The 56,126-nt window shown below is 60.7% G+C and carries 54 protein-coding genes, 2 pseudogenes and 1 riboswitch (2 of these 57 cut by a window edge); of the genes and pseudogenes, 30 read left to right on the plus strand and 26 right to left on the minus strand.

Features of this window, described 5'->3' with window-relative positions; all coding sequences use genetic code 11:
• Together M5B96_RS05315 and M5B96_RS32505 are read left to right on the plus strand one after the other, a co-directional pair.
• Positions 1 to 565, plus strand: the 3' portion of a protein-coding gene (locus tag M5B96_RS05315) for an alpha/beta fold hydrolase (RefSeq protein ID WP_248795568.1). 377 nt of this gene lie to the left of the window's left edge; only the last 565 of its 942 coding nucleotides appear in the window; its start codon lies off the left edge, out of view; it ends in the stop codon at positions 563 to 565.
• Between the two features lie 94 nt (positions 566 to 659).
• Positions 660 to 782: pseudogene (locus M5B96_RS32505) on the plus strand (hypothetical protein); the annotation flags it as partial.
• 57 nt (positions 783 to 839) lie between these two features.
• Here the strand turns inward: M5B96_RS32505 and M5B96_RS05325 are convergent.
• Positions 840 to 1,664 (minus strand): SDR family oxidoreductase, encoded by an 825-nt coding sequence (locus tag M5B96_RS05325; RefSeq protein WP_248795570.1) that lies wholly within the window; start codon positions 1,662 to 1,664, stop codon positions 840 to 842.
• Positions 1,665 to 1,810: 146 nt separating this feature from the next.
• Positions 1,811 to 2,089, minus strand: coding sequence for a carboxymuconolactone decarboxylase family protein (locus tag M5B96_RS05330; RefSeq protein ID WP_412548582.1), 279 nt, complete (start codon positions 2,087 to 2,089; stop codon positions 1,811 to 1,813).
• Positions 2,090 to 2,382: 293 nt separating this feature from the next.
• Between M5B96_RS05330 and M5B96_RS05335 the strand changes: the two genes are divergently transcribed.
• The 4 genes from M5B96_RS05335 to M5B96_RS05350 all read left to right on the plus strand — a co-directional run bounded on the left by M5B96_RS05335 (position 2,383) and on the right by M5B96_RS05350 (position 5,575).
• Positions 2,383 to 3,282, plus strand: coding sequence for a LysR family transcriptional regulator (locus tag M5B96_RS05335; RefSeq protein ID WP_248795572.1), 900 nt, complete (start codon positions 2,383 to 2,385; stop codon positions 3,280 to 3,282).
• A 123-nt stretch (positions 3,283 to 3,405) separates the two neighbouring features.
• Positions 3,406 to 4,416 (plus strand): aldo/keto reductase, encoded by a 1,011-nt coding sequence (locus M5B96_RS05340; protein WP_248795574.1) that lies wholly within the window; start codon positions 3,406 to 3,408, stop codon positions 4,414 to 4,416.
• Between the two features lie 97 nt (positions 4,417 to 4,513).
• Positions 4,514 to 4,906, plus strand: coding sequence for a hypothetical protein (locus M5B96_RS05345; protein WP_248795576.1), 393 nt, complete (start codon positions 4,514 to 4,516; stop codon positions 4,904 to 4,906).
• A 153-nt stretch (positions 4,907 to 5,059) separates the two neighbouring features.
• Positions 5,060 to 5,575, plus strand: coding sequence for a hypothetical protein (locus tag M5B96_RS05350; protein WP_248795578.1), 516 nt, complete (start codon positions 5,060 to 5,062; stop codon positions 5,573 to 5,575).
• A 31-nt stretch (positions 5,576 to 5,606) separates the two neighbouring features.
• On the opposite strand, the gene M5B96_RS05355 is transcribed toward M5B96_RS05350, so the two are convergent.
• Complete coding sequence (locus M5B96_RS05355; protein ID WP_248795580.1) at positions 5,607 to 6,404, minus strand: glycoside hydrolase family 6 protein; 798 nt, start codon at positions 6,402 to 6,404, stop codon at positions 5,607 to 5,609.
• A 132-nt stretch (positions 6,405 to 6,536) separates the two neighbouring features.
• On the opposite strand from M5B96_RS05355, the gene M5B96_RS05360 reads away from it, so the two are divergent.
• Entirely contained in the window at positions 6,537 to 7,058 is a 522-nt protein-coding gene (locus M5B96_RS05360; RefSeq protein WP_248795583.1) for a hypothetical protein, read from the plus strand.
• Between the two features lie 166 nt (positions 7,059 to 7,224).
• On the opposite strand, the gene M5B96_RS05365 is transcribed toward M5B96_RS05360, so the two are convergent.
• A complete protein-coding gene (locus M5B96_RS05365; RefSeq protein ID WP_248795585.1) occupies positions 7,225 to 8,898 on the minus strand; it encodes a methyl-accepting chemotaxis protein in 1,674 nt (557 codons plus the stop codon).
• A 358-nt stretch (positions 8,899 to 9,256) separates the two neighbouring features.
• On the opposite strand from M5B96_RS05365, the gene M5B96_RS05370 reads away from it, so the two are divergent.
• Positions 9,257 to 10,189 (plus strand): chemotaxis protein CheV, encoded by a 933-nt coding sequence (locus M5B96_RS05370; RefSeq protein ID WP_152739630.1) that lies wholly within the window; start codon positions 9,257 to 9,259, stop codon positions 10,187 to 10,189.
• A gap of 86 nt (positions 10,190 to 10,275) precedes the next feature.
• On the opposite strand, the gene M5B96_RS05375 is transcribed toward M5B96_RS05370, so the two are convergent.
• Entirely contained in the window at positions 10,276 to 10,512 is a 237-nt protein-coding gene (locus M5B96_RS05375) for a hypothetical protein (protein WP_248745853.1), read from the minus strand.
• A 173-nt stretch (positions 10,513 to 10,685) separates the two neighbouring features.
• Here M5B96_RS05375 and M5B96_RS05380 point away from each other — a divergent pair, with 173 nt between their 5' ends.
• Both M5B96_RS05380 and M5B96_RS05385 read left to right on the plus strand, forming a co-directional pair.
• Positions 10,686 to 11,027, plus strand: a complete 342-nt coding sequence (locus M5B96_RS05380) for a hypothetical protein (protein ID WP_152739631.1) — start codon at positions 10,686 to 10,688, stop codon at positions 11,025 to 11,027.
• A gap of 237 nt (positions 11,028 to 11,264) precedes the next feature.
• Entirely contained in the window at positions 11,265 to 11,519 is a 255-nt protein-coding gene (locus M5B96_RS05385) for a hypothetical protein (RefSeq protein WP_248795587.1), read from the plus strand.
• A gap of 40 nt (positions 11,520 to 11,559) precedes the next feature.
• On the opposite strand, the gene M5B96_RS05390 is transcribed toward M5B96_RS05385, so the two are convergent.
• Entirely contained in the window at positions 11,560 to 11,838 is a 279-nt protein-coding gene (locus M5B96_RS05390) for a DUF3077 domain-containing protein (RefSeq protein WP_248795589.1), read from the minus strand.
• Positions 11,839 to 12,458: 620 nt separating this feature from the next.
• On the opposite strand from M5B96_RS05390, the gene M5B96_RS05395 reads away from it, so the two are divergent.
• The 3 genes from M5B96_RS05395 to M5B96_RS05405 all read left to right on the plus strand — a co-directional run bounded on the left by M5B96_RS05395 (position 12,459) and on the right by M5B96_RS05405 (position 14,832).
• Positions 12,459 to 13,265, plus strand: coding sequence for a hypothetical protein (locus M5B96_RS05395; RefSeq protein ID WP_248795591.1), 807 nt, complete (start codon positions 12,459 to 12,461; stop codon positions 13,263 to 13,265).
• A 56-nt stretch (positions 13,266 to 13,321) separates the two neighbouring features.
• Positions 13,322 to 13,849, plus strand: a complete 528-nt coding sequence (locus M5B96_RS05400) for a hypothetical protein (protein WP_248795593.1) — start codon at positions 13,322 to 13,324, stop codon at positions 13,847 to 13,849.
• A gap of 467 nt (positions 13,850 to 14,316) precedes the next feature.
• Entirely contained in the window at positions 14,317 to 14,832 is a 516-nt protein-coding gene (locus M5B96_RS05405; RefSeq protein ID WP_248795595.1) for a cytochrome b, read from the plus strand.
• Positions 14,833 to 14,835: 3 nt separating this feature from the next.
• On the opposite strand, the gene M5B96_RS05410 is transcribed toward M5B96_RS05405, so the two are convergent.
• Positions 14,836 to 15,189, minus strand: a complete 354-nt coding sequence (locus M5B96_RS05410; RefSeq protein ID WP_248795597.1) for a VOC family protein — start codon at positions 15,187 to 15,189, stop codon at positions 14,836 to 14,838.
• An 82-nt stretch (positions 15,190 to 15,271) separates the two neighbouring features.
• Positions 15,272 to 15,751 (minus strand): VOC family protein, encoded by a 480-nt coding sequence (locus M5B96_RS05415; protein ID WP_248795599.1) that lies wholly within the window; start codon positions 15,749 to 15,751, stop codon positions 15,272 to 15,274.
• 263 nt (positions 15,752 to 16,014) lie between these two features.
• Here M5B96_RS05415 and M5B96_RS05420 point away from each other — a divergent pair, with 263 nt between their 5' ends.
• The 5 genes from M5B96_RS05420 (at position 16,015) to M5B96_RS05440 (ending at position 20,748) form a co-directional block, all read left to right on the plus strand.
• A complete protein-coding gene (locus M5B96_RS05420) occupies positions 16,015 to 17,274 on the plus strand; it encodes a hypothetical protein (protein WP_248795601.1) in 1,260 nt (419 codons plus the stop codon).
• An 18-nt stretch (positions 17,275 to 17,292) separates the two neighbouring features.
• Positions 17,293 to 17,628 (plus strand): hypothetical protein, encoded by a 336-nt coding sequence (locus M5B96_RS05425; RefSeq protein WP_248795602.1) that lies wholly within the window; start codon positions 17,293 to 17,295, stop codon positions 17,626 to 17,628.
• Between the two features lie 154 nt (positions 17,629 to 17,782).
• Positions 17,783 to 18,556: an SDR family oxidoreductase gene (locus tag M5B96_RS05430; RefSeq protein WP_248795604.1), complete on the plus strand. Its 774-nt coding sequence runs from the start codon at positions 17,783 to 17,785 to the stop codon at positions 18,554 to 18,556.
• A 76-nt stretch (positions 18,557 to 18,632) separates the two neighbouring features.
• Positions 18,633 to 19,835 carry a low temperature requirement protein A gene (locus M5B96_RS05435; RefSeq protein WP_248795606.1) on the plus strand — a complete coding sequence of 401 codons (1,203 nt, stop codon included), beginning with the start codon at positions 18,633 to 18,635 and terminating at the stop codon, positions 19,833 to 19,835.
• Between the two features lie 7 nt (positions 19,836 to 19,842).
• On the plus strand, positions 19,843 to 20,748 hold the full coding sequence (locus M5B96_RS05440; RefSeq protein ID WP_248795608.1) for a LysR family transcriptional regulator: 906 nt from the start codon (positions 19,843 to 19,845) through the stop codon (positions 20,746 to 20,748).
• A gap of 79 nt (positions 20,749 to 20,827) precedes the next feature.
• Here M5B96_RS05440 and M5B96_RS05445 read toward each other — a convergent pair whose 3' ends face one another.
• The gene (locus M5B96_RS05445; protein WP_248795610.1) at positions 20,828 to 21,451 is read right to left on the minus strand and encodes a TetR/AcrR family transcriptional regulator; all 624 of its coding nucleotides are present in this window, start codon (positions 21,449 to 21,451) and stop codon (positions 20,828 to 20,830) included.
• A 90-nt stretch (positions 21,452 to 21,541) separates the two neighbouring features.
• Between M5B96_RS05445 and M5B96_RS05450 the strand changes: the two genes are divergently transcribed.
• A complete protein-coding gene (locus M5B96_RS05450; protein ID WP_248795612.1) occupies positions 21,542 to 22,582 on the plus strand; it encodes an SDR family oxidoreductase in 1,041 nt (346 codons plus the stop codon).
• Between the two features lie 39 nt (positions 22,583 to 22,621).
• Here the strand turns inward: M5B96_RS05450 and M5B96_RS05455 are convergent, their stop codons facing one another.
• A complete protein-coding gene (locus M5B96_RS05455) occupies positions 22,622 to 23,293 on the minus strand; it encodes an NADPH-dependent F420 reductase (RefSeq protein ID WP_248795613.1) in 672 nt (223 codons plus the stop codon).
• A gap of 100 nt (positions 23,294 to 23,393) precedes the next feature.
• On the opposite strand from M5B96_RS05455, the pseudogene M5B96_RS05460 reads away from it, so the two are divergent.
• Together M5B96_RS05460 and M5B96_RS05465 are read left to right on the plus strand one after the other, a co-directional pair.
• Positions 23,394 to 24,317, plus strand: a pseudogene (locus M5B96_RS05460) (LysR family transcriptional regulator).
• Between the two features lie 123 nt (positions 24,318 to 24,440).
• Positions 24,441 to 26,645 carry an OsmC domain/YcaO domain-containing protein gene (locus M5B96_RS05465; protein WP_248795614.1) on the plus strand — a complete coding sequence of 735 codons (2,205 nt, stop codon included), beginning with the start codon at positions 24,441 to 24,443 and terminating at the stop codon, positions 26,643 to 26,645.
• Positions 26,646 to 26,819: 174 nt separating this feature from the next.
• Here the strand turns inward: M5B96_RS05465 and M5B96_RS05470 are convergent, their stop codons facing one another.
• From M5B96_RS05470 to M5B96_RS05490, 5 genes are all read right to left on the minus strand, one after another.
• A complete protein-coding gene (locus M5B96_RS05470) occupies positions 26,820 to 29,756 on the minus strand; it encodes a TIM-barrel domain-containing protein (protein WP_248795615.1) in 2,937 nt (978 codons plus the stop codon).
• 96 nt (positions 29,757 to 29,852) lie between these two features.
• Complete coding sequence (locus M5B96_RS05475) at positions 29,853 to 31,364, minus strand: hypothetical protein (protein ID WP_248795616.1); 1,512 nt, start codon at positions 31,362 to 31,364, stop codon at positions 29,853 to 29,855.
• A 399-nt stretch (positions 31,365 to 31,763) separates the two neighbouring features.
• Positions 31,764 to 33,500, minus strand: coding sequence for an amidase (locus M5B96_RS05480; protein ID WP_248795617.1), 1,737 nt, complete (start codon positions 33,498 to 33,500; stop codon positions 31,764 to 31,766).
• Positions 33,501 to 33,648: 148 nt separating this feature from the next.
• Positions 33,649 to 34,827 carry a cystathionine gamma-synthase gene (locus tag M5B96_RS05485; RefSeq protein WP_248795619.1) on the minus strand — a complete coding sequence of 393 codons (1,179 nt, stop codon included), beginning with the start codon at positions 34,825 to 34,827 and terminating at the stop codon, positions 33,649 to 33,651.
• Positions 34,824 to 36,200, minus strand: coding sequence for a pyridoxal-phosphate dependent enzyme (locus M5B96_RS05490; RefSeq protein ID WP_248795621.1), 1,377 nt, complete (start codon positions 36,198 to 36,200; stop codon positions 34,824 to 34,826). The genes M5B96_RS05485 and M5B96_RS05490 overlap by 4 nt, the downstream gene beginning before the upstream one ends.
• A gap of 198 nt (positions 36,201 to 36,398) precedes the next feature.
• A riboswitch (Fluoride riboswitch) is annotated at positions 36,399 to 36,469 on the plus strand.
• An 80-nt stretch (positions 36,470 to 36,549) separates the two neighbouring features.
• On the opposite strand from M5B96_RS05490, the gene M5B96_RS05495 reads away from it, so the two are divergent.
• Together M5B96_RS05495 and M5B96_RS05500 are read left to right on the plus strand one after the other, a co-directional pair.
• Complete coding sequence (locus tag M5B96_RS05495; protein ID WP_248795623.1) at positions 36,550 to 37,866, plus strand: voltage-gated chloride channel family protein; 1,317 nt, start codon at positions 36,550 to 36,552, stop codon at positions 37,864 to 37,866.
• Positions 37,867 to 37,879: 13 nt separating this feature from the next.
• Positions 37,880 to 38,698: a glutamine amidotransferase-related protein gene (locus M5B96_RS05500; protein WP_248795625.1), complete on the plus strand. Its 819-nt coding sequence runs from the start codon at positions 37,880 to 37,882 to the stop codon at positions 38,696 to 38,698.
• A 103-nt stretch (positions 38,699 to 38,801) separates the two neighbouring features.
• On the opposite strand, the gene M5B96_RS05505 is transcribed toward M5B96_RS05500, so the two are convergent.
• Complete coding sequence (locus tag M5B96_RS05505; protein ID WP_248795626.1) at positions 38,802 to 39,515, minus strand: murein L,D-transpeptidase catalytic domain family protein; 714 nt, start codon at positions 39,513 to 39,515, stop codon at positions 38,802 to 38,804.
• Between the two features lie 141 nt (positions 39,516 to 39,656).
• On the opposite strand from M5B96_RS05505, the gene M5B96_RS05510 reads away from it, so the two are divergent.
• Positions 39,657 to 41,255: a L,D-transpeptidase family protein gene (locus M5B96_RS05510; RefSeq protein WP_248795629.1), complete on the plus strand. Its 1,599-nt coding sequence runs from the start codon at positions 39,657 to 39,659 to the stop codon at positions 41,253 to 41,255.
• An 80-nt stretch (positions 41,256 to 41,335) separates the two neighbouring features.
• Here the strand turns inward: M5B96_RS05510 and M5B96_RS05515 are convergent, their stop codons facing one another.
• The 5 genes from M5B96_RS05515 to M5B96_RS05535 all read right to left on the minus strand — a co-directional run bounded on the left by M5B96_RS05515 (position 41,336) and on the right by M5B96_RS05535 (position 46,185).
• Positions 41,336 to 42,586, minus strand: a complete 1,251-nt coding sequence (locus M5B96_RS05515; RefSeq protein ID WP_248795631.1) for an OmpP1/FadL family transporter — start codon at positions 42,584 to 42,586, stop codon at positions 41,336 to 41,338.
• Between the two features lie 236 nt (positions 42,587 to 42,822).
• Positions 42,823 to 43,638 carry a diaminopimelate epimerase gene (gene dapF / locus M5B96_RS05520; protein WP_248795633.1) on the minus strand — a complete coding sequence of 272 codons (816 nt, stop codon included), beginning with the start codon at positions 43,636 to 43,638 and terminating at the stop codon, positions 42,823 to 42,825.
• Between the two features lie 22 nt (positions 43,639 to 43,660).
• Positions 43,661 to 44,110, minus strand: coding sequence for a hypothetical protein (locus M5B96_RS05525; RefSeq protein WP_248795635.1), 450 nt, complete (start codon positions 44,108 to 44,110; stop codon positions 43,661 to 43,663).
• Positions 44,111 to 44,322: 212 nt separating this feature from the next.
• Positions 44,323 to 45,390 (minus strand): NAD(P)-dependent alcohol dehydrogenase, encoded by a 1,068-nt coding sequence (locus tag M5B96_RS05530; protein WP_248795637.1) that lies wholly within the window; start codon positions 45,388 to 45,390, stop codon positions 44,323 to 44,325.
• Between the two features lie 129 nt (positions 45,391 to 45,519).
• Positions 45,520 to 46,185, minus strand: coding sequence for an O-methyltransferase (locus M5B96_RS05535; RefSeq protein WP_248795638.1), 666 nt, complete (start codon positions 46,183 to 46,185; stop codon positions 45,520 to 45,522).
• Positions 46,186 to 46,266: 81 nt separating this feature from the next.
• Between M5B96_RS05535 and M5B96_RS05540 the strand changes: the two genes are divergently transcribed.
• Positions 46,267 to 46,899 (plus strand): TetR family transcriptional regulator, encoded by a 633-nt coding sequence (locus tag M5B96_RS05540; protein ID WP_248795640.1) that lies wholly within the window; start codon positions 46,267 to 46,269, stop codon positions 46,897 to 46,899.
• Positions 46,900 to 46,913: 14 nt separating this feature from the next.
• On the opposite strand, the gene M5B96_RS05545 is transcribed toward M5B96_RS05540, so the two are convergent.
• On the minus strand, positions 46,914 to 48,428 hold the full coding sequence (locus tag M5B96_RS05545) for an MFS transporter (protein ID WP_248795642.1): 1,515 nt from the start codon (positions 48,426 to 48,428) through the stop codon (positions 46,914 to 46,916).
• Between the two features lie 179 nt (positions 48,429 to 48,607).
• On the opposite strand from M5B96_RS05545, the gene M5B96_RS05550 reads away from it, so the two are divergent.
• The gene (locus tag M5B96_RS05550; protein ID WP_248795644.1) at positions 48,608 to 49,579 is read left to right on the plus strand and encodes a LysR family transcriptional regulator; all 972 of its coding nucleotides are present in this window, start codon (positions 48,608 to 48,610) and stop codon (positions 49,577 to 49,579) included.
• A 16-nt stretch (positions 49,580 to 49,595) separates the two neighbouring features.
• Here M5B96_RS05550 and M5B96_RS05555 read toward each other — a convergent pair whose 3' ends face one another.
• A complete protein-coding gene (locus M5B96_RS05555) occupies positions 49,596 to 50,069 on the minus strand; it encodes a MarR family winged helix-turn-helix transcriptional regulator (protein WP_248795646.1) in 474 nt (157 codons plus the stop codon).
• Positions 50,070 to 50,257: 188 nt separating this feature from the next.
• On the opposite strand from M5B96_RS05555, the gene yghU reads away from it, so the two are divergent.
• Both yghU and M5B96_RS05565 read left to right on the plus strand, forming a co-directional pair.
• A complete protein-coding gene (gene yghU, locus M5B96_RS05560; protein ID WP_248795648.1) occupies positions 50,258 to 51,136 on the plus strand; it encodes a glutathione-dependent disulfide-bond oxidoreductase in 879 nt (292 codons plus the stop codon).
• A gap of 133 nt (positions 51,137 to 51,269) precedes the next feature.
• The gene (locus tag M5B96_RS05565; RefSeq protein WP_218222959.1) at positions 51,270 to 51,455 is read left to right on the plus strand and encodes a ribbon-helix-helix protein, CopG family; all 186 of its coding nucleotides are present in this window, start codon (positions 51,270 to 51,272) and stop codon (positions 51,453 to 51,455) included.
• Positions 51,456 to 51,484: 29 nt separating this feature from the next.
• Here the strand turns inward: M5B96_RS05565 and M5B96_RS05570 are convergent, their stop codons facing one another.
• The 3 genes from M5B96_RS05570 to M5B96_RS05580 all read right to left on the minus strand — a co-directional run bounded on the left by M5B96_RS05570 (position 51,485) and on the right by M5B96_RS05580 (position 54,315).
• Positions 51,485 to 53,131, minus strand: coding sequence for a SulP family inorganic anion transporter (locus M5B96_RS05570; RefSeq protein WP_248795650.1), 1,647 nt, complete (start codon positions 53,129 to 53,131; stop codon positions 51,485 to 51,487).
• A 114-nt stretch (positions 53,132 to 53,245) separates the two neighbouring features.
• Positions 53,246 to 53,479, minus strand: a complete 234-nt coding sequence (locus M5B96_RS05575; RefSeq protein WP_248795653.1) for a hypothetical protein — start codon at positions 53,477 to 53,479, stop codon at positions 53,246 to 53,248.
• A gap of 38 nt (positions 53,480 to 53,517) precedes the next feature.
• Positions 53,518 to 54,315, minus strand: a complete 798-nt coding sequence (locus M5B96_RS05580; protein WP_248795655.1) for a DUF899 domain-containing protein — start codon at positions 54,313 to 54,315, stop codon at positions 53,518 to 53,520.
• Positions 54,316 to 54,437: 122 nt separating this feature from the next.
• On the opposite strand from M5B96_RS05580, the gene M5B96_RS05585 reads away from it, so the two are divergent.
• Together M5B96_RS05585 and M5B96_RS05590 are read left to right on the plus strand one after the other, a co-directional pair.
• Positions 54,438 to 55,658 (plus strand): helix-turn-helix domain-containing protein, encoded by a 1,221-nt coding sequence (locus M5B96_RS05585; RefSeq protein WP_248795658.1) that lies wholly within the window; start codon positions 54,438 to 54,440, stop codon positions 55,656 to 55,658.
• A 9-nt stretch (positions 55,659 to 55,667) separates the two neighbouring features.
• On the plus strand, positions 55,668 to 56,126 hold the 5' portion of the coding sequence (locus tag M5B96_RS05590) for a PQQ-binding-like beta-propeller repeat protein (RefSeq protein WP_248795660.1). It continues 174 nt past the right edge of the window; 459 of the gene's 633 nt are visible here — the first part of the coding sequence; the start codon lies at positions 55,668 to 55,670; the stop codon falls past the right edge of the window.

Raw genomic sequence — 56,126 nt, forward strand, 5'->3', positions numbered from 1 at the left:
CAGCGGGATCGACAAGGTGCATGTGGTCGGCAGTTCCATGGGCGCTTACATCGGCACCTGGTTGGCGGCGCATTACCCGGAGCGGGTGCTGTCGTTGGCGTTGATGGGCCCCGTGGGCGTCAACCTGCCGCAACCCAATGAAGTGGAAGAGTTGGTCAAGCAAGGCCGGAACCCTTTTCTGATCCACTCGCGGGCGGAGTTCGATCGGTTCTTCGCCATGACCATGGCCTCGCCCCCCTGGATCCCGGGGGTGTTGCTGGCGGCGGAGTCGCAAACCTATATCGACCGGCGCGCTGAGCTGGCGGAAATTTTCGATGACTTCCATGACAGCCCGCGCATGGAACCCTGGCTGAGCCGCGTCCGTGTTCCGACCTTGCTGCTGTGGGGCCGTGAAGACCGCATGGTCCCCCTGGCCAGTGCCCAGACCTGGATGGCGGGGATTCCCCATGCACGGTTGGAGTGCTGGGACGGCGTGGGTCATCTGCCGATGGTCGAGCGGCCGGAACGGACGGCCGCGCAGTATCGCGAGTTCTTGAACGGGGTCAGGGAGTCTTGTATCGCCTGAACGGCCCTCATCGCCAGCAAGCTGGCTCCTACAGGTTCTTTTGCGTTTTTCAGATCCGGGGTTGCGGGCTCCGGGATTCAGCATGTTGCCGGGGGCATTTGCCAAGGCATCTGATGGTTACAGCATTGTCACCCGCGATGACGGCAGCCAACAGTGGGCCTACAAGAACATGCCGCTCTATAGCTGGGTCAAGGACAGCAAGCCGGGTGACACGTCGATAGGGGCCGGCTTTGCCAGAAGGCACCGGCCGGGGTTGTCGAATAGCGCTTTGCAACTACTGGAAGTGCTCTCCAAACCAGTATTGTGCGGTCACCCCGCCGTCCATGAGGAAGTCGCTGCCGGTAATGAAGGTACCTTCCGGTCCCATCAACAGGGCACCGAGCGCGCCGACTTCATCGGGGGTGCCGCCGCGCTTCGCGGCGCAGGAGTCGATCATGCGCCGATAGCCTTCGCCCCGTGGCCCCGACAGTTCGTCCCTGGCCAGGGGGGTAAAGATGATGCCCGGGCTGATGGTGTTGACCCGCGCACCACGTTTGCCCCAACGCACCGCTTCGGCCATGACCCGCAGGGAATTGCCGCGTTTGGAGATCTGGTAGGCGTTCAGCGGGTCCGTCACCTGGTCGGGTTGCAGCATCGGCAGCGCCAGCAGTTCGTCGGCCGGTGTCAGGGCCAGGGCCTTGTTCTGCTCGGGTGCCAAGGCGGGTAGGCGGTGGCCCGATTGCGAGGCGATGACGATGGCGGAGCCGCCCTTGGCGATCACATTACCGAACTCTTCCAGCACCAACGCCGTGCCATACAGGTCGACCAGCAGGATCGTCGCCGGAGGCGCTTGCGAGGGCGAAACCCCGGCGGCGTGAATCACCCCGGTGATATCGCCGATGGCCGTGGCGGTCTTGACCAGGGCTTGCACCGACGCTCGTGAAGAAACATCGACACTCGCCGTGGTGACCTCGAATCCGGCGTCACTGAGGACCTTGGCGGCCGCGGCTGCGTTCTCTTCCCGCAAGTCCGCCAGTACGACGTGCTTGCCCGCGCTGACCCGTCGTGCGATGGCTTGCCCGATGGAGCCGGCGCCAATCACTACTGTGACGTTTGTCATGTTCATTTCTCCGTTGGGTCTCCGTGACGTCTACCTGAACCGCCGATCCCGGCAGGCCCGGTTGTTGGGTCGGATCAATATACGGGGTGAGCAACGGCTTGATTAGCCGAGCAAACCTGCGTTGCCTTGTGAGGCAGATTCAACAATCAGCCTTGTTTGTCCCGGGCGTCGAGCACTTCCTCCAGCACCGGCACCGCCGACATTGCATTCGGCCAACCGGAGTAGAACGCCAGGTGGGTGATCAGGGCACTGATTTCACTTGGCTTCACGCCATTGTCGAGCCCCAGCTTGATGTGTCCGGCGAGCTGCGCGCTCTGTCCACTGGCGACCAGCGCGACGAGGGTGATCAGGCTGCGGTCGCGAGGCGCCAGTTCCTCGCGCTTCCAGACTTCGCCGAAGAGTAGCTGGGTGGTGTAGTGGTACAACTACGGTGTGACTTCAAGCACATCCGGAGAGGGTTTTGGGTCGGGTCGAGGCAGGCCCTGGTCAGCGCCGACCAGGGCCGAGAAACATAATGTGGCGAAGGCGCTGGTTAGTTTTTTCATGCAATCGACTCCTGAGATGAACGGCAATACCGCGGTGGCGGCGGTGCCTCATATTAAGAAGCTCAGATAGATTCATTAAGATCATTAACCTGCATGAAGTCATGAGTGCTGTTCATGAGTGGTCGAAGGGCCATGGCGCTATAATTCCGAGTATTCATGCTAGGAACTCATCAATGGCCCGGGAAAGTTACAACGATCTGCTGGCGTTTCTGGCCGTGACCCGCGAGCGCAGTTTCACCCGTGCCGCCGCTCAACTGGGGGTTTCGCAGTCGGCCCTGAGCCACACCATCCGTGCCCTGGAGGCGCGGCTTGGCGTTCGCCTGCTGACCCGCACCACCCGCAGTGTGGCGCCGACCGAGGCGGGCGAGCAGCTATACAACAGCCTGGCACCGCGCTTCGAGGAGATCGACGCGGGCCTGGCCGAGGTCATCGAGTTGCGCGACAGCCCGCGCGGCACCATCCGCATCACCGCCACCGATTACGCGGCCAACAGCGTGCTGTGGCCGAGGTTGGCGCCGTTCATGTCGCAGTACCCCGATATCAAGGTCGAAATCATGATCGACTACGGGCTGACCGATATCGTTGCCGAGCGCTACGATATCGGCGTACGTCTGGGCGATCAGGTGGCCCAGGACATGATCGCGGTACGCGTTGCACCGGACCTGCGCATGGTCATCGTTGCCGCGCCGTCCTACCTGCGGACCCATCCGGCGCCGCTCCAGCCGGACGACCTGGTCCACCACAACTGCATCAACTTGCGCTTGCCCACCCACGGCGGTTGTTATCCCTGGGAGCTGAAAAAGGGCAAGAGCGAACTGCAGGTGCGGGTGGAGGGGCAACTGACTTTCAACAGTTCCTATCAGATGCTCGAAGCGGCGCTCAGTGGCTGCGGACTCGCGTTCATCCCGCAAGACCTGGCGGCGCCGCACGTTGCTGCCGGACGCTTGCAGTGGGTACTGGAAGACTGGTTTCCGACCTTTCCCGGACTGCATATCTACTATCCCAGTCGCCGCCAATCGTCCCGGGCGTTGGGCCTGGTGATCGCGGCCCTGCGATACACCGCAGACTCATGAAGTGTGCTCATGACTGCATCCGGGTTTTCGCTCTTAATCATCAATCGGCTTGTGACTAGGATGCTTGCACGGCCTTGAGCAACGTCTCGGCCATCCTGTTTCAACGTTGATGGAAGGTGACCGATGAACTACCGCTATCTGGGCCGTAGCGCCCTGAAAGTTTCTCCCCTGTGCCTGGGCGCGATGATGTTTGGCGGCGAGACCGACGAGGCGACCTCCCGGCGCATCATCGACAAGGCCGCGGCCAGCGGCATCAACTTCATCGACAGCGCCGATGCCTATCACGCCGGCCGTTCGGAAGAAGTGGTGGGCCGTGCGATTGCCGAGCAGCGTGATCGTTGGGTAGTGGCCACCAAGTTCGGCTATCCGTCGTCCGCGAGCGCCGGCCCGAACGAGCAGGGCCAGTCACGCAAATGGATCATGCAAAGCGTCGAGGCCAGCCTCAGGCGCCTGGGTACGGACTATATCGACGTCCTGTATTTTCACCGTGCCCTGACTGACGCACCGATGGAGGAGGGGATTCGTGCCGTCGGAGACCTGATTCGCCAAGGCAAGATCCGTTACTACGGCGTGTCCAATTTCCACGGTTGGCGCATTGCCGAAATGGTCCGTATCGCCGACCAACTGGGTATCGAGCGGCCGGTGGTCAGCCAGCCGCTGTACAACATCGTCAACCGCACGGCGGAAGTCGAGCAACTGCCGGTGGCGGGCAATTATGGCTTGGGTGTGGTGCCTTACAGCCCGCTGGCGCGTGGCGTGCTGAGTGGCAAATATGTACCTGATGCACCGCCGCCAGCGGATACCCGAGCGGGGCGTGGCGACAAGCGCATCCAGCAGACCGAATGGCGCCCGGAGTCGCTGGCAATCGCCCAGGTCATTGCCCGTCATGCGGCCGAGCGAGGCACCACCTCCGTTGCCTTTGCGATCGCCTGGGTGTTGAAAAACACCTTGATCAGCGCCGCTATCGCCGGTCCGCGTACCGAGGCACATTGGGACAGCTACATGGATGCACTTGGGCTGGAGCTGGGGCCGGACGACGAGAAACTGGTCGACGGCCTGGTTGTGCCTGGGTATGCGTCGACCCATGGTTTTACTGATCCGGGGTATCCGGTAGAGGGTCGCAGGGTGCCTTGAAGGGCTGGCCTATGTCTTGTCGATTCTTGGGGAAAATAGTGTGATTGCCCGATATCCGATATCCTGTCGGGCTCCCTGCACACAAGCGAATCATGCTATGCCCAGGTTCTCTTTCGCCATCCGCGTGTTGTTCGCGTGTTGCCTGCTGGTTGCCACCGCCAACCATTTGCGAGCAGATTTCCAGTATGGGTTGTTCTGGGACTATGGCTACGGGGAGAGCGCGCACTGGGCCAGCCGTGGGTTCTGGGGCGCGCTGACGGTTCTCGATCCGTTGGCCGCGCTGCTGCTGTTCATCAAGCCCAGGGCGGGTATTGTCCTGACCGCCGCCATTATCGTGGCTGACGTTGCCCACAATACCTACTACGTTGCGCTGAATCGGCAGTGGCTGGCGTCTTTCTACCTCTCTCAGGTGGCTTTTCTTATTATGGTCACGTTGCTTTCGCCTATGGTCTGGAGGGTGGCTTCCAGCCATCTGCGTTCCGATTCGTAAGTCTTGTCAAACTGAACGATGACTGAACGACCTTCGCATAGGGGCGAATCAGGCCAAATGCCAGACATGTAAATCATGTTGTCTCTGATATTGTTTGGCCGTTATTTATGTTTAGGCGTTGGGTCAAATAAATTCAGCAAGGGATACTGCGATTTGATCAAGTACAGTTCCTTAAATGGGGGAGGGCGCTACGCCTTGTTCTTCATGGTTCTATGTGTATTCAGCTTGCCCTTTCAGCTATTTCCGTCCCATTCGGATTTTGGTCTTCAAGGAGCAACAGTCGAATCGTTCACGGGGACGTTCATTCACGTAATACATAGCAAGGGCGCGGGTGTCAGTCTCCTGACAAAGAGCCTGGAAACCGGACGCTACCAGAAATTCTCAGTCGGTCGCCTGAGTATTTTCAGCGATAGGGTTGGTTACCTCAGAGGGCAACCTATTGAGCTGAATCATCTGGCAGGTCAGGTGTTGACCTGTCAGATCAACGGTGTCGAATTCTGTACTGCGCGTTGCTGGGATTCAGCCAGCTGCATTGCACTGGAACGCTCGGATAGTGACAAGCTCAACAAAGCCTTCCCGTGGATGTTTTTAGTTTTCGCTGTGTTCTTCGTGGTGGTGTCCTTCATACAGCATCTGCGCCGTAAGCGCTCGGACAGGGCACGAGGGTGATTCAATGCGATTTTTGCCAGACGCAGCTTTGTTAGGTGTTCAGTCCCGGAGGGTTGCACCAGTCACCGGGGGTAGCGCCGTTACCGTAGCGGCTGGTATCGATCACCATGGCTTTTGCATAACCGTAATCAGCAGACAGCTTCGCATTGATCGCATCGCCGTAGCTACGGAACTGGTCGAGGTTATAGAAGTTGGAGACATTCAAGGCAAAGCCCCGCGCATTCCTCACGCCCGCCGCATTCAGGTAGCCGGCCATGGTGGCTGTAGGTTTCCAGCCCGAATTCCCCGCGTCCAGGTAAACCTCTGCCAAGGGCGCGCGCTGCTTGAAGCCGGACACCGCGTAATTGAACAACTCCAGGCGTTCATCGCGCTTTGGCAGGGTCAGGCATTCACTGTCTGCCAACGCATCCGGCTCCAGAATGACTAAGGCTGGCTTGTCGCCGATGCCATTGATAAACCGGTCTATCCAGTCCCGATATTCCACGGCATTTGCCGCCCCGCCCGCCGATGCGCCACCGCTGCAGTCACGACCGGGCAGATTGTACGCAACAAGAATAGGGGGCTTATGGGCCTTGTCTGCCGCCCCAACGTATTGGCTAATGATGTCGGTGAGCTTGTCCGTTGCTTGGCTGGTGCCGGTCAGCCATTGAGCGCTGGGGACACTGGCAATCGACGTCTGGATTTTTGTCGAGAGAGGCGACTCGGAATTCTGCTTCACCCACTGGGCGGCAGGTGATCCGGGATTGACGTAAAAGCTGTCGGTGGCATTGGCTGCCGCTTCCACGGATATGAAGATGATGCAGGCGGCAAGAACGGTGGCCTTGGGCATTGACTGCTTTCTCTTCAAAGCTGGGCGATGGTGGATGGCGAGCGTAACACCTCTGGTTTCCGCCAAGTGATAGATGGAGCCGACCTGATTCCCGTTGCCCATTTTGTTGGTCTAGACAAAAAATAGAGCACGATGCAAGCTCAAGCTTGGGAGAACAATGATTTTCTTAAAGGAGAGTTGAGTGTGATATTAATCCTGTTTTTACTGGGCGTGATTCTATTTTTGCCGTATTACTCGGCGGCTCTTGAAGTTAGGTTGAAACGGGAAAAAAAATTTCAACCGTTCAGGGTAATGGAAAATCTTAGGGTTGGGGCGGGTGGGAGATATGTGCTTCCTGTATTTGGGATGATGCTCATGGTCCTTGGTTTGAATGTGTATCTGTTTTCCGATGAACCTTCCCCTGTGAGTGATGAAGACCTGATTCGGGTTGTTTTGGCTGTGCTGTTGGTCGGGAGTGCACTTTTTTATGGTTATATGAGGAAAGATGTTTTAGTGCGAGAGGCCGAGGGGGTTGATAGTGGGGCAGAGGGCTTAAAGTATAGGCAGGCAAAAAAGAATAAAATTGCTTGTGCGCTGAAGGCGTTGAGAGATCTTTTGTTCGTTTGTGCGGTTTTTATCTTGTTTTTTGTGTTGAAGCACTATGTCATTCTATAGTTGTGAATCGCTAATGGGGTAGTGATGTGGTTGGGCGTGATTTACTTTGTTCCGGCTTTTGCCTGGGTTCTTTAGGTCCATGGCAAAGGCCAGCATGCCTGCGAAGGAGGCGGCGGGAATCGCGAACTGTTCGTAGAACGCCGTAATACCCTTGGCCACCTCCAGCTCACAAGGAAAAGCGCGCCAGCATCCCGTCCAGTTCCACCGCCAGACGCCCGAGCTCCTGGCTGGCGTTGCTGGTTTGCGCGGCACCGCTGGCGGTTTGCATGGACAGGTCGCGGATGCGCACCAGGTTGTGGTCCACCTCTCGGGCCACCTGGGCCTGCTGCTCGGCAGCGGTGGCGATCACCAGGTTGCGCTCGTCAATGCCGGCCACCGACCGGGAGATGCTCCCCAGCACATCCTTGGCCACCTGCGCCCGCTGGCGTGTGCGGCCAGCCTGGGCGGCGCTTTCGGCCAGGGCCAGGACGGTGTCGCCGGTACCCTGATGAATACCGTCCATCATCTTTTCGATTTCCCGGGTTGAAGCATCGGTACGCTGCGCCAGGCCGCGCACTTCATCGGCCACCACGGCAAAACCGCGCCCCGCGTCACCGGCCCGCGCCGCCTCGATGGCCGCATTGAGCGCCAACAGGTTGGTCTGGGCGGCCACGCTGCGGATCACTTCCAGCACCTTGCTGATGCCCTGGGTCTCGATCGCCAGGGCCTGGGCACGCAGGCTGGCCTGCTCGACCTGATCGGCCAGGACGCTGATATCGGCCATGGTCTCGTCCAATTGCTGCTGGCCTTCGCGCACGGCGGTGCTGGAGCTGCGCGACTCGCTGGAGGTCTCCACGGCATTGCGGGCGACTTCCTCGACCACCTGGCTCATCTGGGTAACGGCGGTGGCGGCGTGTTCGATCTCACCGTATTGCTGATGCAGGTCCTGGGCGCTGTCATGCATGATCGCGCCCATCTCTTGGGTGGCGGCGTTCAGGCGGCCGACAGCGCCACCGATCTGCTTGATCACCGCGTGCAATTGATCGCGCATATGCCCGAGCATCTGCAGCAGTTGCGCCACCTCGTCCTGGCCATGGGCGATCACCAACTGGCTGAGGTCGCCGGCGGCCACGGTCTTGGCCACCTGCAAGGCCTGGCGCAGCGGCCGGGTGATACTCACGCTCAGGCGCCAGGCCTGCAACAGCATCAGTACCAGCGCCACGGCAATCACAATGGGCAACAGCAGTTGGACTTTCTTGAAGGTGCTGGCGGTGTTTTCCAGGGCCTGCGCGGTGGTCTGCTTGTTCAGTTCACGAAGCAATTGCACCTGCATGTCCATCAACGAACCCTGGTTGGCCAGGTCGTTGTTGGACAGGTTGGCGGCTTCGCTGATTTTCTTCTGCTCGACCAGGTCGATGGCCTGCTTGAACAGGCTGACAAACTGCAGCGAAGCGTCCTGCAGTAATTTGATCGAGTCCCGTTCCGTGCCTTCCGGGACCTTGGCCAGGTACTCGGTAAACCCTTGGCTCACCTCGGCACTGAGCTGTTGCAGGTTGATCTTGCGATTGACCAGTTCGGCCGGGTCGTTGGCGTACACCAGCAACAGTGCGGCCTCGGTGCGCATTTTTGCCAGGTCGATGGCGATGGCGTCGGCCTGGGCGATACTCGACAGCGGTCCTTGCTCGATCAACTCGCCTTGGTGGCGAATGTGCTGCATAGCCATCAGACACAACCCGCCCAGGGCCGCGAGCAGCAAGGCGCAGAGGCCGAAGCTGGCCAGCAGGCGCTTGCCGATACTCAGGCGGCGCAGCAGGGCGGGTCGGTGGGAAGGTTTGCGGAGAAAGGCGAAACGAAGGTTCACGGCGTCGGGCTCTTTATGAGGAACTACGCCAACGGTTGTAACAATGTTGCATGATGGCTTTATGACGCTTTTGTGGATGACAGGAATTTCATGTTCGGACTTTGCAGGCGCTCTAGGGATTTTCCTACCCTGTCTCCTGTCATCCCTACCCCAAAATAGGGATGCTCCGATGGTGGTGGCTGCGCGCGGGCGGCGATGATGTCTTAACGCCAGTCAGCTCTCAGAGCATTTATGGCGCGATTCGCTGCACCGCGTTTACGCATGTCGGGACGACTTCGCGGATGACGGATCAACGATATCCAGCCGCTCCCGACCACGGTGGGCGGGGATTGGCAATTGAGTGCTCTAGGGGGTGGTGATGGCAGGTCTGATGGACTCCGTGAACAGTCGGACCCAGTTGGTGGGGCAGAACCGCCTCGAGCTGCTGTTGTTCCGCTTCGACGAGCATCAACTTTATGGGATCAACGTGTTCAAGGTGCGTGAGGTCATGCCCTGTCCTGCGTTGCACATCATGCCCAAGTCCCACCCCGTGGTCTGCGGCGTGGCGAATATTCGCGGTACCTCCATCCCGATCCTCGATCTGGCGCGGGCCACCGGGTTGCCGGGCGTCCAGGACATGGCCTCGGCGTTTGTGATCATTACCGAGTACAACACCAAGACCCAGGGTTTTCTGGTTTCGGCGGTCGAGCATATTGTGAACCTGAACTGGGAGGATATTCATCCGCCACCCAAGGGCAGTGGCTCCGATCATTACCTGACCGCCGTGACCCGGGTCGATAACCGGCTGGTGGAAATCATTGATGTCGAGAAGGTGTTGTCCGAGGTGGCGCCCACCAGCGAAGTCATCTCCCTGGGGGTGATCGATGCCCAGACCAATGCCAAGGCCCCCGAATTCCTGGTACTGACGGTGGACGACTCGGTCGTGGCCCGCAAGCAGGTCAGTCGCTGCCTGGAGTCGGTGGGTGTGAAGGTGATAGCGCTCAACGATGGTCGCCAGGCCCTGGACTACCTGCATGGCATGCTCGACGAGGGAAAGTCGCCGGCGGACGATCTGCTGATGATGATCTCCGATATAGAAATGCCGGAGATGGACGGTTACACCCTGACGGCGGAGGTGAGAAATGATCCTCGGCTGCAGAAGCTGCATATTGTTTTGCACACCTCCTTATCCGGCATTTTCAACCAGGCGATGATCAAGAAAGTCGGGGCGGACGACTTTTTGGCCAAGTTTCGCCCCGATGACCTGGCCAGTCGCGTGGTTGAGCGTATACAGGCGGTCGGGAAGGGCTGATCGTCTGTCGTTGCTCAATGCGGTGCTGTTTCGACGGGAGGAGGCCGTAGGCCTTGTGCGGGTGAGGCACCGCTCATACTCGGCCGCTAAAGCCAGGTATTCACCACCCGCCGATCCAGCTCCTCCCACTCCGCCATGCCCAGCACCCGGGTGGTGTTCAAACCGCGCAAATAGCCGCGCAACTGATTGGCGGTGGCCTGGAGAAGCTCGGGGTCGACCGGGCTTTCGGCCAGCAGTACGGATTCGTACTGGACCAGGTAATCGGCCACCCGCTCACGGAAATCGGGCAAAACGGCGTCGCGGATCAGGTCGAATGTTCTCAAGGAGACCTCCTTATGAGTCTTTTATTGTGGTGATGGGGTGTGTCGCTGCCTGCACGGCGGACAACTATTGCTAGACGTAATACTCACCATCACGAAACGCAAGTTCTACTTTGTCGACAATAACCGGAAAATCGCCGCCATCGAACACATTGCTTATTTTCAGGAAGAGATTGATGCGCCCTTCATTTGTGCTTGCCATGGCCTTGGGCTCTTTGTTGCTGGCCGGTTGTGCCTCTGCGCCGAACGACCCGACCCTGACCTTGCAGACCAGCAAGACCCCAGCCCAATACGCCGACTGCGTCGTACCGAAATTGCAGCACAGCGCGTTGAACCCGACCGTCTCGCAGACCCAGCGCAGCTACCGGATCGTGGTGACGAGCAAGGTCTCGGCGGACAACGTGCTGGAGGCCCACAAGGCTGGGACGGGCGGCAAGGTGTTCGTCTACGAGCGGCATCTGCTGGCTTCGAACTTTCTGCCTTCGAGTTTTGAACGTGCGGCTCAGGATTGCATCTGACGTCGGCGTGTAAACGCTTTTTATCGCGCTCCTTTGGTTGGCCGCAACCGACCCATTTTTTTGCCCCGCACCGGGTTCGGTTGTGGGGCTTTTTTCGTCTCGGGATGAGCAAAACCTAGCGTACTGCTGGTGTTGCTCGGTGGATGAAACGCAAGCCTGCTCTGGGCGGGGGGATTGATATGTGATTTCATTTTGATACTATTTATACGACCAGTTGACATCTAGGATGACGTCATAATGAGCAGAGGGCCGAAGGCGCGGAAAGAGAAACTTTCCATATATTTAGCAAAAAACCCGAAAGTAGATGATGTCTCACTTTTAAAAATTGAAAATACTAAGCCCTCAATATTATTGGAGATTGAAGGTTTTGAGTCCTCTAAGAGAAATTTTGCTCGTAACGGATATGAGAGTGCCGCAGTGCATCAGGTAGCCAGCGTCATCGTTGACATCCATCACGAGCAGGTTTACTCCTACAGCAGCGGTTTTGTATGAACCGACAATTGCGACCATCCAATAGCTGCCCTGTCCTGCCCTAAGCCTTTTGGCCGGATAACATCCTCTGGTTTAGATCGTCGACTACCGCCTTGCCCATTTCGCAAAGGTAGTGAGACGCCCAGGCATAGCGCTCCCCATCCTTCTCCATGGCCGCATCCAAGGCCAAGTGCTTGGCGCAGTAAAACAGGTTGGAGGCGTGCTCCATGGCGTCCTTGATCGGGATATTGGGGTTGACTCGGAACAATTCCTGATTACCTGCGCCGCAGGAGGCAAAGGTAATGACGCCGAGGGTCTTAATGGGGGGAAGGTCGCTCATTGGACACCTCCAGCAATTACGCAGGTGTCCGAGGTATGAAGGTCGAGCGAAGCGAGTACGTGCATGTGTAAAGCTCCTACGTCTAAGTGAGAGCAGCCACGTTCGTTCCAAGCGAGGGGGTGGCAGCTGTACGCAGGTTGGAAACCGGGGACATAGGACCCGGCAGGACCGAAATCCTCCCGCGCACAGCCGCCATTGAAAAAAGCGGACGAAAAAACGCCCGCAATTGTAACCGATGGACGCCTGTGCGCTATGTCTTCGGGTTTCCAAGCCCGGTCGCCGAATAGGCGGCGACTACCGAAGACTAGTGTTCGGTCTCTACCGCGACAAGGTCGGGATTATTACCGATTGTGGCGAGGAGGCATTTTGAAGGACTGCAACCTCGGCGGGGGGGGGGGCAGGTGGGCGACTATACGAAAGATGGTCATGACAGACTCAAGGCGGGGCATAGGCGTTCAACATAGGTCGGATTGCAGCACTATCCAGACCAGCACAATCAGTAGAATTGCCTTGAATACGACAGTGGCTAATTAGTAGCATGCGACCCCAGCTACGGCCCCTCCGTTCACACCCGAAACCCATTGGCCAATACAGGCCGCACCTCTTCAGAGTTTCCCGTTATGGCTCGCAGGACGCGTACCTTACTGATTATCCTTTTGCTGTTGTCGGCTGCTGCTCTCTGGCTCAATGTCGATTGGTCGAGGCTTGGAAGGTTCTACCATGGTCTCCGTCTGGCACAGGCATCGATGCTCACAGACGAGCAAAACAAGCAGATTCTCCAAGGCTTGAAAAAGGACTTCGGCGAACAGGCGAGTTTCTCTTACACCGTCAGTAGCGACCACAACGGCACCGTCACCAAGACGGTCCGGGCGATCCTGACGTGCAGCTCCATCAATCCTCCGCGCTACCTTGATGCGGTCGTTCACCGGGTGCATGACGCCGGGCTGGGTTGGCCCGACAAGGTCGAATTTGTCTATACCTGCGGCTTTGTCAGGCCACCGTCTTTCGAGTTAACGCCTCGAGAAATGTCACAGGCCATGGAGGAACGGGCTAAAGAGGACTTCACGTGCAGGGATGTTCGTGCCGGGACGTACTCAATACCGGGCACTCAAACACAGCAATCCATGTTTGTGCAGGACGGCGCTGTTGATATGAAGTTTTCCAAGGACGAAGACGGAAGGGTTGTAAAAGCACAATGGACGACTGGGGAGCAATTCATGCAACCCAAGGAGCAGCTTCGGCTGATGCGTTGCATGACCTATGCGTTGCTGCGAACCCTCGCGCCAGAATTGTCGACGCAAGAGGTTCAGACAGAGGCCGACGCCATCTGGCCGGCCAACGGCGATTCGGCCTCGGTAAAGATAGGTCGTTATACGGTCGAATCCAAGTCCAAGCCGTTGGAGATGATCGCCTATCCTGTGCGTTGAGCTTGGTTGGCGTCTATCACGAGCAAGCTTGCTCAAAAGGTATCAGGGAGCGGTTGATGGACGGGAATAACAAGTTTTTCTGGTATGCGCTGTTAGCTGGAACGGTTGCGCTCAGCGGTTGTGCTTCACTACTTCAGGGTCAGCAGTATCTCTTCCCCCGGCCGGACGAACCTTCAGCGACGGTTCGTCTTGCATACGAACATGGCACCACCCTGGACGCCATGACCTTCAACGAATCAGGTTGTTACGCGGGCTTCACGCCATTGCCAAACACTGACGGTCTTATCGAAGCGCCAGTAGCCGTGGGCAAAGAGCTGGTATTGACGTACCGACGAGTACTCGCGGATAGCGTGTGTCAAATCCCTTTCTCCTTCACGCCTCAGGAAGGGGCTACTTACATCCTGAAGTCGGGCTTCTGGAGTGAGTCCAGAACGGGCATCCTGCCCATCTTTACCAGAGACCAACATTACTGCGGGCTTGGCGTTATCAAAAAAATCGGGACTCGGGAGAGCGTCGAACCCGTTCAACAGCTGCACATCAAGACGGGTTTTGCGTGTCTTAGGTTCGTCAGACAGGAGCAATAAGCTGGTTGTTTCGGTGGGTCAGTTTTGCATCGGTACTGACAGTTTCCAGGCGGAGGGTGGTAGCTGTACGCAGGCTGGAAACCGGGAAATCAGGACCCCGGCAGACCCGAAGGTCTCCCGCGCACAGCCGCCATGACACAGATAAGCGGGCATAAAAAAAACGCCTGCAATCGTAATCCATGGAGGCGTCGAGCGCCTGATTTCTTGCCGGGTTTCCAGGCCCGGTCGCTGAATGAGCAGCGACATTCAAAGACTAGTGCCCAGCCTTCACAGCGACAAGCCCGGGATTATTACCGATTGTGGCGAAGGGATTTCATTGACGCAGAGCATCCAAACCCCGCAAACACAGAGGGTAGGGCGCCCAAACCCTTGCAGTGCGAACAGCGGGATAGTACCGTGGCACTGCAAATCTAAATGTAAATCCTTCTTACTAGCGAGTGCCGCACGATTTTATGGACCACTCCGTCTTGCAATCACCCCTCAAGCCCTACACGACCACCCGTATCTACCTGCATTGGATCTCCGCGCTGGTCATTCTCTGGGCTACGTTGAGCGGCTTCGGTGTGACCTTGCTTCCCGTGCATCACCCCGTTCGCCAGTGGGTGGAAAGCATCAATCCACAAATAACCACGGTGTTTATTCCGCTCTTTGCCTGGCGCCTGTGGTTGTACCTGCGCACCTCGCCTGAACACTCGACAGGCACCAGGGATCTGCAGAAAAGTATCGCCAAACTGACCCACACCCTGATTTATCTCTGCGTCAGTGGGGTATTGCTGACCGGCGTGGTGATGATGAACCATCCCGTGCTGTTGCTTGGGATCATGCCGCTGCCGCAACTGCTTCACTCCGTGCCGGCCCTGGCCGATGTTCAACAACTGCATCATCTGCTCTGCGCCATGCTGGCCGCGCTGGTGGCGTTGCACCTGGCCGCCGTGTTGCGACACCAGCTTCGAGGCCGTTCGGTGCTGTATCGGATGTTATGAAGTTCAGTCGCTGTGCTGCAGCACATTGATCAGCGTGCCCAGCGGGTCATACACGAAGAAGCGCCGCACGCCCCAGGGCTCCAGGGTCAGCGGGTAGGGGATCGCGTAGCCGCCACGTTGCGCGCGCTCGAAGACCTCGTCGAGGTTGTCTACTTCGATGGACAGGTGCGGCACCGGCGCACCTGAGCCGCCCTCGCTGGCAATGCTCAACTGTGCGAGGGCGTGACTGTCTGAGGCCAGGGTGATGATCCAGCCGTGGTCCATCACCGGGAGGATATCGAACAACTCGCTATAAAAGGTCGCGACTTCGGCCGGATGCTGGCAGGTCAGGTTGGCGACAATGCGGCGGACGGTCATGACGGGCTCCGGATGGGGCTGGAGCGTTCAGCATAGGTCGGATTGCTTCCCGATCCAAACGCCTGCCCCCAAGCCAGGCGGATTATCCCTTCAATGCCGCTTCAATCACCGCGATGTCGATCTTTCTCATGCCCATCATGGCGTCGAACGCACGCTTGGCCGCCGCGCGATCAGGACTGCCGATCGCGCTCATCAAGGCCCGTGGGGTGATCTGCCACGACAGCCCCCACTTGTCCTTGCACCAGCCGCAGGCACTTTCCTCGCCGCCGTTTCCGACAATCGCGTTCCACAGGCGGTCCGTTTCGGCCTGGTCATCGGTCGCCACCTGGAACGAGAACGCCTCGCTATGCTTGAACGCGGGCCCGCCGTTCAGGCCGAGGCAAGGAATGCCGAGCACGCTGAATTCGACAGTCAGGACATCGCCCTGTTTGCCCGCGGGATAGTCGCCGGGCGCACGGTGGACAGCACTCACCGCGCTATCGGCGAAGGTCTCGGCGTAAAACGTCGCGGCATCCAGAGCGGTGCCGTCGTACCAGAGACAAATCGTGTTTTTGCTGGTCATGTGGCTTCTCCACGATGGGGGATCCGTGGATTTTAGTCGATCACAGATTGGCGTCGTGGTATTCGCAATCACTGTGCTTTCGAAGGCCAATTGGCCGCGGATAACTGGAACATCCTGGTGCTGGCCAACCTCATCTTTCGGCCTGGATCAACCAGAACTCTGGTAACTGAAATCTACAAGTGATTGAGGCGCCATCAAAAGGCCATTGCTTCGGAAAAATCGCTGCTACAGTTACTCCAAAATAACCAGGGAGGGTTGACGCCATGGAGAACTGGGCGGTATTCAATGGCGCTATCAAGGGCATGGCAAGGGCGGTGTTTGTGCTTGTGTTCGCACTCATTGCTGGCGGTTGTGCCAGTGTGGTGTACAAGGACTCCGCCACGACATTCGTCGCCGCCGGGCGCGAAGCTGGCAAGCAACTCGAAGTATCGTCAAAGCAACTCGACGATGCGCAGGATGCCATTCGATTCAACAAGATCATCAGTGATGCATCTTGCCCCATCAAGGATGAACGTTTGTTCGTGCGCACCGCTGCAGGCGCCCCCGATACCGTTTCCACGGCGCTGAAGCGCTTTCCAAACCAGAATGCATTGAGTGATTGCAAGTCACTGCTGGCCTGCGAGCAGTCGGCATCGGCCAAGCCGAGCGCGGCGCCGGCGTTTTGCCGGTCAGCTTGCTATACCAGTGCGGAGCGTAACTGCCTTGTCCAGCTCGAGGGTAGCTACGCGATTGCACTCAAGGAGACAGCGAATCAGCCAGCAGCCGACAGGCAGGCATTGCAGCAAGAGGCGTCCCGCTACCTGGCACTTCTGGAGAAAACGGAGTACCAGCGCGCCGGTAGTGTCGAGAGCAAGCTGGTCGGGGCAGGGGTGCGTGAACTTTCCGAGTACCTGGATTTACTGGCGAAGGTAGCTGATGCACGGAAATCGGAATACCCGGATGATGCCAAGCACCTTTCCGAACGGCTGTCGTCGCTGACCAAGGCCGTCAGCGACGTGTCGGGTAAACAGCTGTCCAGTGCTTCGCAAGATACCCAGAAGCAAGTGCAGGGGGCACTCGAGGCCTTGGGTAAATTGGCCGGAGTTGTTCAAACCATGGCGCAGGATGCGCAGGACGCGGCAGCGATCAAGAAGTTGGTCAATTCCAATCAGCTTGATGTCGAGGATTTGATCGCCAGACTACGCGCCGTGGCGCTCGGCGACGGCAATCTGGCAGCGGTCTACTCGCAAAATGCCGCGCAACAAGCACGTATGAGGCTACAAGAAAAATTCAAGGACACGACCAATCCCTACGACCGGTCGCTGCTTTTGGCCGAGCGCGGAAAGTACCTCATTACCGATGGTGATATGCGGTCGAGCGCGGTCGCAGAGGTATTTGACAGTCTTTCCAAGTCGTACCAGGCACTTGTTTCCTTGGTCAATGACCCGACGGATGAACAGAAGAAAGCCATCGCCAACGAGCGTCTGCAGAACTTCAAGACGGTAGTCAAGGCACTCGCCGATGTGGTCCAAGCGGTTAAATAAAAGGAGGGGGAGGTTCCTATGGCAAATGAAACCACAGTCGCCTTGTTGTACGCGGAGACCTGCAAGCTTGCGTACACCGAGACACGCCTGAGCATCAATCAACGGGCACCATTCGAGGTCTCGGATGAGCAAGCGTTGTCGGAGCAGGCGACGCAAGTCGCTGACTGCGCGAAGGACCTTCGAGGCAAGGACCCGCTGATGCTCGTCGATAGTCAAGTCAATGGTGCGCTTGCCCAGGTCCGCGAGGCCCAGGCACTGTTCGATTACATCAACAACACCAATGGTGCTCCTCCCGGGAAGCAGGTTTTTTTCGCGGCCGTTGCCAGTGCGGTACTTCGGGTGAGCGTGTTATGAGGTCCGGCATGATCGGCTGAAGTCGCAAACAAGACATCCTGCGCAGATGATGATTGGTCGTAAATCCTGGACAGTCCATCCAGCGTTCACCGGCTTATCTTTGCGCGCTGCCTCTCTAGACTGTGGCGTACTTTCATCAGCCAGGAGCTACGTCATGCCGGACCATTCCATCATGGGTAAAGTGGTGCTTGTCGCCGGGGGCGCCAAGAATTTGGGTGGTCTTATCGCTCGAGACCTGGCGCAGCAGGGGGCGAAGGCCGTGGTGGTGCATTACAACAGCGCCGCCAGCCAGCCCGACGCCGAGGCCACTGTGGCGGCGATCAAGGCGTTGGGCGCCGAGTCCGTGGCATTACAGGCCAATCTGACCACGGCCGGCGCGGTGGAAAAACTCTTCCAGGATACGCTGGCGGCAGTGGGGCGGCCGGACATTGCAATCAACACCGTAGGCAAAGTCCTGAAAAAACCGATGGCCGAAATCACTGAGGCCGAATACGACGAGATGATGGCGGTCAACGCCAAGTCCGCGTTCTTCTTTATCAAGGAGGCGGGCAAACAGCTCAACGACAACGGCAAGATCTGCTCGATCGTCACCTCGTTACTCGGGGCCTTCACGCCTTTCTATGCGGCTTATGCCGGTGGCAAGGCTCCCGTCGAGCACTTCACCCGGGCTGCGGCGAAAGAGTTGGGCGTACGCGGCATTTCGGTGACGGCGGTGGGCCCAGGTCCGATGGACACGCCGTTTTTTTATCCGGCCGAAGGCGAGGAGGCGGTCAACTACCATAAAACCGCTGCCGCCCTGTCGCCGTTCTCCCGCACCGGGCTGACCGATATCGAGGACGTGGTGCCGTTCATTCGCAATCTGGTCAGCGACGGCTGGTGGGTCACCGGCCAGACGATCCTGATCAACGGCGGCTATACCACCAAGTGAGTCGATAAAAAACGTTGCAAGCCCCGCATGGTGCGTTGACACTTTTTCCCGACACCACCAGGCCACGGGGTTTGACATGAGCGTAAACCAGCACGCGCCTCATCCTTTGCTTCGCCATCGCGACGGTCATCATGCGCGGGTGACCTTCGAAGAACTCATGTTCGATCTGGTGTATGTGTTCGCCGTGACGCAGCTCAGTCACGGCCTGCTCACTCATCTGACGCTGGTTGGAGTGATGGAGACCCTGATCCTCTGGTTCGCCGTGTGGCTGGGCTGGCAGTACACCGGCTGGGTCACCAACTGGTTCGATCCGGAGACGCCCCTGATACGCGGGCTGGTCTTTGCCCTGATGATCCCGGCGCTGCTGATGGCCGCCAGCATTCCCGAGGCTTTCGGCGAGCGCGGGCTGGTTTTCGCCCTGGCCTATGGCTTGATACAGGTCGGGCGTACCGGCTTTATCGTCCTGCAACTGCCATGCGAGCATCCGCTGGCGGACAACTTCAGGCGCATGCTCGGCTGGGTGGTGGTGGCCGCGCTGTTCTGGGTGGCCGGTGCTTGTGTGGCAGGTCCGCTACGCATTGGCCTGTGGTTGATCGCCGTGTTGTGCGAGTACGTCTCACCCATGTTCGGCTTCGCCTTCCCCGGCCTGGGACGTTCGCGGACCAGTGACTGGACCATCGAGGGCGGTCATCTGGCCGAGCGCTGCCAGTTGTTTGTGATTGTCGCCCTGGGCGAAACCCTGCTGGCCAGCGGTGCGGTCCTGGGCGAAACCGCGCATTGGAATAGCCCCATCCTGCTTGGCCTGCTGGCGACGTTCCTCGGTACCCTGGCGATGTGGTGGTTGTACTTCGGTACTGCCGGCAAGGACGCTACGTTGCGTATCACCAACGCTGGCGATCCGGGCCGCCTCGGTGCCTACTTTCACTATATTCACGCGATTCTGCTGGCGGGCATCATCACCACGGCGGTGGGTAACGACCTGGTGATGCTGCATCCCGACCGGCAGCTGTCGACGGTCGATGCCGTTACCTTGGTGGCCGGACCGATGATCTACCTGTCCGGCAGCATCCTGTACAAGCGGGTGGTGTATCACGTGGTGCCCAAGTCCCATCTCGGCGGGCTGCTGTTGCTGCTGGTGTTGGTGCCCGTCGCCTATGCCACGGACCTGCTGCTGATGAGCTGGCTGAGCACTGCGGTGATGCTGCTGGTGTGCGTCATCGAAGGCCGCGTGGTCAGGCGCTATCGTGCCCGGCACGCCAACGCAACCCTCAAGCATTGACGGGCACATGGACAGAATCGAACAGTACCGGGTCTTCCTACAGGTCGCCGAGCTTGGCAGTTTCATCCAGGCCGCGCGGATATTGAAGCTGCCACGGGCGAGCGTGTCCGCGGCCGTGCAGAAACTGGAGGCGGACGTTGGCACGCGCCTGTTGCATCGCACCACGCGCAAGGTCAGCCTGACTGCCGATGGCAGCCAGTTGCTGGAGCGTGCACGCCAGGTGCTGCTGGATATCGATGATATCGACCAACTGTTCCAGACCCATCAGCAGCACGTCGTGGGACGCCTGAGTGTCGATGCGCCCAGCCGCATCGCCCGGCGCCTGATCATCCCGGCCTTGCCCGAGTTACTGCGTCGTTATCCCGGGCTTCAGCTGTGTCTGGGCGCCACCGATCGGGCCATCAATCCGATACAGGAGGGTGTCGATTGCGTGATTCGTTTCGGTACCCCGCAGAGCAGCAGCCTGGTGGTGAAACCCTTGGGGCACGTGCTCCTGGTCAACTGCGCGAGCCCGGGGTATTTGGCCGAATTCGGGGTTCCAGAGCATCCGGATGATCTGGAGGAGGGGCATCTGTGTATCGGTTACGCGCCAACCATCGGTGGCCAGGAATTACCTTGGGAATACGTCCTCGACGGTGTCGAACAGTCCCGGGCACTGCCCAGCCAGATTGTGGTGAACAACGCTGAAAACTATATCGCCAGCTGCCGCGCCGGACTGGGACTGGTCCAGGTACCCTTGTTCGATGTCCGGCATCTGCTGGAGGCCGGGGTGTTGGTTGAAGTCATGCCCGCGTACCGTGCGCCAGCCATGACGGTTTCGGTGTTGTATCCTGATCGGCGCCAGCGCTCGCGTCGGCTCGGGATGTTTATCGAGTGGTTCGCGACGCTGATCGGGCCTTTCCTGACGCGCTGATCAATGGCGGCTTCAGCCTGGCCCCAAGCCGCGCCGGTTGATTCTTCAACGGGAGGTGGCAGGTCTACACGGCGAAGGGCTATTCAGCGTCAGCGCTACTGGCCAAGACCCCTCTCAGGAAAACCATGATCATCCGCCCCGGAGCCAGGGTCGCGTACACCACCTGTTGCAGCGCCTGGCCGTGGGCCAGTGCCATCAGGCCAGCCGCCAGTTCCGCCGGCTCCAGCGGGGGGATCTTGCGCAACCGGGCAAACACCCTGGCAACCAGTCCGCCCAGCGCTAGCCGATGGCCGTCCCACACGTGGCGGTACTCCTCGGCGAAGGCCGCACTGCGATTGGCGTGCAGTTGCAACTCCACCGCCAGCATTGCCCAGTCGGCATCCTGGTCCAAGGTCGTCGACCATGCCTCCAGTCCCGCCAGCACATCGCCATCCAGGTGTTCCGCCGCTTCTATCAGGACGTCCAGTTGCAAGGCTTCGGCTTGCATATGCTGGCGCAGAAGCTCCAGCAACAGCGCCTCCTTGCTGGCGAAATTCGAATAGAAACCACCTTGCGAATAGCCGGCCTCGTCGGCGATATCGCGAATCGACGTACCACCAAAGCCGCGTTGTACGAACAAGCGCCGTGCCGCCTCGACAAGGCGTTCGCGGGTCTGGGCCTGGCTTTCTTCACGGCTGAGCCGTTTGCGGGTCTGTGCGTTCATGGGTGTCAAAATATCACTTGAGCTTTTAAATTCAATCGATATGATTTGCAGATATCATTTGATATCTAGAAATCAATCGAGCTTTAAATAATGTCCCAGAACATCGCGTTTGTGACTGGCGCCACCGGACTTCTCGGCAGCAACCTGGTTCGTTTGCTGATCGAGCGGGGCTATGGCGTCGTTGCCTTGGTGCGTTCGCTGGAAAAAGCCAGGCAACAGTTCCGCGATCTGTCCGGCATCCGGCTGGTGGTCGGTGACCTGGATAACGTGGCGGCGTTCGCTCCGGCGATGCAGGGCTGTGCCGTGGTGTTCCATACCGCCGCGTTCTTCCGCGACAACTACAAGGGCGGGCGCCATTGGCAAACCTTGCAGCGCATCAACATCCATGGCACGGCGGCGTTGATCGAGCAGGCCTACCAGGCCGGCATCCGGCGGTTCGTGCAGACGTCTTCCATCGCCGTGCTGAATGGCGAACCGGGAGCCATTATCGATGAGACCGACGAGCGCGATCCCGCCAGCGCCGATGATTACTACCGCAGCAAGATCCTGGCCGATCAGGCCGTGCGGGCTTTCTGCGCGTCTCACCCGACGATGCACGCGACCTTTGTACTCCCCGGGTGGATGTGGGGACCCGGTGACAGGGGACCGACTTCATCGGGGCAACTGCTGCTGGATACGGTGCGCGGCAAGTTGCCAGGGTTGGTGCCGGGGAGCTTTTCGCTGGTGGATGCCCGCGACGTTGCCTCAGCCTTGCTCGCGGCAGCCGAACAGGGGCGATCTGGCGAGCGCTATCTCGCCGCTGGCCGACACATGACCATGAGTGAACTGATTCCCCTGATCGGCCAGATTGCCGGTGTGGCCACCCCCCGACGCAAGTTGCCGGTGCCATTGCTCTATCTGATTGCGGGCGTGCAGGAGCTGATCGCGGGTTTGAGTGACAAACCCGCGTTACTCAGCTTTGCCACCGTTCGCTTGATGCTCAAGGAGGCCGGGCGCAGTCATTTCAGTCCGCTCAAGAGCCAGAGGGAATTGGGCCTGGTATTCCGGCCGCTGGAGCTTACCCTGCGCGATACGCTGGCCTGGTACCGAGAGCATGAGTGGCTATCGGGGGCCCCGGGGACACGGACTTGAAACGCCGGGCGCTATTTCCCCGATCCAGCTGTCATGCGCTCAGCCCTGAAGTCGGCGCCACGATCCCTCGGGCAATTCGATCTGCCGTTGGGCCGCCGCCAACGCCACCGTCAGTCCTGCTTTATCCAAGGGTATGCAGTAGGCGGGTTTGGCCCGCTCGAATCGCCAGCTTTCATCCAGGCCGCCGGCATCCACCGCATCGAAGCCAATCTCGTCCAACAATTGGATCACCAGGGCCTTGGCGAGCGGATCGTCTGCGGCGATCGGTAGCGCGCGGCGGTCAGGCGCGCCTTTCGGGCGTGAGTCTTGCCCCAGGTCCTGGGCGAGGATAGCGTTGAAAACCTTGACCACTCTGGCTCGCGGCAGATGTTCGGCGAGCAGGCGACTGGTGGTGGTCTCGAAGCGATCCAGAGCGGGAATCCGGCCGTCTCGTTGCGGGTAGTAGTTGTTGGCATCGAGGATGATTTTGCCCTCCAGCCACTGCGCCGGCAGGCTGCGGTAATGTGCCAGGGGAATGGCCACGAGCACCACCTCACCAAATTGAGCGGCTTGCTCCACGGTGCCGACCTGACTGGAGGGAATGCCGCTGAGCACACTGCTCATGGTCTGTGGGCCGCGAGAGTTGCTGAGCATCGCCTCGTGTCCCGCCGCTATCACCCGTTGCGCCACCGCACGTCCGATAAACCCTGCCCCAATAATGCCGATGCGCATGTCCTTACTCCGCTGCTTGGTTGGAAGACGCTATGATGATTAGCAATCAATGGGAGATAAATCGCCGTTCAGGACTTAGTCTTGTTACCAGGAGTGTTGAATGTTGGATCGCCTTACAGGTATGAGCGCTTTTGTCGTTGCTGCGGAGTCTGGCTCCTATGCCAGTGCCGCGGAGCGCTTGGGCATGTCGCCGCAGATGGTCGCCAAGCATGTTGCCGCGCTTGAGCACAGGTTGGGCGCGCGGTTGCTCAACCGCACGACCCGGCGGCAGAGCCTGACCGAGCTGGGCAGTGCTTACTATGAGCGTTGCAAGCATATTTTGAGCGAAGCCCAGGCTGCTGACTCCCTGGCGCAGATCATGAACGACACCCCGCGTGGCAAACTGAAAGTCACCGCTCCGGTGACCTTCGGCTCCTATAGCCTGATGCCATTTGTGACGAAGTTTTTGCGGCAGCACCCTGAGGTGGAAATCGATCTGCATTTGACCGACCGCTTCGTCGATCTGGTGGAGGAGGGCTATGAAGTGGCTTTTCGGATCGGCCCCTTGGCCAACTCGAGTTTGACCGCCCGGCCGTTGGCGCCGTATCGACTGCTGGCCTGTGCCGCACCGAGCTATCTGGCGCAGCGCGGCACGCCACGCACACCCGCTGACCTCGAGCAGCATGAATGTCTAGGGTATGCCTATTGGTCACGCCCGGCCGATCGCGAATGGCAATTCAGCAAGGACTCCGCCCTTTACAAGGTCCCCGTCGCCAGCCGTTTGCAGGTCAACGAGAGCAAGGCGCTGCTGTCGGCGGCGCTTGACGGGTTTGGCATTGTCCTTGGCCCCGAAGACTTTCTTGAGCCGGCGCTGCGAAATGGCGAACTGGTGTGACTGTTGGCCGATTTCGAAGCGCCAAGCCGACCGATGCATTTGCTTTACACGGCAACCCGTCAGCGCACCGCCAAACTCCGGCGCTTTATCGATGCGGCGCTCAGCCACTATGCAACGCTTGCCAGCGCTCAATGCCGTACGGACCTTTGAGGTCGCCGCGGGCTTGGGTAGCTTTGTGCTGGCTGGTGCTGCCGGGGAAAAACTACGGCGGTGGGCGGAAAAAAACCGGATAATGGCGGCCAATCATTTGGCTCGTTATTCTGGTAATCCCGCATGGAAATCAAGGTCAACTTTCTCGACAACCTTCGACTTGAGGCCAAATTCGATGACTTCACGGTGGTCGCCGATCAACCCATCCGCTACAAGGGCGATGGTTCGGCACCGGGGCCGTTCGATTATTTTCTGGCTTCATCGGCGTTGTGTGCGGCTTACTTTGTGAAGTTGTACTGCGAAACTCGCAATATTCCCACCGATAATATTCGCCTGTCGCAGAATAATATTGTTGATCCGGAAAACCGCTACAACCAGATTTTCAAGATTCAGGTCGAGTTGCCGGCGGATATCTCCGCCAAGGACCGCCAGGGTATCTTGCGTTCGATTGACCGTTGTACGGTTAAAAAGGTGGTGCAAACCGGGCCTGAGTTTGTGATTGAAGAGGTGGAAAACCTCGATGCCGATGCCCAGGCGTTGCTGATGTCGAGCCCGGTTGCGGACGCGGCCACCTATATCGTCGGCAAGGATCTGCCGCTGGAGCAGACCATCGCCAATATGTCGGGTATTTTGGCCGGCTTGGGCATGAAGATTGAAATCGCGTCGTGGCGCAATATCGTTCCCAATGTCTGGTCGCTGCATGTCCGCGACGCGCACTCGCCGATGTGTTTTACCAATGGCAAGGGCTCGACCAAGGAAGGCGCGTTGGCATCAGCCCTGGGCGAGTTTATCGAACGACTCAATTGTAATTTTTTCTACAACGACCAGTTTTGGGGCGAAGACCTCGCCAACGCGGCGTTTGTCCACTACCCGGACGAACGCTGGTTCAAGCCGGGTCGCAAAGATGCGCTGCCGGCTGAAATTCTCGACGAGTACTGCCTGGGGATCTACAACCCCGATGGCGAGTTGCGTGGCTCCCATCTGATCGATACCAACTCCGGCAATGAAGAGCGCGGTATCTGCTCGCTGCCGTACGTGCGCCAGTCGGACGGCGAGGTGGTGTACTTCCCCTCCAACCTGATTGAAAACCTGTTCCTCAGCAATGGCATGAGTGCCGGTAATACGCTGGCCGAAGCGCAGGTGCAATGCTTGTCGGAAATCTTCGAGCGCGCGGTAAAACGCGAAATCCTGGAGGGTGAAATCGCCTTGCCGGATGTGCCAGGGGAAGTGCTGGCGAAATACCCCGGTATCCTGGCCGGTATTCAGGGGCTGGAGGCGCAGGGCTTCCCGGTGCTGGTGAAGGATGCGTCGCTGGGCGGGGAGTTTCCGGTGATGTGCGTCACCTTGATGAACCCGCGTACCGGTGGCGTGTTTGCCTCGTTCGGCGCGCATCCCAGTTTTGAGGTGGCGCTGGAGCGCAGTCTTACCGAATTGCTCCAGGGCCGCAGTTTTGAAGGCCTGAACGATCTGCCCGCGCCGACCTTTGAAAGTCACGCGGTGACTGAGCCGAATAACTTTGTCGAACACTTTATCGACTCCAGCGGCGTGGTGTCGTGGCGCTTCTTCAGCGCCAAGGCGGATTTCGAGTTTGTTGAATGGGATTTCTCCGGCGAGGGTGAAAACTCCAATGCCGAGGAAGCCGCGACCTTGTTCGGCATTCTCGAAGAGCTGGGCAAGGAAGTGTACATGGCGGTGTATGAGCATATCGGCGCAACGGCCTGCCGCATTCTGGTACCGGATTACTCGGAAATTTATCCGGTCGATGATCTGATCTGGGATAACACCAACAAGGCGCTGTTCTTCCGTGCCGATATTTTGAACCTGCACAGCCTCGACGATGCCGAGCTTGAAGCGCTGGTCAAACGCTTGGAAGAAAGCGAGCTGGATGATTACACCGACATCACCACCTTGATCGGCATCGAATTTGACGACAATACGGCCTGGGGCCAGTTGACGATTCTGGAGTTGAAGCTGCTGATCTATCTTGCCTTGCAGCAGTTTGACGAGGCGAAGGAACTGGTGGAAACCTTCCTCCAGTTCAATGACAACACAGTCGAGCGCGGGTTGTTTTACCAGGCCTTGAATGTGGTGCTGGAGGTGCAACTGGACGATGAGCTGGAACTGGACGATTACGAGGTCAATTTCCGTCGGATGTTTGGCAATCCGCGAATGGACGCGGTGATCGGCTCGGTGGAAGGCCGTGTGCGTTTCTTCGGTTTGACGCCTACCAGCATGAAGCTGGAGGGGCTCGATAGGCACCTGCGTTTGATCGACAGCTACAAGAAACTGCATGCGGCACGGGCGAATATGACAGCTTTATCCCGTTAATCGCTGACAGCCAACAAAAAAAGCACCCAAGGTGCTTTTTTTGTTTTGGGTGGCCGGTCAATCCAGGTGGTTGGTTTGCCGTTACCGGCTGCGGGCCACACCTTCGAGCGCCGACCTCGCCGGGGTAGCTCTGTGGCGCCGCTTCCAGCGATCGAGGCGCATCAGGGGCCTCCCTCAGAGGAACAACAGCTGTAGGGTAACGTCCGGACTTGTATCGAAAACCTTGGCATAGACCTGTTTTATCGTGTCGTTGTAGTAGTACGCATTGACGCTCGACTGTTCCAGGGCCTGCGGGCTCTCCACGTTGTCAAGTGATTCTCCGTCGAGGGTTACCGAGCGTGGCGCTTCGGCGCCGAGCAGGGAGACGAAATAAAAGGGTTCGGCGGGCAGGTAGTGATCGTGCGTGCGCTGGATGCGGATGTCCTGGCCATTCGCGATACCGGTATGGCTGATTTCGCTCAGGCGGTAGGCTTGAGCGGTGGCGTATTGAGTGCTTGAGCCATCATCCAGGTAGAGCGTGTAGGTCGAGTCCTGGCCCGGGTAGATATTGAAGGTCAGTGGATTGACCTCAAGTTGTCCCACCCACTGTTCCAACTGGCGCATCGGCAGGATCGCACCGGCGCGTATGTAGATCGGCACCAAGTCAAGATCCGCATAATAGCCCATGACCAGGGTCCCACCGTCGATCGGTGCATCGAGGGGGAAATCGTCGTCCATGAACGCGTACCACTGCGACCCCGCGGGCAGGTAGATATCGCGCAAGGGTGGACTGGGCGGACTGGCGGTCTCGTGCGGGGTGATGATCGGGGCCACGAGGATATCGCGGCCAACGAAGAACTGATCGTTCAGGTAGTCATAGATCCGCGGGTCCTGCGTCTCGTTGAGGAACAGGGCTCGGGCGATCGGCATACCGGTCTGCGTCGATTGGTATAAGGCGTCGTAGTAGATCTGCAACATCCGATAGCGCAGTTCGACGTACTTCCGGCAATTGCTCGGCACCGGCTCGGCGTAGTTGAAGGGTTCCTGGAACTGCTTGACGTAGCCGTCGTAGTGATTGCGGTACCAGGGCAAAAAGGAACCGAGCTGCATCCAGCGGGTGAACAGTTCGTAATTGGTAATCAAGCCTTCGCCGACACTGCCGTCGCCCGGGCCAAACCCGCCAATGTCGCAGCCCGAAAGCGGGATGCCCGACAGTCCCAGGTTCAGTACCTGCGGCAGGTTGATCTGGAGGAAGTCCCAGCTGGAGGCCGAGTCGCCGGTCCACAATGCCGCGTAGCGCTGCAACCCGGCATAACCGCCGCGGGCGATGATGAAGTTGCGCTGCTGCGGCCGCAATTGGTTGAGCCCGTTATAAGTGGCCTCACTGAGCAAAAGGGCGAAGGCGTTGTGCACTTGAGCGTGCGCCACGCTCTCGCCGAAGCTGGTCACCATCAGGTCCAGGGGCGCGGTCTTCCAGGGCGACAGCACGCGGTTTTCGTTGGGCGGAGGCGCTTCTCCATACGCCGGGTTGCTGTCGGCTGTGTCGTTGGCACTCTGCTGCATCTGCGGTGTGTCATAGTAGGCGTAGATGGCCGGATCGGTCATGTCCTGCCAGACCATCTCCAGTCCGGCGGACAATAGATACTGGTACTGCCGCCCCCACCAGGTACGGACTTCGGGCCGACCAAGATCGGGGTAGTAGCCACCGGAGCCGAGCTGTGTCTCGTGGTTGCTGTTTGCCTGCAAGGGCGGGTAGGAGTAGGGGTTGCTGCCGTAGTTCACGCCGTAGTTTTCTTCCCCGACGAACAACGAGCCGTCCGTTGGCAGGCCGGCGCGGACGTTGCTGAGGAAATAGCCTTGCACCACGCCCTCATCCCGCGTGGGGTAGGGCGCGTCCTCGCCGTTCTCATCGAGGGGGTTGTTGCTGATCATGGCTGTGATGTTGGTGCTGCACTTGAAACCGTTGGCCTTGAGGTTGGAAAACAGCGCGCCCAGTTCAGGGAACTTGATATCACTGCTGGTAAACGTCCGATAGTTGTTCTGCAAGTCGATATCGATGTGCAGCCCGTCGATCGGGATACTGGCGTTGCGGTAGGCGTCGGCCGCCGCGCTGAGTTTTTCCTGGTCGTAATAGCCGTAGCAGCCTTGGTGGTAGCCCAGCGCATATTTCGGAGCCAGCGTCGGCCGCCCCGTCAGTTGGGTGTATTGGTCAACGACCTCTGACGTCTGGTCGCCGAGCATGAAGTAATAGTCGAGCTCACCGTACAAGGCGCCGAAATAGTACATGCCGTCCATGTTGGAGTAATCGTTGGCGCCAATGTTGAAATAGGACTGCGACGGGTTGTCGAAGAACAGCCCGTAGCTGTACGCCGGGCCGGCATTGACGCCCTGCGGGCAGGGGTTGTTCTCGATCAACAAGGGCACGGAGCAGTAAAGCGGCTCGCTGGGGTTGAGCGGCCCGGACTGCTCGCCCTGCGCCAGCGTATCGGACAGGTATTCGAAGTTATCGAAATTGAACTGGGTCAGGCTGAAGCCGTTTTTGGCTAGTTGGGCCCCGGCTTTTTCGCCAAAACCGAAGTAGTAGGCATTCACCGGTGTTTGCTTGAAGTTGGCAATGACTTCATGGCCCGGCAGGTAGACCAGGTTGTAGTAGTGATTGTCATCCGTCGTATCGCTATGCACCAGCTGCGGTCCGCTGCCGTCGTCGCGAAAGACTTGCAGGGCATAGGGTTGCAAATTGATGCGCAGTTGCAGGGCGCCGGTGTCGATCAGTAGAAGATCCTGGGTGTTTTGCAGGATGTTGAGCGTCACCGGGCCGAGATCGCGATTGATCACGGCATATGAATTGTCGGTGTCGTAGCCGGCATTCGCCGCAGGGTTGAAGCGAACGCGGAAACAACGGGGAGACAGGAAGGACAGTTGCAGGCTGACATTGTTGTTCTGTGCGCTCAGCAGAAAGCTGTTGCCGTCCCGCGTGATGGCGCCGACGTTACCGAATGGCGTCCACTGTCCGAGGTTGGGGGTGAAGTCGTTGGTGGTCACGAACTGGTAGGTGCCAGCTGGATCGGTTTGCAGAAAGTCCCTGGCGCCGTTGGCTCTCAGGTAGGCTTTTTGAGTAAGGGGCCGACTCATGATGAAGTTCCTCCGTGGAATGGGTTGAGCGCTGGGATGATGCGCGCGCTCCCCGGAGGCTTTTCACAGGCGCCTCCGGTAGCGTGCTCAAGCCTCTCAGGGGCTCGGCTTTGCCTCCGTGCCGTCGGTGCGGAAATGCGCCAGCTGTTGAAACATCCAACTGAAGTCAGAGCTGGTCGGACCATTGAAAGTCGCCGTTTTGACGCCGTTGGCACCCAGGGTGTAAGCGCTGGCGATACCCGCCGAATAGTGGCAGCCCATGCAGCTTTCAGTGGCGAAGACCTGGTCGGTCACCGCCGGCCCGCCTTCCTCTTCCTGTCCTACGGGCTGGTTGCCCTCCTGGAAATACGTCTCCATGATCGAGTTGGCCAGATAGACCGGTGTCGGCTTGCCGCCGGACTTGTTGTCGATGCTCCCTGGCAAGGTCCCCGGGCCTGGGGTGGTCGGCGGCGCGGCGGGGTCTGTCGGCCATTGGGTGTTGATCAGCTCGTAGTATTGCCAGACCGAACCCACGTCACGCAGCAAGGCCTGGACTTGTCGATTGATCTGCTCGGTGGCGGGGGGAATGGGGATCACCCGGGTCACTTGGGTGCGCAACTGGCCCGTGGCCGGATCCTTGGTCGGCGGATAGCTGTTGACCAGGCAAGTTGCGCAGTCGGGATTGTTGAAGGAGGCTCGCAGGTGCTGCGGCTTGCCATTGACCTGAACGGTCTCGAGTGAGTTGACCTGCAGATTGTCGACGTGCTCGAAGGTTGACCAGCTCCATTGCGGCGAGGTGCCGGTCTTGTGCGCGATGTGCATGCCCACCAGGCCGACCTGTGCATCGTGCCAGCCCTTGCCGTCGTCGTTGAGTATCATCGCGGTGGTGCTGAAATAGCGTTGCGGGATATCACCGGCCGCTTCATCCAGGATACGCCAGGCGAGCTTGATCTCGATCGCGCCGGGTTGCTCGGGACGATTGAATGATCCGGCGGGCATATTCAAGGCATTATGCGTGTTGCTGAAGGCGATCTGCCCATCGAGGTTGTAGAGCTGGTTCTGCACGATGTACTGGGTTTCGGTATCGTTCATCAGTATTTCGTAATGGGCCTGCCGGCCATGCTGGTCCCAAAGCGGATGGGTAAAGGCTTGCCGGGTCTCATTCAGTACAGTCAGTGCCTTGGTGGCGCTGATGATCGACAGAATTCGCTTGCTACGGTCGGTGCTCGTCGCCGCCATCGGCCCCAGGGGCACGCCATGGCGCACCGTCACGGCTTGACGCAGGGGCCGCGCCGCTTGCGTTTCGGTGAGCAACGAGGGCGGTGGCCGACCGTCTTCCTGGAACAGCTCGAACGACTCGCGCCAGCGTGTCCAGGCCGGTGGGCCGAATGCCAGGTCGGTAATGTGTGGCGCAGGCTTACCTTGTTCGCCTGTCGGCCAATTGATTGCCAGGAATTGTTGCCAGGAAAAGATATCGAAGACCCGTTGCACCTGGGCGAACTCGCCATTTTTCGTCAGGGTGCCGATCAGCGCGGGGTCGACGTCCGACGGAATCACCGGGCTCAGGGGGGAAGGTAAGTCCGGGGAGAACACAGGTCCGGTCTGGGCGGCTGCCAGTTGGGTAGCCAACAACAGTCCTGAGAGGGCCAATCCGGCAAGGCCGTTTCGGAGGAACGACGAGCAAGGCTGATGGATCAGACCGCGCCCCATAGCACTGCTAAGGCGATCAACGCTTTCCATAGGTCATATCCTTGACTGGGTGCGCGCAGAAAACTGGAGCACAAGGCGACTCACGGCAGCAGTCCTGCTGCCGTGCTCAAGCGTTCGGAGTTTTGGGCCGCACAAGCGGCTTATGCCCGGATACCCGAGTTCATGTCTTGACGTTGTGATGCGCCTAGCAGGGTTTAGCAGGCGGTTGTGGGAGCGTCAAATGCGAAGTCGCATTTCGACGAAAACGCTATGCCATGAGCGAGGTACCCGTGGCAGCTCATTGAACTTGAGTGACTAAAAAGCGTGCTGGCGTTTTTTTCAACGCATATCCGTTAGCGTATCGATCTCGTCTAATGCCAACGCTGGGGTACGCGGCGGGATCAAACGCTTGCTTGCAGTCGACTCGAACGCCGAAGCCAGGTGAAGCAGCGTTGAATCGTCATAAGCACGACCGGCGAAGGTCAGGCCGACCGGCATGCCGATATCCGCCATGACGCCCATCGGTACCGTGACCGTAGGCACGCCCAGATGGCGGATGGCGAGGTTGCCGTTGGCGACCCAGATACCGTTGCTCCAGGCAATATCCGCCGACTTTGGATTGACATCGGCATCCGCCGGAGCGACGTCGGCCACTGTCGGGAAGAGCACCGCATCGAGTCCCAGGCGATCCATCCACTCCTCAAGATCGATACGACGGGTCTGTTCAAGCCCGCGCAGTCCGTCAGGCAAGGTGCTGATCTCGTTCCACGGGGTAATCCCGCGCTCGGCCATGCGCACATACTCGTCCATGCCGGCGGCCAGGTCGCCTTCGCGGTTGGGCAGGGTGCCGGGGTCGTGGGGGAAAATCTTCGGCCCGTCCACGTCCACCAGGCGGTTCAACGCGGGATCGCCATTGGCCCGCAGGAAATCATCGAAGGCCCAGGCCGACAGTTCCCATAACTCATGGTGCAGGAACTCCTTGGACACCAGGCCGCGGGTGAACACGGTCGGCGTACCCGGACGATCGCCTTCGCAGTTCGAGACCAGCGGGAAATCGACCTCGAGCACCTCGGCACCCGCCGCTTCGAGCGCCTTGCGCGCGGATTCCCAGAGGGCAATCACCGAAGCTCGGGTGTTGATGCGCTGACCTGTCGGGCCACCGATTCCCGGCGCATCGCTGGTGCCGGCTTCAGGATCCGCGTTGATGAACATGCGTGGCACGCCGAAGCGTTTGCCGGCGAGTGCATCGATACCGGCGGCCAGTGCGCCATAGGATTCGGGACGCACCGCGGCCACGCCCGGAATCGGCACCCAGGGCTGCATCCGCCACAGATCACCGCGGGTATCGGGATCCTCCGCCACTACCACGTCGAGTACTTCGAGGAGGTCGGCCATGGTCCTGGCGTAGGGCACGACGACGTCCATGGTCGGGGTCAATGGCCAGTTGCCGCGTACCGAGATCACGCCCCGCGAAGGGGTATAGGCACACAGGCCATTGTTCGAAGCCGGGCCGCGTCCGCTTGACCAGGTTTCTTCAGCGAGGCCGAACGCGGCGAAACTGGCGGCAGTCGCCGTCCCGGCGCCATTCGATGAGCCCGAGGCGAAAGGCGCGGTGAGGTAGTCGGCGTTGTACGGGCTCTCCGCCCGACCGTAGACCCCGCGCTGCATGCCGCCGTTGGCCATGGGCGGCATATTGGTCTTGCCCAGGCAGATCGCGCCACCTGCGCGTAGCCGTTCGATGGTGAACGCATCGCGCTGGGCGACCAGCTTGGCGAAGGCCGGACTACCGGAGGCGGCGGTAAGCCCCTTGACCAGATAACTGTCCTTGGCGGTATAGGGAATACCGTCGAGTGGTCCCAGTGTCTCGCCCTTGGCCCGGCGGGCATCGGACGCCCGGGCTTCGTTGAGGGCCTCGGGGTTGCGGACCACCACCGCGTTGAGGGCGGTAGGCGTATCGGTGCCGTCGTAGGCGTCGATCCTGGCGAGGTAGGCCTGAACCAGTTCAACCGCCGTGGTCTGGCCGGATTCGAGCGCAGCGCGCAGCTGGGCAATGGAAACTTCGGTTACTTCGATCATGTGGTTATCGCCGACTGCGGAGGGGGCGGGGGGGAGTGTTGGTGTCATAGGGGAGCTTGGGTAGCTCAATCAAGCCGATGGACAATGCATCTTAAAAGAAAGGAGGCAGGCCACCAAATTTCGTTGGCGGCGGCCTGTATCCCATGGCTCAGATCCGCGCCAAGGCCTGCGCCAGATCCGCCCGCAGGTCCTCGACGTCCTCGACACCCACCGACAAACGCACCAGCCCATCGCCGATACCGAGTTGCGCGCGGGTGTCCGCGGGGATGCTGGCGTGGGTCATGATCGCCGGGTGCTCGATCAGGCTTTCGACGCCGCCCAGGCTCTCGGCCAGGGCGAAGATCTGCACGCTTTCCAGGAAGCGCTTGGCACCGGCCAGGTCGCTTTTCAGGTCCACGGAAATCATCCCGCCGAAGCCGCGCATCTGCCGCCGCGCCAGTTCGTGCTGCGGGTGTGACGGCAGGCCCGGATAGTAGACCCGTGCCACCTGTGGCTGACGTTCGAGCCAGGTCGCCAGGTCCAGGGCGTTGCTGCAATGGCGCTCCATGCGCAGCGACAGGGTCTTCACGCCACGCAAGGTGAGGAAGGCGTCAAAGGGCCCGGCAATGGCCCCCACCGAGTTTTGCAGAAAGCCCAGGCGTCCGGCGAGTTCGGCGTTTTGCCCGACCACCGCGATGCCGCCGATCACATCGGAGTGGCCGTTGAGGTATTTGGTCGTCGAGTGCACCACGATATCGAAGCCCAGCTCCAGCGGACGCTGGATCCAGGGACTGGCGAAGGTGTTGTCGGCGACGCAGAGGATGTCGCGGTCACGACAGATACGGGCGATGGCGGCGAGGTCCGTGAGGCTCAGCAGGGGGTTGCTCGGCGTCTCGACCCAGACCATCCGCGTATTGTCCTGCAGGGCCGCTTCGAAGGCGCCGAGGTCGGTCAGGTCGACGTAGCTGAAGCGATGCCCGGCACTGCGTTGGCGCACCTTGTCGAACAGGCGGAAGGTGCCGCCGTACAAGTCATTGCCGGAGACCACATGGGCGCCGGCATCAAGCAGTTCGAGCACGGTGGAGATCGCCGCCAGCCCGGAGGCGAAGGCGAAGGCCTGGGTGCCGCCCTCCAGATCCGCCACGCAGCGCTCCAGGGCAAAGCGCGTCGGGTTGTGCGAGCGGCCGTAGTCGAAGCCCTTGTGCACGCCAGGGCTTTCTTGCAGATAGGTGGAGTTGGCGTAGATCGGCGGCATCAGCGCCCCGGTGGTCGGGTCCGGCGCCTGCCCGGCATGAATGACACGGGTGGCGAAGGCGTGGGCGGCGGCGGACTGGTCGTGCTGACTCATGCAAGGGATCTCCGTAGGTGATTGAGCAGGTCGACGCGGGTGATCAGGCCATGAAAGCCCGCGGCGTCGGCGATGATTGCCACCAGCCCGCGAGCCAGCTCGGCCTGCAGTTCCGCCAGGCTGGCGGTGGGGGCCAGGGTTTGCAGTTGGTCGGTCATGACACTGGCCACGCTCAGGCGAAAGTGCGTCGCGTCGTCATGCATGCCCAGCAGGATATCCGATTCGTCGATCACCCCCACCAGTCGTTGGCCGTCCACCAGCACCGGCAGTTGCGAGACGTCCGCCAGGCGCATGCGCTGGAAGGCGGTGAGCAGGGTGTCGTCCGGCCCGACGCTGATCACCCGGCCATCCTCGAAGCGCCGCGCGATCAGGTCGCGCAGGTCGCCGTAGTGCTTGTATTTCAGCAACCCCTGGTCGTTCATCCACTGGTCGTTGTAGACCTTGGACAGGTAACGGGTGCCGGTGTCGCAGACGAAGGTGACGACGCGCTTGGGCTCGGTTTGCTCGCGGCAATAGCGCAGTGCCGCGGCCAGCAGGGTGCCGGTCGAGGAGCCGCCGAGAATGCCTTCGGCGCGCAGCAGCTGGCGGGCGTGATCGAAGCTTTCTTCGTCGCTGATCGAGTAGGCGTGGCGCACGCTGGACAGGTCGGCGATCGAAGGAATGAAGTCTTCGCCGATACCTTCCACGGCCCAGGAGCCGGCGCTGCCGATGGTGCCGCTGCGGCTGTATTCGGCCATCACCGAGCCGACGGGGTCGGCCAGGACCATGTCCAGGTCCGGCTGTACGCGTTGGAAGAAACGGGTCAGTCCGGTCAAGGTGCCGGCCGAACCGACGCCGACGACGATAGCGTCGACATCGTGTTGGGTTTGTGCCCAGATCTCCGGCGCTGTACTGGTTTCATGGGCCAGCGGGTTGGCCGGGTTGTTGAATTGATCGGCGAAGAACGCGTCGGGAATTTCCCTGGCCAGCCGCGCGGCGACATCCTGGTAATACTCGGGATGGCCTTTGCCGACATCGGAACGGGTGATGTGCACCTCGGCGCCCATGGCCTTGAGGTGCAGGACCTTTTCGGTGGACATCTTGTCGGGGACCACCAGCACCACCCGGTAACCCTTGGCCCGGCCCACCAGTGCCAGGCCCAGGCCGGTGTTGCCGGCGGTGGCTTCGACGATGGTCGCGCCGGGGCGCAGGCGCCCGTCGCGCTCGGCCGTATCGATCATCGCCAGGCCGATACGGTCCTTGATCGAGCCGCCAGGGTTCTGTGATTCAAGCTTGAGGAACAACGTGCACGGACCGGTATCGAAGCGGCTGACGCGCACCAGCGGCGTATTGCCGATCAGTTCGAGTACGGCGGGGCGGGAGTTGTTCGGCATGTCGTCACCTCGTTACGCGGGAAGTCCGTATTGGATGGACAGCGGGCTGGGGGAGCGGGTTGCAGATAAAAGGTATCGTTTGGAACATAGGCCGCTATCGCACCAGCCGCAACCGCGGGCGGGCAATTGATGACGTGGGCGCCAGGGACAGGGGCGTCACGCAACAACAATTTACAATTTTTCCGGCGCTGGCTATGATCGCCGGCCGGAGATGGCATTCCTCCGTATCAACCGCTGCTTCTCTTGCAGCTGATGATGCCTGCAGAAACCTGATCAAACAGGTCTGTAGGTGCTCGCGCCCAGAATGCCTCTTTGGTCAGTCCCCATTGACATGCTACGGCTGACCCCCATGCGCAGACTTTCTCAACTCGAACAACTCCAACTGCTGCCCTACATCGCCAAATGGTTGTTGTTAGCCAGTGCCGTCGCTGTACCGGCGGGCACGGCCTCGGCTTTTTTCCTGTTTTCCCTGGACCATGTGACCCAGTGGCGTGAGGCCCATGGCTGGGCCATCTGGCTGCTGCCGCTGGCGGGTTTTGCCGTCGGGCTGATTTATCACTGGTTGGGAAAACCGGTCGATGCCGGCAACAATCTGATCATTGACGAGATTCACGATCCCCGGAAAACCGTGCCGTTGCGCATGGTGCCGCTGGTGCTGGGCGGCACCCTGGTGTCCCATATGTTCGGCGCCTCCGTGGGCCGTGAAGGGACCGCCGTGCAAATGGGCGGTGCACTGGCCGACCAATTGACGCGCCTGCTGCGACTGCGCCGGGAAGATCGGCGCATCATGCTGATGGCCGGTATCAGCGCCGGTTTTGCCTCGGTATTCGGCACACCTCTGGCGGGAGCGATTTTCGGCCTGGAGGTGCTGGCCATCGGGCGCATGCGTTATGACGCACTATTGCCCTGCATGGTCGCCGCCATCGTCGCCGATCAGGTGGGCCTGGCTTGGGGTGTAGTGCATGTGCATTACGCCATTGGCGAGGTGGCGCCCGTGCAATTCTGGAGCATGATGGCGGTCGTCGCGGCCGGTATCCTGTTCGGCCTGGCCGGCCTGCTGTTTGCCACCGCGACTCATCGACTGGGCGCCTGGGTGAAGAAGCTGATCGCCTATCCGCCCCTGCGCCCCCTGGTCGGTGGCACGCTGATCGCCATCGCCGTCTGGGTATTGGATGCTCATCAGTACATCGGGCTCGGCATTCCCAGTATCGTGCAGTCATTTCAGGTGCCCATGGCACCTTGGGACTGGCTCGGCAAACTGCTCTTCACCGTGCTGTCGTTGGGCACGGGCTTCAAGGGCGGCGAGGTCACCCCGTTGTTCTACATCGGCGCGACCTTGGGCAATGCTCTCGCGCCGTTGTTGCACCTGCCCTTCGCCATGTTGGCGGGTATCGGTTTTGTCGCCGTCTTTGCTGGTGCGGCCAACACCCCGTTGGCAACCATCATCATGGCCATGGAACTGTTTGGTCCGCAGATCGCGCCGTTTGCCGCCATCGCCTGTATCGCCAGCTACCTGGTGTCCGGTCACGCCGGTATCTATAACGCCCAACGGGTCGGACAGAACAAACATCAGGCCCATTTGCCCGAAGAGCTGAGGTTGGGCGAGGTGAAGCAGTACCGGGCGCAAAAACTGTCGACCAAGGCAAAAGTGGAACCCAGGGACTAAAGGCGCATTCCGATTGCCGCTGACCTGGAGCCGGCCAGGGTGTTGTTCTATTGTCAGTTACCGCTGCCGGCCCCATCGTCAGGGCCTGACCGGGATTATCAGCAGAGGAATGCCAATGAAAGTTCATTTCGTCGTTCACGAAGCCTTCGAGTCACCGGGGGCCTATGAAACCTGGGTCGAAGAGCGCGGCTACGAGGCCAGCTATTCGCGTGTTTATGAGCGCCATGCTTTCCCTGACGTGGATAACATCGATCTGCTGGTGGTGCTGGGCGGTCCCCAGTCACCGGCCACCACCGTGCAAGAGTGTCCGTACTTCGACGCCGCCGCCGAATGTCAGTTGATCGCCAAGGCTGTCGCGGCGCAAAAGGCCGTGGTGGGTGTCTGCCTCGGTGCCCAGTTGCTCGGCGAGGCGCTGGGGGCGAGGTTCGCGCACAGCCCCGAGAAGGAGATCGGCAAGTACCCGATCAGCCTCACCGCGGTGGGAAAGGGCAACGACAAGATCGCTCATTTCGGCGATCTCCTCGGCGTCGGACATTGGCACAACGACATGCCCGGCCTCACCGAGAACGCCAAGATCCTGGCCTTTAGCGAAGGTTGTCCTCGGCAGATCATCGAATACGGCCCGCTGGTGTATGGCTTCCAATGCCATATGGAATTCACCTTGGACGTCGTGGAGCGGCTTATCGGCGCGTCCGAGAGCGAATTGGCGACATCGATTGGCTGCCGTTTCGTCCAGCAGCCGGCTGCTCTTCGCGCGAATGACTATGCGCAAATGAACCAGAAGCTCTTTGGGTTTCTGGACAAACTGATGGCGCAATACTCGTTGCGCTGAGGTGATACTTCATCACGCACCACCGCCGATGCCCCAGGCATGCCATGCGCATTTTGTCCGAAACCGTCTGTGCGCGGCCGCGCAAACCTATCCGCCGGTGGGGTCAACCGCCATCGGCGGCGCTGGCGCTGGCCATCTGCTGGGGTTTGCAGTTGAGGTAGGTCGAAGACTTCAGCCAGTGCCGGTCGGGGTACCAGACAAACATGAACTGGCCGTCCTTGAGCTTGTCGACCACCTGCCGCGCGACTTGCGGGCGTACGGCGGGGCAGCCCTGGCTGCGGCCGAGACGGCCCTCGCGCTTGCTCCACAGCGGGCTGACGTAGTCGGCTGCGTGAATCACGATGTCGCGGTCGCGGGCGCGGTCGTTGAAGCCCGGCTCCAGGCCGTCCATGCGCAGCGAATAGCCATGGGTGCCCTCATAGCTTTCCTGGGTGCGGAACAGGCCCAGGCTGGATTGATAACTGCCGATCTGATTGGAGAACTGGGTGGCGAAGTTTTCCCCGGAGTTCTGCCCGTGGGCCACCAGGTCGCGCAGCACCAGGGTCTTCTTGCGCAGGTCGAAGATCCACAGGCGCCGCGTTGTCGAGGGTTGCGAGTAGTCGATCACCGCCAGACGCTCGGCTTGTTCGAGGCCACTGTTGATCGCGCATTGCATGGCGCTCAGGGCGTTTTTCAGTACCCGGGGGTTGAGTTCCGGCGCCGCGTGCGCGAGTCTTCGGTACAGTGTCGGTTCAGGGCCGCTGGCGGCCAGGGTAGAACTGCATGGCGCGGCCAGGGTCAAAATGATCAGGCAGAGTCGATAGCAAGAAGTCAGCATGTAGAGAGTGCCTCGGCCGTCAGTACAGGCTCGCGCATCCCGTCGGTCCTTGGGCAGCGTGGTCGCAGGCTGCCTGAAGGTTTTCGCCTCTGCCGCAGCTGTAGACCATCAATGCGACGATCGTGGATTGGAGTCAAGCCGTTGTTCAAAAAACACGCATGTTACTTGAGCATGTGCCTGCTTATGGCACCACTGGTCGCGACGGCCGAGGATCTGCTCAGCAATCCGCCCAGCCCCTTGCCATCGATTATGGCGCAGTTGTCGACCACCTGCCCGGGCCTGGCGGGACAACTGGACGCGCCGACCCAGCTGCGCTTGCAGGTGTTTTACCAGCAGCAGAAAGAGGCGCTCGTGTGGTCCGCCCGCGGTCGTCTGGCGGCGTTGCAGGCCCAACTGCGGTTGTTGGCCGATGATGGCCTGGATCCGGCGCGTTACCCGTTGCCGCAGGACACGGCGGGTGGCAACACCTTGTGTAGCGATATCGAGATCAGCCGGCAGTATTTGCAAGCCTTGCAGGACCTGCACTCCGGACGCTTGCAGCAGGCCCGCTTCGAACCGCTCTGGCAGGCACAGCCGCCGACGCGGGACGTGGACACCGAGTTACTGACCTTGGCGGCGACAGGGTTGCAGGATATGGCCCTGGCGTTCGATCAGGCGCGACCGAATGTCGAGTTGTACCGCAGCCTGCGTCGCGCTTACGCGGCGCGGCGCCAGGAGCCATTGGCGCATTGGCCGGCGATCGGCGGCGGGCCCTTGCTGCGCCCAGGCATGGAGGACGCGCGGGTGCCGGCATTGGCCCAGCGATTGCTCGCCGAGGGCTATCTGGAGAGTCCGCCCGCCGGGCCGGAAAAGACCTACGGCGAGGAACTGAGCCACGCGGTCGAGCACTTCCAGCGCAGCCATTCGCTGCAGGCTGATGGGGTGATCGGTCCGGGCACCCTGACCGAACTGAATATCAGCCCGGCGCTACGGCGCGAGCAGTTGCGCATCAACCTCGAACGTTTTCGCTGGCTGGCCCCGGACCTGGCGCCGGAGGGGGTGCTGGTCAATGTCGCGGCGGCCCAGCTGAGTGTCTACCATGACGGCGCACCGGTGTGGCAGACGCGCCTGCAGGTGGGACGTGCCGATCGACAGACGCCGTTGTTGAAGTCGCGGGTCACCCGGCTGACCCTGAACCCGACCTGGACCGTGCCGCCGACCATCATGCGTGAGGACAAGCTGCCGGCTATCCGTCAGAATCCGACCTACCTGAGCCAACAGAACCTGCAGATACTGGATAGCGAAGGCCATCCGCTGGCGGCGGAGGCCATCGACTGGGAGCGGCCTGGCAATATCATGCTGCGCCAGGATGCCGGTCCGCGGAATCCGCTGGGCAAGATCGTCCTGCGTTTCCCCAATCCCTTTTCCGTGTACCTGCACGACACCCCCAGCCAGCCGTTGTTTGCCAAGGGCCCGCGGGCCTTCAGCTCGGGCTGCGTGCGGGTCGAGCAACCGCTGCACCTGCGCGACCTGTTGCTGACCGCGGCGGAACGTACGCGGACCGACGAATTGCTGGCCAGCGGCACCACCCACGAATACCGGCTTGCGGTGCCGGTGCCGATCCTGCTCGGTTACTGGACAGTGCAGGTCGATAGCAGTGGAGCCTTGCTGTATGCGCCGGATATCTATGGGCATGACCCGCTGCTGCTGAAGGCGCTGGGCGGCGCGACGAGTACGTTGAGTACTGTTCGCGCTGATTGAGGTTGGAGGGGATCTCGTTGACCCGCATCAGCTGATGCGGGTTTTCTCGCCGGTGACGAGCGTTTCAGGTTCGTCGTGAATCAGAACTTGTAGGTAAAGCCCAGGCCATAGCCCCACGCGCTGTTTTCGTACTGCGCGCTGTAGGAGCCTTTTTGCGGGTTGTTCAGGTTGACGTTGACGTCTTCTTCCTTGAGGTAGGAGATGGCGAGGTCGATGGTCAGGTCGTCGGTGGGGCTGTAGCCGGCACCGACGCTGATGATCCGGCGATCACCTGTCGGGATTCGCACGGAACGATCGGTGTTGTTGGTCGGTGCCTGGTCGACCGACAAGCCACTGCGCAGGACCCATTGTTTGTTGACCTGGTAGGCCACGCCGATGGCCGAGGCCCAGGTATCGTGCCAGTTCTGGGGTTCGGTGATGCTGGTGAGCTGGCTGGCGAGGGGGCCGGTCACGCCCTGGTTGTTGATGGTGATGTTTTGCAGGCGGCTCCAGCGGGTCCAGGTGGCACCGCCATAAACAGTCCACTGATCATCCAGTTTCTGGGTGATCGAGAGGTCCACGTTCTCTGGCGTGGTGATATCCAGGGAGGTCTTGTAGCGAGCGTTGGGAATATTGAAACCTGTGAGGCCGGTAGAGCTGGTGTGGCCGTCCAGCGAGTAGCTGACCTTGGAATGGTAGGTCAGGCCGAGGCGGGTGGTGTCAGTCGGTTGGACAATCACACCGATGTTGTAGCCCACCGCCGTGTCGTCGCCCTTGACGTCGACAAAGCCGTTACCGATGGGCAGCGTGGAGCTCAGCTCGCCGCTGATACGGTTGAAGGTCGGACCGAAGCCGATGGAAACCACGTCGTTGATGGCGTAGCTGACCGTCGGTTGCAGGGTGACAACCTTGACTTCACTCTTCTGACCGTAATTGCTGCCGGCAAAACCGCTTTCATAATCGGTGATCAGGCCGAAAGGCGCATAGGCTCCCAGGCCCACGGCCCAGCCGTTACCCAGCTGTTTGACGAAGAAAGCATTGGGTACGGAGGTGAACGGCACCATATCGCCATCGTTGCTGCCGCCTGATCGACCGCCGCTGACGTGCTTGATATCGGTCTTGGCATCAAGCGCCGCGACACCGGCGGTCACCTGGTCGCGCTTGAGCAGGGACATGCCGGCAGGGTTGCCGTAGATGGTGCTGGCATCCTCGACAGAAGAGGAGCGACCGGCATAGCCGGTACCCATCCCGCTGATGCTCTGTTCGTTGATGGTGAGACCGCTTGCGAAAAGCTGGGTGGAGGCGAGGCTGACGGCAAGGCTGAGTGTGGTCTTGAGTATGGCTTTTTTCATTATTAGAACTCTGGGGTAATCGCGTGCGGCGCAAATTACCAATGTTTCAGTTCTGTTGCCATAGCCTGTATCGCTTGAGATAGAGCGCTTTGTAGGGCAATCCGACGAGAATCGGCCTGTTTTTCAGATAATGCGCATTGGTGATGACGGGCGATTTAAGTGACTGATGAGTCCGAGCATTTCCAGGCGCGAGCGAAGTCTTTTTTATCGCCCTGAGGACGTAGGCGCAGAACAGGCTAGGCCCGCAGAAAGTGGCTGGCAATGGTTCCGGACCAGATCGGTTCAACCGAGCCGGTCAGGATAACGCCGCCGACGCCATCCCATTTCACCTGCACCGTTCCACCGTCGCATTGCACTTCGACAGTATCGTCCAGGAGGCCACGACGAATCCCGCCAACGACCGCCCCGCAACAGCAAGAACCCGAACCCAGCGCGATACCGCCGCCACGTTCCCAGATTCGCAAGCGGATATGGCCGCGGTCGATGACCTGGACGAAATGCACATTGGTTTTTTTGGGGAAAAGCGGATCGGTTTCGACCGTGGGGCCAATAGCCGCCACATCGACCGTTGCGAGATCCTCGACAAAGAAGGTGCAATGCGGATTGCCCATGCTGCAAGCCGTGGGGCTCGCGGGCAGTGGCAATCGATTCGTGTCCGCTTCCTCTGCGAGCGGGATCTCCCGCCAATCGAGCAGGGGCTTGCCCATATCCACCGACACCCGCTGACCAGCCTCGCGTACGCAGGTCAGCAAGCCGCGTGGGGTTCTGAGCCGCACTGAAGCGCTATTGGCTTCACGCATCAACATGTCCGCAACGCCACGAGTCGCGCTGCCACAGGTATCGAGCCTGGAACCATCCGGGTTCCAGAACAGCAAGCGTGCCGCCGCATCCTCACAGTCCAGCACCACGGCCAACTGATTGAAGCCGATACCGCGATTCCGATCACCCAGGCGCCGGGCCACCTCACTCGTGATCGGATCGATCTTGCCGCGCAGGTCGACAATGACGAAGTCGTCGCCGTGGGCATGCATCTTTACGCAACTCAACGTCATGCGCGGTCCTGTTATTCTCGCCTTACTTCAACTTGGGCATATTGATGATGGATCTGATAAAGGCCTCGTCGGGGCTGCCCATCAGTTCGGAGACATACCACTGGCCTTTGACTTGCCTGAAACCTATACGGATGCCGACCAGTTGCCCGTCATCACGTTCGATCAGATAAGCCCGGTTTTCAAAGATTTCGCCTTTTGTTTCTTTGGGGCCCAAGTGTACTTTGTATATGTCATGTTTCCCGATCCAGGCGGACAGTGCGGTTTGGCTTTTGGAAATCAGATCTTTTTCTTTGGTTTGCCACGGGTCGAAGTGTCCGGAAAAGACTTTGTCCCAGCAACCCTCCGCCAGTTTGTCTTTAATACATTGGACGTATTGGTTTTCGAACTCGTCTTTGTAGGCAATGGCATCATTGGAGTAGGCGGAACTTGCCGTGGCCAGGAGGGACAGGCAAAAAACAGCTTTCTTGAGCATTCTGATCTCATCTTGGATGTAGGGTTTGGCCTGGCGGCTCAGCCCTGTATTGCTTAGCCATCGGCATTCGCGTTCGCGCTTGCAGCCGCCCGTGGCTCAGGTGTCTTGGTCCTACAGTACCTCACCCGGTTCCGGAGTGGATAGTCGGCTTGCGAAGCCCGTGACGAGCGCGCGCCAGGCGCGATGCCACGGGGTTGGGTGGAAGGGGGCGGTCAGGCCGCGTTGGCTTCTTTCTTCAGGCTGTTCATATCAATCACGAAGCGATATTTGACGTCGCCCTTGAGCATGCGGCCATAGGCTTCGTTGATGTCCTGGATATCGATCATCTCGATATCCGAGACCAGTCCGTGCCTGGCGCAGAAGTCCAGCATGTCCTGGGTTTCCTGGATGCCGCCGATCAGCGAACCGGCCAGGCTGCGGCGCTTGAAGATCAGGTTGAACACCGACGGCGAAGGGTGCGGGCTGTCCGGGGCGCCGACCAGGGTCATGGTGCCGTCGCGCTTGAGCAGTGCAAGGAAGGCGTCCAGGTCGTGGGGGGCGGCCACGGTGTTGAGGATAAAATCCAGGCTGTTGGCGAACTTGGCCATTTCATCCGCGTTCCTCGACACCACGACCTCATTGGCGCCCAGGCGCAGGCCATCTTCGCGTTTGTTCGGCGAGGTGGTGAACAGCACCACATGCGCGCCCATGGCATGGGCGATTTTCACCGCCATGTGCCCCAGGCCGCCGAGACCGACCACGCCGACCTTTTTTCCGGGGCCGACTTGCCAATGTTGCAGTGGCGAATAGGTGGTGATGCCGGCACACAGCAGCGGCGCGACCGCCGCCAGGTTGGCCTCGCCGTGGGAGATGCGCAGGACGAACTTTTCCTTGACGACGATATTGTCCGAATAGCCGCCGAAGGTATTTTCACCGCCAAACACCGGGCCGTTATAGGTGCCGGTGAAACCGTTCTCGCAGTATTGCTCTTCACCTTCGGCGCAGGACGCACAATGCTGGCAGCTGTCGACCATGCAACCGACGCCGGCCAGGTCGCCGACCTTGAATTTGCTGACATTGGCGCCGACCGCGGTGACCCGGCCGACGATCTCATGTCCCGGTACCGAGGGGTACAGGGTGTTATGCCATTCGTTGCGCACGGTGTGCAGGTCGGAATGGCAGACGCCGCAGTAGAGGATCTCGATCTGCACATCGTCGGTGCCGGGAGCGCGTCGTTCGAAGGTGAAAGGTTTGAGTGAGTCCTTGGGATTTTGGGCCGCGTAGCTATAAGTCTTGGTCATGGCATCGTCACCTTGGGTTGCATGGGACAGGAAAGAACTTGACCAGCATAGCCACTGAATCGTTCAAGCGGATGACGATCCCAAGACAGGGGGCGTGCCCGACTATTCGTGCGCGCCCCCCGATGGGTTTCAGCCCAGCCAGATGGACAGTTCGACGTCCTCGGCGAAGGGCGTGGAGAGGAAACCCTCGGCGGGATTGCGCACGCGTGCCAGGTAGTCGGGGCTATGGTCGGCGTTGTCGGCAACGATCAGCGCACCCGGCCGCAGGCGACTCAGCAGCAGGCCGAGGATTTCGGGATAGAGCGCCTTGGCACCGTCGAGAAGGACCAGGTCGATGCAGTCCGGGAGGTCGACCGCCAGGGTCTGCAGGGCGTCTCCCTGACGAATCTCCACCAGGTCGAACAGCTCGCCGGCTATCAGGTTGGCCCGTGCGCGTAGCACCTTGGACGGTTCGAATTCGCTGCTGATCAAGCGCCCGCCGCCATTGTCGCGCAGGGCGGCGGCCAGGTGCAGGGTGGAGAGGCCGAACGAGGTGCCGAACTCGACAATCGTCCGTGCCGTGCAGCTGCGCGCCAGCATATACAGGAGTGTCCCGGTCTCCCGCGAGACCGCCAGTGGAAAGTCCTTCAGGCGTGTATAGAAGTCGAGGTAGTCGGTCTTGCTGCGCATCAGGCGCACGCGCTCCTCTTCCGAGATATTGCCGGCGGCAGCGGCGAGGGTCGGCCACGTTGCATCGGCTTCGGCGAACAGGCGGTCCAGCAGGGGCGCGAGGGGGGCTTGGGTCAAGGTTGTCATGGGGTTTTCCCGGTGAGTTCAATGAGGGTTTATAATGCGAATAAACCTTCATGTTTTCTATTCGCATTGCGAGCCAGCCCCATGACCGATCGCCCAAGTACGCGGATTGCCTCACGCAAACAGCCCAAGCAGGCCCGCTCCAATGACCTTGTCGAATCGATTCTGCAGGCGGCTGTTCAGGTTTTGGCAAGGGAGGGCATGCGCCGCTTTACCACGACACGGGTCGCTGAGCGGGCCGGGGTCAGTGTCGGATCGGTGTATCAGTATTTCCCGAACAAGGCGGCGATCCTCTTCCGTCTGCAGAGCGATGAGTGGCGTGAGACCACTGAGATGCTGCGCGGCATTCTGCAAGACGCGCGCAACCCGCCCCTGCAACGGCTGCGTCTGCTCGTACAGGCCTTTATCCGCTCCGAGTGCGATGAGGCCGAGCTCCGTGTGGCACTCGATGACGCCGCGCCGTTTTATCGCGACGCACCCGAGGCGCGCGAGGTGAGGGCGGCGGGCGAGCAGATTGTCGAGGTGTTTATGCGCGAAGTACTGCCCGATGCCAGCGACGCGATCCGTGCCGTGGCCGGCGATCTGATCAAAGTGACGCTCAGTTCGGTGGGCAAGCAGTTTTCGGAAAGTCCACGAACCCCCGCGCAGATCGAAACCTACGCGGAGGCCATGGCCGATATGTTTTGCGCCTACCTGCGAGGTCTCGGACACGCTTGAGCGTCGTTGCTGGCTCAGGCCGGTTGATCGAGTACCGGCGCTTCATTCTCAACCGAGCCGCGATCGAGAAACAGAAACACCACGGCAGCCGTCAGCACGGTGATGACGGTCAGTACCCGTAGCAAGCTGCTGAACGCGGCGCTGTAGCCCTCGGCCAGCGCGGCACGTCCGGCGGCGGGGAGCCATTGTGCCGCGCCGGCCAGGTCGCCAGTGGCCAGATGCTGCGCGGCGCCGACGATGTCCGGCGTCGCCGCGCCGCCGAGATGGCCGGCGGTGAATGCCGACAGCAGCGCCGTGACGACGGCGATGGCGACGCCTTCACCGGCCACCCGGGTGGTGCTGAAGATACCGGTGGCCATGCCGGCGCGCTCCTTGGGCACCACGCTGACCGCCATGCCATCCATCAGGCCCCAGGGCAGGCTGATGCCGACACCGATCACGAACATCGGCCAGGCCAGCGCGGTTGCACTGCTGCCCACCGGCACATGGCTCAACCAGAACAGCCCGGCGGCACACACCAGCAAGCCACTGCCGCACAAGGTGGAGGGCGACAACCAGCGGGTCAGGTAGCCGGCGACAATCGGCAGTACCAGCAGCGGCGCCGATAAAGCGACCAGCAACCAGCCGGCCGCGACCTCGCTCATGCCTTCGATCCCGACGAAACGGATCGGCAGCATGATCAGCAGCACCACGAAGGAATAGGCCGGTGCGGCCGCCAGCAGTTGCACGCCGACGAAGCGCGGGAAGCGGAACAGCGTCAGGTCGAGCATGGGCTGGGCGACACGCTGCTCGATCGCGACGAACGCGACGAAGGACAGCAGCGCGACGGCGAACAACCCGAGCACCAGCGGATCGGCCCAACCGCTTTGCGGTGCCTTGAGGATGGCATAGGTGAAGATCCCCAGCGCCCAGGTGAAAGTGATCGCGCCAGGCCAGTCGATGCCGGCCGCCTCGGGGTTGCGTGACTCATGCATGTAGCGCGTGGCCAGTAGCAGCGAGATGGCCGCCAGCACGGTGATCAACAGGAAGATCACCTGCCAGCCAAACATCTCGATCATCGCGCCGGCGACCACGGGGCCGAACGCCAGGCCGATACCGAAACTGGTGCCGACGAAACTGAAGGCGCGGATGCGTCCGGGGCCGTCGAAGACTTGCGCCAGGGCGGCCATGCCGCCGGAGAAGGCCGCCGCGGCGGCCAGCCCTTGGGTCGCGCGCAGGACGTCGAACAGCGCCAGGCTGTGAGCGAAGGGCAGCGCTGCGGCGAGCAGGGCAAAAGCACTGACGCCGCTGATGAAGACTTTCTTGCGACCATAGTTGTCAGCCAGTGCACCGGCCAGCATCAGGCAGCTACCGAAGGTCAGCATGAAGGCGTTGGTGACCCAGTTCAATTCCATCGGCGAGCCGCCGAAGGTCCGGCCAATGGCCGGCAGGGCAACGGCTGCCGCGGTGAAGTTGAAGGGCATGGTGATGGCCGTGAGACATACGGCCAGCAGAATCAGCCGCTGTTGCAGCAAGAGTGGAATGGACATGTCGAGCGATCCTTGTAGCGGGCGGGTATAGGCGCCCTGGGTGAGTTGGCAGATGGCCGCGATTCGCTGGTTTGCCCGGGCCGTCAGAACATGCAAGGATTTTAAGGAGCGAGTAATCTGGCAAAAAGCGGTAAATATTCCGCCCATATCGGAATAAAAGGATCGAATAGGAGGGGCAGGTGGATCGACTGAGTGGCTTGATGGCCTTTATCCGCACGGCCGAGCTGGGCAGTTTCGTGGCGGCGGGCAGGGTGCTGGGGTTGTCGGCTTCGGCCGTCGGCAAGGGGGTGACCCGGCTCGAACAGCAGTTGGGCGTGCGGCTGTTTCAACGGTCGACCCGCAGTCTCAGCCTGACCGACGAGGGCCGGGTGTTCCAGGAGCGTTGCCGGCGCATCCTCGATGACCTCGATGACGCCCAGGCAACCTTGTCGCAGTCCACGGAAATCCCCCGTGGGCGCTTGCGGATCAGCATGCCGGCGGCCAGCTACCAGCTATTCCAGTCGGTCCTGACGGCGTTCATGGCGCAGTATCCGGATATCGAACTGGATCTCGACTTCAGCGACAAACTGGTGGATGTGATCGAGGAGGGGATGGATATCGTCATTCGCAGCGGCGACCTGCCGGACTCGCGCCTGATGAGCCGACCCTTGCCGGGCGTGCAACCGGTACTCTGTGCCGCGCCGGCCTACCTGGAACGGCAGGGCACGCCGCAGGCCCCGGCTGAGCTGGACGGTCACCTGGCGGTGCGGTTTCGCTACTTCAAGAATGGCAAGCTGCTGGACTTTCCGTTAATGCGCGAGGAGGGCGCGCGGGAGCCTCGGACCCGCACGGTGATGATCAGCAACAATATGGAAATGGTGCTTGCGGCGCTGCTCAAGGGGTTTGGCCTGGGCGTCATCCCGGATTTTCTCGCCCGCGAAGCGCTGGCCGATGGCTCGCTGCGCTGCCTGCTGCATGGCTATCTGATCCCGCCGGACAGCATGAGCATCGTCTGGCCTTCGAGCCGTCAGCTGTCGCGCAAGATTCGCGTGTTCGTGGATTTCATGTGTGAGCACCTTGAGCAGGAGGCGGCGCGGCTGCGCGCGACCATTGCCCAGGAGTGTCTATATTCGCGCAGGAGCAAGAGCCAGCGGGCTCGCGAGGGCGGGTGAGCGCTGATCCGGGGGATCAATCGCTGCCGAGCAGTAACCGGGCGAAATCATCCGAGGCGATAAAGTCCAGGGTCTTGCGCAGTTGCACGGTTTCCTCCTCGCCGAACGCCTGCTCGAAACGACACGACATCCGTTGCGAGATCAGCCGGGCTTCTTCATATTTGCGTCGGCCGTCTTCGGTCAGCAGCACGCGCCGGCTGCGCCGGTCGAGCTCGTCCACCTGCACCAGCACCAGTCCGTCGCGGACCAGCGGCTTGAGGGTATGGCCGAGGGCGGAAAGATCCATTACCAGGCACAGCGCCAGATCACGCATTTTCGGTTGCTCGGCGCGGGCGATATGCGACAGCAGGGAGTACTGGGTAGCCTTCAGGCCGCAAGGTGCGAACGCTTCGTCATAGATTTGTCCCAGGCGCCGGGAGGCACGGCGTACGGCTCCGTTGGCACAACTGCTGGCTTGGCAGTCGTCGGGACTGGGTGGCGCACATTTCAAGGGCTGATCACTCTCAAATGCAAGGGGCGAGCCAGTAATTATGCCTGTGACAGCCCTGAGAACAAGGGTTTTCAGGTCATGGGGCGGAGTCGACATGTCTTGCAATAAATATACTTGCGTATGCCTCTAAAATCTATATCGTGGCATATGCCTCTTTAATGGCCGGATGTCAAAGGAATCTATCGAGCATGACCCACTCATCAGAATACCTGCCACCCAAGGTCTGGACCTGGAGCCGCGAGAATGGCGGCAAGTTCGCCAGTATCAACCGACCGATCGCCGGTGCTACCCACGACCAGGAACTGCCGGTCGGACGTCACCCGTTGCAGCTGTATTCCCTGGCCACGCCCAATGGCCAGAAGGTCACCATCCTGCTGGAGGAACTGCTGGCCCTCGGTCACTCAGGGGCGGAATACGACGCCTGGTTGATCCGTATTGGCGAGGGCGAGCAGTTCGGCAGTGGTTTCGTCAGCGTGAATCCGAACTCCAAGATCCCGGCGTTGATGGATTACAGCGCTGCGCAACCGATCCGGGTCTTCGAATCGGGGGCGATCTTGCAGTACCTCGCCGAGAAGTTCGGCGCGTTCCTGCCGACCGAGCCCGCGGCCCGTGCCGAATGCCTGTCCTGGCTGTTCTGGCAGATGGGCAGCGCGCCCTACCTGGGCGGCGGCTTCGGGCATTTCTATGCTTATGCGCCGACGAAGATCGAATACGCGATCGACCGTTTCGCCATGGAAACCAAGCGCCAGCTCGATGTGCTCGACAAGCAGCTGGCGGTCAGCGAATACATCGCGGGCAGCGAGTACAGCATCGCCGACATCGCGATCTGGCCCTGGTACGGCGGCCTGGTGAAGGGCCGGCTCTACGACGCTGCGGAATTCCTCTCGGTGCAGGACTACCCGCATGTCCAGCGTTGGGCCGATGCCATCGATGTCCGTCCCGCCGTGCAACGCGGACGCATGGTCAACCGGGTCTCCGGGGAGCTCTCCAGCCAGTTGCGCGAGCGCCATGATGCGAGCGATTTCGCCACCCGCACCGAAGACAAACTGGCCGTGGCAAGTGAGTAAACCTCTCGGTCAGGGTGCCCGCGCAAGATAACCAGGCGCTGTGCACCGCGGGCCGGGGGCAAGAGCGTGACAACCGGGAGTGCGCTTATTATAATTTGATTATCATAAGCCGCTCCAGAGTGTCGACACTTCCATGGAAAGCAAGACTGCACGCTTGACCGTCCTCATTGACCCGGTCAAGAAAAAGGCCCTTGAGGAGCTTTGCGCTGCTCAGGACCTGACGCCGTCCCAGGTGGTTCGCCAGCTGATTCGCGACTACCTGGAAACCCACGGTGTTTCCTATTCGACCCAAAGCAAGGCGGTCGGCAAGGGGCAGTAGCGTGCCCCTTGATGACGGGTTGGGCGTTGTTACTGCCCGGCTGGCTTGGCCGCGCTCAGGGCCGAATTGAAGTCGGCATGATAGTGCTCAGGCCCCAGCGCCTGGAGTATCCCGGCCTTGCGCAGCTTGCCGAGGACTTTCTCATTGGCTTCGCACAACTTCACGACAATGCTGCGGTTGCGGAGCTGCTCGATGACTTCGAGCAGGGTCTGCAAGCCCGTGATGTCCATGAAGGGCACGTGATGCAGGCGAATGATCAGGGTCCCGGGGTCGGTGTGCGTCTGCGCCAGGACGCGTTCGAAGGTTTCCGCCGCGCCGAAGAACAACGGCCCCTCGATGCCATACACCAGCACATTCGGTGGCAGTTCGACCTGGCCATTGAGGCGCAGCTCGATTTCCAGGTCCTTGCCGACCATTTTCTGCACTTCCACCGAAGACGCCATCCGCCGCATGAATTGCAGCATGGCGAGAATGACGCCGATATTCACCGCGATGGTCAGGTCGCTGAAGACCGTCAGCAGGAAGGTGATCAGCAGGATCGCGATATCGGCCCGTGGCGCCCGCTGGAGCATGCGCTTGAAGTGTTTCAGCTCGCTCATGTTGTAGGCCACGACAAACAGGATGGCCGCGAGGGCGCAGAGCGGGATATTCGAAGCCAGCGGCGCGAGGAACGAAATCAGCAGCACCAGCGTCAGCGCATGGGCCAATCCGGCCAGCGGGCTGTTGCCGCCGTTGCGGATATTGGTGGCGGTTCGGGCGATCGCCCCGGTGGCAGCAAAGCCGCCGAACAAGGGGCTGAGCAGGTTGGCGATGCCCTGGCCGATCAGCTCCTGGTTGGAGTCATGCCGGGTACCGGCCATGCCATCGGCGACCACCGCCGAGAGTAACGACTCGATGGCGCCCAGCATGGCGATGGCGAACGCCGGGCCAATCAATTCGATGATTCGCGGCAAGGTCACCTCAGGCAGGCTCAATGTCGGCAGCCCTTGGGGGATCCCGCCGAACGCACTGCCGATCGTGGCTACCCCGGAAAATTGGAAAATCGACTGTATGACGGTGGCGGCCACCATCGCGACCAGCGGCCCGGGCACCCGTTTCATCCCGGGTAAGCGCGGCGTGAGCAACACCAGCAGTAGGCTCAGGAGTGCCAGCAGGGTCGTCGCCGGATGAAGGTTCGGTAGCGCTTCGAACAGGTGCCAGAGCCGCTCATGGAAATGCCCGTCGGCGATTTTCGGCAGGCCGAAGAAATCCTTCCATTGGCCGACCCAGATAATCACGCCGATGCCGGCGGTGAAACCGACAATCACCGGGTCGGGGATAAACTTGATAATGGCGCCCAGCCGGGTGATACCGAGCAGCAGCAGGATCGCCCCGGCCATGAACGTGGCGATCTGCAGGCCGTCAATGCCGTAGCGGGCGGTGATGCTGGCGAGGATCACGATGAAGGCGCCGGTGGGGCCGGCGATCTGCACGCGACTGCCACCGAACAAGGACACCAGCAGGCCGCCGACAATGGCGGTGTAGATGCCTTGTTCGGGCTTGACCCCCGAGGCGATGGCAAAGGCCATGGACAGCGGTAGCGCGACGATCCCGACGATAATGCCCGCGACCAGGTTGCGCGGCCAGTGCTTGCGCCCCAGCAATCCGGACTTCCACGCTTCTCGTATCGCAATCATGACGCTTACTCCGCAGGGGTCATGTGCATAACATTAACATGTGATGATAATAAAAGAGCAATAGGATTCCTGCAATTCCCGGCGCTGCCGGCCCCCCCCGGTCGCCATCGTGGATCAGCCGACGCGACCGGCAATCAGCCGCAACCAGGGCGGCAGGTGGAAGGCGCTCATGATCAGGTACATCGTCACCATGCCGTTCAGCGCCCATGGTCCCGGCATGGCGGCACAGGCCATTTCGCTGCGGGCGTCGCTGGCCGTGAGCAGCGCCATGATGGCGAAGGTTGGCGCGCCCGCCAGGCCCAGCCAGTCGGCCAGGCCCAGCGCATGGCTGACGGGCGCTCCTGTCAATGGGGTTGCCTTTGTTCGACTGGACAAGGACATGCTGCCTACTCCTGGTCGTATTCGTCGTGGCGACGCCACCAGATGCCCTGTTCATTACGGCCCCTGGGCGCGCGGTCGAGCCACTGATACATGCCCCAGATGCCATCCACCCCACGAGCATAGGCGGAGTAGGTGTGGTAGACCTCGCCCTTTTCGAGCACGAAGGCACTGATACCGGGCCTGTCACGAGTGTAGGTGGCGATGTCGGTGCCGGTCGTCGCGGCGATCCGGGCAATCGGACTTTCGCTGCCTTGCAACTGCCATTCCTGGATGGTCTGGCCGCGCGGCGGTCCGGCCAACGGTGCCTCGCGCAGATAGTTATAGACGATGCCACCCTCGCGCTGCTGTTCTTCGCTGAACCAGACGCTGAAGTCGCTGTTGAAATCGCTGCCAAACGAGCTGGCCCAGTCGAAGCTCCAGTCCATGCGCTGCTTGAACGCCTGCAGCTTGGCCAGCGGTGCCCGCGAGATCGCGGTAAAGGCGACATCATGGTGTTCGAGATGGACAACGATGCCATTGAAACCATCGGCGATCGAGGAACAGGACGGACAGCCGGCGCTGTAATCAGGCCCGAACATGAAGTGGTAGACGAGGAGCTGCGAGCGGCCCTTGAACAGATCCGGCAACGCGACGCTGCCCGCCGGGGTATCGAAGCGGTAGGCCTTGTCGATCCGGACCCAGGGCAGTGCCTGGCGGCGCCGGGCCAGGGCGTCGCCGCGCCGGGTCAGGTCCTTTTCATCCGCGAGCAGTTCGAGTCGCGCCGCCAGCCATTCTTCGCGGGTACCTATCTTTTGTGTGGTCATCATGGTTCTCCATTTGCCATTGCTCGTCGTACCATCGGTCGTACGAGCGCTTACCGGGTGGTCGTGAACAGGCTATGGCGGGCCCAGCGGATGGTGGGAGTGACAAGTTTGGCGGGATCGCCATGGACGCGATGATCGCGGCGGCGGCGCGGCTGCTCGCCAGCGGTGATGTCCTCGGCGCCTTGAAGCGGGTGGCCCTGCGCGATGACGGGCCCGGGCTTGCGCTGCGTGGTATTGCCATGGCGCAGTTGGGTGATCTGGTCCGTGCAAGGGCACTGCTCAAGCTGGCCGCTCGTGCCTTCGCTCCACAGGAGGCGGTGGCGAGGGCGCGCTGCGTCGTCGCCGAAGCCGAGATCGCGCTGGTGTCGCGTGACCTGGGCTGGCCTGCCGAGAGCCTCGCCCAGGCGCGGGCGGTTCTCGAGGCCCATGGCGACCGCTTGAATGCCGCGCATGCGTGTCACCTCGAAGTCCGGCGCCTGCTGTTGACCGGTCATCTCGACCAGGCCGAACTTCGCCTGGCCGAGCTTGAGCCGAGCAGGCTTGCGCCGCCATTGCGCAGCGCTTACGAGTTGGTTCGCGCCGGGATCGCCATCCGCCGCCTGCACACGGCGACGGCGCGTGCTGCGCTGTGGCGGGCGGAACATGCCGCGCGTGCGGCAGGCATTGGCTCACTCGCCGCCGAAGTCGAAAGTGTCTCCCAACTGCTGCAAATGCCTGCGGCACGTCTGATCGCGCGGGGTGAGGAGCGCTTCCTGCTGCTGGAGGAGGTCGAGGCACTGTTCGCCTCGGCGGCGCTGGTGGTGGATGCCTGCCGCTACACGGTGCGTAAGGGCAACATCCAGGTATCGCTGGCGACTCGGCCGATCTTGTTCGTGTTGCTCCGTGCCCTGGCCGAGAACTGGCCAGGCGCTGTTTCGCGCCAGGCCCTTATCGCCCGGGCCTTTCGGGGCAAGCAGGCCGATGAATCGCATCGAGTTCGGCTGCGGGTCGAGCTCGGCCGGCTGCGGGGCCAGATTCGCGCCTTCGCGCAAGTGAGGGCGACGGCGGAGGGCTTTGTGCTCACGTTGCAACAGGCCCATGAGGTGGTCATCCTGGCGCCACCGGTCGAGGAACGGCATGGCCGTGTGCTCGCGCTTTTGGCCGATGGCGAATCGTGGTCGAGTTCGGCCCTGGCGATGGCCCTGGGGACCAGCCCGCGCACGGTGCAGCGAGCACTCGATGAGCTGGCGGCGGCGGGCAAGGTGCAAGGTTTCGGCCGTGGGCCGGCGCGCCGCTGGACGCTGCCGTCGGTGCCGGGATTCCCGTCAACCTTGTTACTCCCGGGGCCGCCGAGCAACGGCTAGACTGAGGTCATGAAAAACTCTCAAGCTGAAATCCTGCGTGAATATGGGCCTTTTCCGGGGGCCGACTCGATTGCTGGGGTGACCTATGACGGCCAGCACGTGTGGTTTGCCTCGGGCGACCGGCTCAACGCCCTGGACCCGGAAACCGGGGCACTGGTGCGTTCGATTGATATCGCCGCACAGGCCGGTACCGCGTTCGATGGCCAGTATCTGTTCCAGATCGCCGAAGGCCGTATCCAGAAGGTCGATCCGCGCACCGGTGAAGTGCTTTCGAGCATCCCGGCGCCCGGCAATGGCGGCGATTCCGGGCTGGCCTGGGCCGAGGGGACGCTCTGGGTCGGGGAGTATCAGGGGCGCAGGATCCACCAGGTCGATCCTGAAACCGGTACGGTCCTGCGGATTATCGAATCGAAGCGCTTCGTCACGGGGGTGACCTGGGTCGATGGCGAGCTTTGGCATGGCACCTGG

Source organism: Pseudomonas sp. MWU13-2105 (genome assembly GCF_023242315.1).
In the GTDB taxonomy this organism is placed as follows: Bacteria; Pseudomonadota; Gammaproteobacteria; order Pseudomonadales; family Pseudomonadaceae; genus Aquipseudomonas.

Coding starts and splice junctions, on each gene's coding strand:
- M5B96_RS05390 (WP_248795589.1), bottom strand. CDS start 11,838: ATGAGCGACCTTCCCCCCATTAAGACCCTCGGCGTCATTACCTTTGCC.
- M5B96_RS05505 (WP_248795626.1), bottom strand. CDS start 39,515: ATGCTGACTTCTTGCTATCGACTCTGCCTGATCATTTTGACCCTGGCC.
- M5B96_RS05465 (WP_248795614.1), top strand. CDS start 24,441: ATGGAAATCAAGGTCAACTTTCTCGACAACCTTCGACTTGAGGCCAAA.
- yghU (WP_248795648.1), top strand. CDS start 50,258: ATGACCCACTCATCAGAATACCTGCCACCCAAGGTCTGGACCTGGAGC.
- M5B96_RS05530 (WP_248795637.1), bottom strand. CDS start 45,390: ATGACCAAGACTTATAGCTACGCGGCCCAAAATCCCAAGGACTCACTC.
- M5B96_RS05340 (WP_248795574.1), top strand. CDS start 3,406: ATGAACTACCGCTATCTGGGCCGTAGCGCCCTGAAAGTTTCTCCCCTG.
- M5B96_RS05370 (WP_152739630.1), top strand. CDS start 9,257: ATGGCAGGTCTGATGGACTCCGTGAACAGTCGGACCCAGTTGGTGGGG.
- M5B96_RS05345 (WP_248795576.1), top strand. CDS start 4,514: ATGCCCAGGTTCTCTTTCGCCATCCGCGTGTTGTTCGCGTGTTGCCTG.
- M5B96_RS05450 (WP_248795612.1), top strand. CDS start 21,542: ATGTCCCAGAACATCGCGTTTGTGACTGGCGCCACCGGACTTCTCGGC.
- M5B96_RS05400 (WP_248795593.1), top strand. CDS start 13,322: ATGGACGGGAATAACAAGTTTTTCTGGTATGCGCTGTTAGCTGGAACG.
- M5B96_RS05545 (WP_248795642.1), bottom strand. CDS start 48,428: ATGTCCATTCCACTCTTGCTGCAACAGCGGCTGATTCTGCTGGCCGTA.
- M5B96_RS05540 (WP_248795640.1), top strand. CDS start 46,267: ATGACCGATCGCCCAAGTACGCGGATTGCCTCACGCAAACAGCCCAAG.
- M5B96_RS05495 (WP_248795623.1), top strand. CDS start 36,550: ATGCGCAGACTTTCTCAACTCGAACAACTCCAACTGCTGCCCTACATC.
- M5B96_RS05490 (WP_248795621.1), bottom strand. CDS start 36,200: ATGCCGAACAACTCCCGCCCCGCCGTACTCGAACTGATCGGCAATACG.
- M5B96_RS05570 (WP_248795650.1), bottom strand. CDS start 53,131: ATGATTGCGATACGAGAAGCGTGGAAGTCCGGATTGCTGGGGCGCAAG.
- M5B96_RS05395 (WP_248795591.1), top strand. CDS start 12,459: ATGGCTCGCAGGACGCGTACCTTACTGATTATCCTTTTGCTGTTGTCG.
- M5B96_RS05515 (WP_248795631.1), bottom strand. CDS start 42,586: ATGAAAAAAGCCATACTCAAGACCACACTCAGCCTTGCCGTCAGCCTC.
- M5B96_RS05355 (WP_248795580.1), bottom strand. CDS start 6,404: ATGCCCAAGGCCACCGTTCTTGCCGCCTGCATCATCTTCATATCCGTG.
- M5B96_RS05360 (WP_248795583.1), top strand. CDS start 6,537: ATGCAAGCTCAAGCTTGGGAGAACAATGATTTTCTTAAAGGAGAGTTG.
- M5B96_RS05425 (WP_248795602.1), top strand. CDS start 17,293: ATGGCAAATGAAACCACAGTCGCCTTGTTGTACGCGGAGACCTGCAAG.
- M5B96_RS05380 (WP_152739631.1), top strand. CDS start 10,686: ATGCGCCCTTCATTTGTGCTTGCCATGGCCTTGGGCTCTTTGTTGCTG.
- M5B96_RS05565 (WP_218222959.1), top strand. CDS start 51,270: ATGGAAAGCAAGACTGCACGCTTGACCGTCCTCATTGACCCGGTCAAG.
- M5B96_RS05535 (WP_248795638.1), bottom strand. CDS start 46,185: ATGACAACCTTGACCCAAGCCCCCCTCGCGCCCCTGCTGGACCGCCTG.
- M5B96_RS05440 (WP_248795608.1), top strand. CDS start 19,843: ATGGACAGAATCGAACAGTACCGGGTCTTCCTACAGGTCGCCGAGCTT.
- M5B96_RS05435 (WP_248795606.1), top strand. CDS start 18,633: ATGAGCGTAAACCAGCACGCGCCTCATCCTTTGCTTCGCCATCGCGAC.
- M5B96_RS05455 (WP_248795613.1), bottom strand. CDS start 23,293: ATGCGCATCGGCATTATTGGGGCAGGGTTTATCGGACGTGCGGTGGCG.
- M5B96_RS05445 (WP_248795610.1), bottom strand. CDS start 21,451: ATGAACGCACAGACCCGCAAACGGCTCAGCCGTGAAGAAAGCCAGGCC.
- M5B96_RS05335 (WP_248795572.1), top strand. CDS start 2,383: ATGGCCCGGGAAAGTTACAACGATCTGCTGGCGTTTCTGGCCGTGACC.
- M5B96_RS05525 (WP_248795635.1), bottom strand. CDS start 44,110: ATGCTCAAGAAAGCTGTTTTTTGCCTGTCCCTCCTGGCCACGGCAAGT.
- dapF (WP_248795633.1), bottom strand. CDS start 43,638: ATGACGTTGAGTTGCGTAAAGATGCATGCCCACGGCGACGACTTCGTC.
- M5B96_RS05430 (WP_248795604.1), top strand. CDS start 17,783: ATGCCGGACCATTCCATCATGGGTAAAGTGGTGCTTGTCGCCGGGGGC.
- M5B96_RS05485 (WP_248795619.1), bottom strand. CDS start 34,827: ATGAGTCAGCACGACCAGTCCGCCGCCGCCCACGCCTTCGCCACCCGT.
- M5B96_RS05415 (WP_248795599.1), bottom strand. CDS start 15,751: ATGACCAGCAAAAACACGATTTGTCTCTGGTACGACGGCACCGCTCTG.
- M5B96_RS05325 (WP_248795570.1), bottom strand. CDS start 1,664: ATGACAAACGTCACAGTAGTGATTGGCGCCGGCTCCATCGGGCAAGCC.
- M5B96_RS05385 (WP_248795587.1), top strand. CDS start 11,265: ATGAGCAGAGGGCCGAAGGCGCGGAAAGAGAAACTTTCCATATATTTA.
- M5B96_RS05410 (WP_248795597.1), bottom strand. CDS start 15,189: ATGACCGTCCGCCGCATTGTCGCCAACCTGACCTGCCAGCATCCGGCC.
- M5B96_RS05580 (WP_248795655.1), bottom strand. CDS start 54,315: ATGACCACACAAAAGATAGGTACCCGCGAAGAATGGCTGGCGGCGCGA.
- M5B96_RS05480 (WP_248795617.1), bottom strand. CDS start 33,500: ATGATCGAAGTAACCGAAGTTTCCATTGCCCAGCTGCGCGCTGCGCTC.
- M5B96_RS05585 (WP_248795658.1), top strand. CDS start 54,438: ATGGACGCGATGATCGCGGCGGCGGCGCGGCTGCTCGCCAGCGGTGAT.
- M5B96_RS05470 (WP_248795615.1), bottom strand. CDS start 29,756: ATGAGTCGGCCCCTTACTCAAAAAGCCTACCTGAGAGCCAACGGCGCC.
- M5B96_RS05420 (WP_248795601.1), top strand. CDS start 16,015: ATGGAGAACTGGGCGGTATTCAATGGCGCTATCAAGGGCATGGCAAGG.